Source organism: Streptomyces sp. NBC_00344 (assembly GCF_036088315.1).
Lineage (GTDB): Bacteria > Actinomycetota > Actinomycetes > Streptomycetales > Streptomycetaceae > Streptomyces.
Genome location: NZ_CP107996.1, coordinates 5,632,672 through 5,689,754, shown reverse-complemented (window position 1 = coordinate 5,689,754; position 57,083 = coordinate 5,632,672). Strand labels below are relative to the sequence as shown.

Here is a 57,083-nt window from a genome sequence, read left to right as displayed (position 1 = left end):
GTCGACCGTACCCATCAGGACCTGCCTCTCCATTGAATGCACCAGCAGACTAACCAGTCGGTATGTAACTAGGGAAGGGGGGAGGACTAGCCTGCGTGGCCATGACAGACGGCGAGATCATGGAGGTATCCCGATGAACTTGTCCAGGCGGGGGCTGCTGGCCGCGGGCGGTGCTGTGGGGATCGCTGCGGCCACGACGGGCCCGGCGTCCGCACAACCCGCACACGGCCGGGTGCGTACCGGCTTCGACCGGCTGGCGGCGGACGGCTACCGGCTGCTCGACGGGGAGAAGGTCGGCGTCGTCACGAATCCGACCGGAATCAACCACGCCGTTCAGCACATCGTGGACGTCATGCACGCCGACGAACGGGTGAATCTGGTCGCCGTGTTCGGCCCCGAGCACGGTTTCCGCGGAACCGCCCAGGCGGGCGGCTCGGAGGGACGCTACGACGACCCGGCGACCGGGCTGCCGGTGTACGACACCTACACACGGAGCGGACAGCCGCTGGCCGACATCTTCACCGCCTCGGGCGTCGACACGGTGGTCTTCGACATCCAGGACGCGGGCGCCCGCTTCTACACCTACATCTGGACGCTCTACGACTGCATGGAGGCAGCCGCGCTGGCCGGCAAGCGCTTCGTGGTCCTGGACCGGCCGAACCCGGTCACCGGCCGGGCCGCTCTCGGCCCCGTACTGCACAAGGAGTTCGCGACCTTCGTCGGGCGGCAGCCGGTCTCGCAGGCGCACGGCATGACGGTCACGGAGCTCGCGCGTCTCTTCAACGGGGAGTTCCTGGCGAAGCCGGTCGAACTCGAGACCGTCGGGATGACGGGATGGCGGCGCGGTGACTTCTTCGACGCGACCGGTCTGCCCTGGGTACCGCCGAGCCCGAACATGCCGACACCGGACACCGCACTCGTGTATGCGGGGACCTGTCTCTTCGAAGGCACCAACCTCTCCGAGGGGCGGGGCACCACCCGGCCGTTCGAACTGCTGGGCGCCGACGGCATCGACCGGAAGTGGGCGGCCGCCGTCAATGCGCTGGAGCTGCCCGGCGTCCTCTTCCGGGAGGCGTACTTCGCGCCGACCTTCTCGAAGTTCGAGGGCAAGACCGTCGGCGGTGTCCAGCTCCACGTCCAGGACCGAGAGTCGTTCGACCCGGTGCGTACGGCCATCGCCATGCTGGTGACCGCGAAACAGGTGTGGGACGGCTTCGCCTGGCGGCCGGACAACTGGATCGACAAGCTGACCGGCTCCGCCCGGGTACGCACCATGATCGACGCGGGCGCCCGGACCGACGAGGTGGTGGCTGCCTGGCAGGGCGAGCTCGCCGCCTTCCGGGCGACGCGGAAGAAGTATCTGGCCTACCGCTGAGCCGCGCCGGTGGCCGGGCGGGAAGACGCCCGCCCGGCCTCCGGTCGACTAGCGGTGCGAGGGGAACTCGACGACCTGCTGGTAGGTCGGCCGGTTCTGCCACTGGATCGGCCAGAACTGCAGGCCGCCCAGCGGACGCTGGATGATCGCGTCCGAGCACCACTGGTCACCGGCGTCGCAGTTGTCATCGCCGGGATACACCTGTGCCGGGGTCCTGGCCGCCGCCTGCGCGAGGGTGGAGAGCAGGGCGTCCCGGCAGGCGCTCAACTCGCCGCCTCCGCAGTAGGTCCTGCCCAGCTTGCCCTGGACAGGACGGCCCAGGACCGCACGGATGTCCTTGTCGACATAGCTCCACCAGCCGTACTGGAACGCCGATCCGGCGTGCGCACCGGTGGGCCCGTGTCCGGCGGACGGGGACTCGTCGACGGAGAGATTGTCCGCCAGCGCGGAGTAGAGATCATCCCCGAGCCCCGGCTTGAACTCCGCTGCCACGAGCAGCGGCCACCAGGCGTCCATGATCCGCACCGCGTCCGGGTGGGTGTAGACGTGCGAACTCTGGGCGTTCTCCTTGCGCTGGGCGCCGTCGGCCACCCAGGCCTCCAGCTGCTCGACCGCCTTCGCCTCCGCGGGATCGGTGACCGGCCGGCTCCGTACGACGTCGAGCAGTTCGGGCAGCACGTCCTCGCCGCGCAGATCGGTGACGGCGGCATCCGCCATGGCGCGGGTGAGCGCGGCACGTGTGACGCCGCCCTTGGCCACCAGTCCCGCCACCCGGTCACCGAGCAGATCGACGCGGTGCACCGATCCGTTGCCGAAGCCGGCCGACGTGTAGTCCTTGGCCTGCTTGTTGTTCCAGGAGACGTAGTAGTCCTGGCCGACCGACTGCGGATGCTGTGTGTCCGGGGTCAGGTCGGTGGTGTGGGCGACGGGGTCGAATCCCTTCCACTCGTAGGCCTGCTCGGCCTTGACCGGCAGCGAGGCGTCCACACCGTCGGCGCGCACCGGGTTCATACCGCTGTTGAAGTACGCGGCCTCACGGGAGTCCGCGTAGAACCAGTTGAAGGTGTACCCGATGTGGGAAGCGGCCTGCTGGAAGGACTTCGCGTCCGTCACGTACGACGGGTCGTTGAGCATCTGGAAGCCGACGATGGAATCCGCCTCGTGCCCGTACGTGCTGCGCAGCGCCGTGTACGCGACGGCCTTGCCGCCGACGGTCGCCCGGTGCGTGACGATGCCGTAGTTGGTTCTCCAGACCTGCATCCGGTAGGAGCCGGCGGCCGTGGAGTCCGCGACGGTGGGTTTCCAGGAGTTGGTGCGCTCCATCTTCTCCATCGGGGTGCAGACTCCCCGGTAGAGGTAGTGGGTGTCGTCCTGGCAGAGCTCCACCGCATAGGTGTCCGTGATGTCCTGGCCGGCCGATGTGGCGCTCCACGCGTAGTCCTGGCCCCTGCCGAGCTGGATGTACATGCCCACACCCGCGAAGGAGACACCGCGGGCGCTGATCCCCGGGCCCTGGAGCTCCTGGAGCATCAGCAGCTGCGGCAGGAAGTAGCCGGTCTGCGGACCGAACACGGCGACCGGGTTCCCGCCGGCCGTGTGTTTGCCGGAGACGACCAGCGCGTTGGACATGCCCTTCTTGCTGCTGAAGAGGTTGGCCGGCAGCACGCCGTCGTCGTACATGCCCTGGGCCGGCCTGAGCTTCTTCGGTGCGTCGACCGGGGCTTTGGCACCGGTGGCGGCACCGCCCGTCCTGTCGTACACCAGCGGTTCGGCCTTGACCGAGCCCGGGTCCGGCATCGCGGCGCCCCTGGGGTTCGCCGGCTTGCCCGCGTAGGGGAAGGAAGCCCCGTCGTGGATGGTCAGGGTCGCCTCGGGATCGTTGCGCTCCCGGAAGGACTCCCAGACCTTGCTGCCCTCGGTGACACCGTACTTCTGCTGGGCGGACAGCAGCGAGATCGCGGCCTGGACCTCGCCGCCGCCTCCGCCGCCGAAGAGCGCGCCGACGACCGAGGCCAGCGCGATCATGTCGGTGATCTTGAACGGCTCGATCTCACCGGCGTTGGTGATCGCGTTGATCTTGCCGGTGAGGACGTACTCGCCGGGGAAGTAGCGGCCGTCCTTGGACTTCTGCCGGTAGGCGTTGATGCCGTCGATGTAGGCCTGCGCGTCGTCCATGGCCTGCTTGCCGCGTGCGCTGCCCGCCGCGATCGTGTCGGCCTGGGCCTGGAGGTCCTGCTCGGTGTACGGCGCCTGCGGCCAGAACTCCTGCTCGAGGCCCTGGTTGGCGAGGGCGCCGCCGGCGAAGGAGGTGAGCTCGCCGCGGCCGATGTGACGGAAGAGATCCATCAGCCAGAGCCTGTCCTGCCCGGCCGCGTAGCCGGCGCCGAATTCGGTTCCGTAGCGCGTGGTGCCCTTGATGTGCGGCACGCCGGTCTTCTTGTCCCTCGTGATGCTGACATCGTCACGCGGCTTGGTCACCGAGGCGACCTGCCCGGCGGGGACCCCGAACGAGGCATCGTTGAAAAAGGTGTTGAGTGTGGAGTCGGTGAGGGATGAGGCACCCGCCGGCAGCGCGTCGTAAGGTCCGAGCTGATCGGCGCTGTGGGCGGGACGGGTGCCGAGTGCCCGGTTGGCGAGGATGTCGGCGAGAGTGGCGTTGCCGTTCTCACCGGGCGGCAGGATGTCGTTGCACTGGCTGTGGCAGTAGTCGGTGGGGTCCGTGTCCGCGGCGGTCGCCTGCGGCAGCGGTGCCAAGAGGCCCGCGCCGAGCGCCAACACCGCTACGGCTATGGCAGTTCTGAGCTTTCCGGTGCGTCGTCGCATGAATGCTCCTGGGGGGAGGCCGATGCCCGGACGTTACTGGCGAGGTGACCCGTCAGTAAGGTGAACATGCGTCACCTTTTCCGAATCACCACACGGGCGTCGGGGAAGACGCACCGGCACTTGAGTAATGGGTGCCATCCGAATTTCGATGGAGCCGAATCGGGTAGCTGTACGTCCATTCCATGACGCCGAAGTACCAGCGACGGAGGTGGCAGTGCGATGGCCGGTTTTCGGAGCCTCGCGAGAGAGGTGCGCGACCCTCACCACGACCTTGCCCTGCGGCGGTATTCGCTGCGCAAGTGCCTGGAGAGGTTTGCGCCTTACGGACACAGGGCGACCTGGGACCATCTGTGTGCCAGGCATCACATCGAGCCCGAGGACCGGGCCCCCGATCCGGCGCGGCTGATGGCCGCGCTCGATGAACTGGAAGAGGCGCGGAGCGTCTGGCTGGCCTACGAGGCCGGGTTCGCCGAACGCCGCAAGCGCGAGAAGCACGCGGGGCTGCGCCGCCCCGGACCCTTCGACGACTGGCACCGGCGCACCTGGGGCGGGTGCGGAGTGGTGTGGTGCGCCGACCCCGCCGTGCACCCTTCGTGGCCACTGGCCGACGTTCTGCTGCGGCTGATTTCCGCCCTTCGGTCCGGCCCGGGCACCTGCTGCCCGGTGTGCACGGAGAAGACGATCACCTGGACCCCCGGGGCCGCGCCGGAGGCGTGGTCCGGCCCCGTCTGCGCCCGGTGCGGCATTCTGGTGCCGCAGCCGGTCCTCACACCGTCAGCCCTGGCACGCGCCAGGAAGGGGCGCCACAAGGAACTCGCTTCGGCCGCCTGAGCCGGCGGCCCGGATGGGGCCGCACCGACATCCGACGGCACCGGCAGAATCCGGCGGCACCGGCTCCAAGCCGCTTGCCCTGAAGGGTGATCGAGCAATCCCCTGCGGTGCTCGGGCACAGGGCGCCGCCGGGCGGCACGGCGTACGGGCAGTCGCCGGTGGCGAAGGCTCACACCGACGGTTCACGGCGTTCCGGGAGCAGTTTCGAGCCGGAGATCCGCTCTCCGAAGACGTCGTCCGGGTTGGAGAGCACACAGGTCTCCAACGACAGGCAGCCACAGCCGATGCAGTCGGTGAGGTGGTCACGGAGCCGGCCGAGCTGGCTGATGCGCTGGTCGAGTTCCGCGCGCCATGCGGCGGAGAGCCGGGCCCAGTCCTCGCGGTTGGGGGTGCGTTCATCGGGCAGCTCGGCGAGCGCGCCCCGGATCGTCGCCAGTGGGATACCGACGCGCTGCGCCGCGCGTACGAATGCGACACGGCGTAACGCGTCACGGCTGTAGCGGCGCTGGTTGCCGCTGGTCCTGCGGCTGCTGATCAACCCCTTCGACTCGTAGAAGTGAAGGGCGGAAACGGCGGCCCCGCTCCGCGCGGACAACTGGCCGACCGTGAGTTCATTGATCTTCTCTGGAATCTGCGGCACTCCCCGAACCCTACTGCGCCCTTCGGACAGCCGGTCGTTGACAGGACAGGGCACGCCCGACGATGCTGAGCAAGCGCTTGGACACTCCGTTGGGAAGGCAGGATCACGAACATGGCAGAGCCGAAGATCTACTCGTCCGCCGAGGAACTGCGCGCCGGTATCGGCGATCAGCTGGGACACAGCGACTGGCTGGAGATCGACCAGAAGCGGATCGATCTGTTCGCGGACGCCACCGGTGACCACCAGTGGATCCATGTGGATCCGGAGAAAGCCGCGGCGGGGCCGTTCGGGACGACCATCGCGCACGGCTATCTGACGCTGTCCCTGCTGCCGACGCTGGTCCCGCAGATCCTGCGGGTCGAGGGCATCAAGATGGGCATCAACTACGGGTCCAACAAGGTGCGTTTCCCCGCCACCGTGCCGGTCGGCTCCCGCCTGCGGGCGACGGGTGTACTGACCGACGTCTCCGAGGCGGGCGGTGGTATCCAGGTCACCGCCGCCATCACGGTCGAGCGCGAGGGCGGCGACAAGCCGGTGTGCGTGGCGGAGTCGGTCTCCCGCTACTACTTCTGAGCGGCCGCCTCCGGGGTCCATCGCCCGGGGCCTTTCAGGTCACTTGCGGGCGGAGACCATGCGCAGCACGAGGTCGGCGTAGAACGCGCCGACCTCGTCCGGCGTTCTGCGGCCCTCCACATTGAACCAGCGCGCCACATCGATGCAGAGCGACAGCACGGCGAGCGCGGTGCCGGGGACGTAGGGAACGTCGAACTCCCCCGCCGCGACGCCGTCGTCGATGATGCCGCGAACCGCCGCGTCGCTGCGCCTGCGCAGTTCGATGATCTCCGTGCGGTGTTCCTCGCCGAGTGCGTCGAGTTCGTACTGCACCACGCGCGCGGTGGTGTGATGTCCGGCGTGCCAGCGGACGAAGGAACGTACGGCCGCGGCGAGCCGGTCCGCAGCGGTGCCGGTGCTGTTCGCCGCCGTCTCCAGGATCTCCAGGGCCTTCTCGTGCCCGATCCGGCTGATCCGGTGGAGCAGCTCTTCCTTGGTCTTGTAGTGGATGTAGAGGGCGGCCGGGCTCATCCCCGCGCGGCCCGCGATGTCGCGGGTCGTCGTCGCGTGGTAGCCGCGTTCGGCGAAGGCCTCGACCGCGGCGACGAGCAGCCGCCTGGCGGCCTCGGGGCCGACCTCGGCCCACGGCATGTCGTCGCCGCCGGACCTCTCCTCCGCCGTGCTCATTGCTCGCCCCTTCCGCCCGTGGTGCAGGACGCACACCATACCCCGAAGGTGAGCAAGCGCTTAGGGGAAGCCCCGGGCCATCCCGGCGCCGCCCGGAGGGATCCGCGCCCGGGAGCGGGCTCGGCCCTTCCGGCGGGTAGGGGAGCCCGCCCCTGGTTCAGAGCTTCTGGAAGGGGTCGTGCTCGGCGAGCAGCTTCTCCAGCCGGGCCTGGTCGACCCGGCTCACGATCTGTCCGGCCTCCTGGCGGTCCCTGACGACCTTGGCGAGAGTGAAGGCGGAAGTGGTGAGGTAGAGGAGACCGAGGCCGAGGAAGGCCCGGACCCACACATCGACATCCAGATTCAGTACCCCCAGTGTCATGGCGGCAAGTGCGATGGCGAACGACGCGACGGCCTGCCCGTAGTACGCCGCCGTGTTCTGCTGCTTTACCGGTGTGTCACTCATGGGAACAGCATCGGGCGGATGCGGCAGGTGCCACATCCGCCCGGATACTCAGCTCGGGTACTCAGAACGGCCTGGAGCGCTTCAGAAGGCCGAAACCCCGGTGAGCGCCCGCCCGATGACCAGCTTCTGGATCTGGCTGGTGCCTTCGTAGAGCGTCATCACGCGGGCGTCACGCAGCAGCTTGCCCGCCGGGTACTCGTCGATGTATCCGTAGCCGCCGAACACCTGGAGCGCGTTGTTCGCCGCCCGTACCGCGGCCTCGGAGGCGAAGAGCTTCGCCTTCGACGCCTCGGTGACAAAAGGTTCGCCGCGGTCGATCAGATCGGCGACCCGCCAGGTCAGCAGCCTGGCGGCGTCCACATCCACCGAGATGTCGGTGATCAGCTCCTGGACGAGTTGGTGGCCGGCGATGGGCTTGCCGAACTGCTCGCGCTCGCCCGCGTACCTCAGGGCGCAGTCGAGGGCGGCCTGGGCGATCCCGACACAGCCCGCGGCCACCGACATCCGCCCCTTGGCCAGGGCCGACATCGCCACCGAGAAACCCTTGCCCTCCGGCGCCAGCATGGCGGAAGCCGGGACCCTCACGTCCTCGAAGGTCAACTCCGCGGTGGCCTGCCCCCGCAGTCCGAGCTTGCCGTGAATGGTGCGGCGGCCGAGGCCAGGTGTGTCCGTGGGCACCAGGAAGGCGGACACGCCCTTGTGGCCGGGCGCGTCGGTGGAGCGGGCGAACAGGAGCACCACATCGGCCCAGGTGCCGTTGGTGATGAACATCTTGGAGCCGTTGATGACGTAGTCGTCACCATCGCGGACGGCCCTGGTCGAGAGGTTGCCCGCGTCGGAGCCGGTGCCCGGCTCGGTGAGACCGAAGCAGCCGACCAGATCACCGGAGGTGAGGCCGGGCAGCCAGCGCTGCTTCTGCTCCTCGTCGCCCCAGTACGCGATGGTCTTGGCCACCAGGCCGAGGGAGACCGAGACGATGCCGCGCACCGACGAGTCCCCGCGGCCGAGCTCCTCGGTGACGAGGCAGTAGGCCAGGTGGTCGCCGCCCGAGCCGCCGTACTCCTCGCCGATGGTCAGGCCGAGGAAGCCCAGCGCTCCGAGCTTCTTGACGATGCCGCGGTCGACGCTCTCGGCGCGGTCCCACTCGACGACGTGCGGGGTGATCTCGCGGTCGGTGAAGTCCCTGGCGAGCTGCCGTACCGCGGACTGCTCCTCACTGAGCTCCAGATTCATTCGGGGCACCTCATTTAAATTAGCACTGCTAGTTTCTCGGGGGCAGGCCCTACTATGTGCGCCATGGCCCGCCCACGCAAGCCCCTCCTCAGCAGAGAGCGCATCGTCGCGACCGCGAGCACTCTGGTGGACTCCGAAGGGCTGGCGGCCGTCTCCACCCGCCGGCTCGCCGCCGAGCTGGGGGTCAGCGGACCCTCGCTGTACAACCACTTCCGCAACAAGGACGAGATCCTCGACGCGGTCGCCGATGCCGTCTCCGCCCAGATCGATCTGTCGATGTTCGACGAGAACGACGTCCGCGACTGGCGCACCGCGCTGCACGACTGGGCCGTCTCGTACCGCTCCGCGCTGACCGACCACCCCAACATCGTCCCGGTGCTCGCCCAGGGACCCGGCCGCAGGCCCGCGGGTCTGCGAGTGGCGGACGCGGTCTTCGGTGCGATGGTCCGGGCGGGCTGGCCGGCCGCCCAGGCCACCTACATCGGCGCGCTGATGCGGTACTTCATCACCGGCTCGGCCCTCGGTTCGTTCGCCCGCGGTTTCGTCGACGACGAGACCGCCTACGACCCGGCCGACTATCCGCACCTCGGCCAGGCCCATCTGCTCGCCGAGCGGCAGCAGCAGGTCGACGAGGGTGCCTTCGAGACAGGACTCAGGGCGCTGGTGGATGGCCTGGCCCTGCAGTACGAGACGCTCCGGCCGGTGCCGAGAGCCGGCTGACGCGTTCCGGCCCGCCCGGCCGCCGGACGCCCGGCATCGCGCCGACGCTGTTCGCGCGGCGATATTGCGGTGAGAACCGGACCACAGGCGCGTTACGTTCGTCGTATGAATTCCACCCAGACGAAGGCCGTCGCCGCGGCCGGGACGACTGTCCTGCTGTGGGCCTCGGCGTTTGTCTCGATCCGCAGCGCCGGCGCTGCCTACTCCCCTGGCGCGCTCGCCCTCGGCCGCCTGCTGGCCGGCTCGATCGTCCTCGGTGCGATCTGTCTGGTCCGCAGGGAGGGCCTGCCGCCCCGGGCCGCCTGGCCCGGCATCGTGATCTCGGGCCTGCTCTGGTTCGGCCTGTACATGGTGGTTCTCAACTGGGGCGAGCAGAAGGTGGATGCGGGCACCGCGGCACTGCTGGTGAACGTCGGTCCGCTGGTCATGGCGCTGCTCGCTGGGTGGCTGCTCAAGGAGGGGCTGCCGTCACGGCTGATGGCCGGCATGGCTGTCTCCTTCGCCGGAACAGTGGTGGTGGGACTGTCCATGTCGGGCGAGGGCGACTCGTCGGTGCTCGGAATGGCCCTGTGTCTGCTGGCAGCGGTGTCGTACGCGAGCGGTGTGGTCGGCCAGAAGCCGGCCCTGCGTCACGCGTCCGCGCTGCAGGTGACCACGTTCGGCTGTCTGGTCGGCGCGGTCGCCTGTCTGCCGTTCATGGGGGTACTGGTCGGCGAGGCTTCGCGGGCGCCGGTATCGGCCACGCTCAACATGGTCTATCTGGGGGTCTTCCCGACCGCTCTGGCCTTCACCACCTGGGCCTACGCCCTGGCCCGGACGACCGCGGGGCGCATGGGCGCGACCACGTACGCGGTGCCCGCGCTGGTCGTGCTGATGTCGTGGCTGTTCCTGGACGAGGTGCCGGAGTGGCTGACGCTGCTGGGCGGGGTGGTGTGCCTGGCGGGTGTAGCGGTGTCGCGGTCCCGGTCGGGACGGCTGCGGCGGGCCTCCCTGCCGTCCGCTCCGCTGCCGGAGGCGGGCTCCGGCGCTTCACCCGGCGGGCACGGCTCGAGCACCGGCGCCGGAGGCCCGCGCAGCAGCGGCACCGAGCGCTGACCGGCACCCCGCCCCCGGGCCCGCTTCCTTGAGGAACTCCAGGAACGGCGCGTCCCCCGGCCGGAAGACCGGCGGGGGGACGGCGGACAAAAGCAGGCGGGTAGAGGGGAATGGCGAGGCCCCCGCCCCGGTCACGCTCCGTCAGAAGACGACGAGCGCCCTCCCGCCCTTGCCCGCGATCATGTTGTCGAAGGCGGCGGGGATGTCTTCGAGCCCGATGTGCTCGGTCACCATCATCCCCAGGTCCAGCCGTCCGGCCCTGACATGTTCCGCGAGCACCGGCAGATCCTCGGCCGGGTTCGAGTTGCCGTAGACACATCCCGCCAGGGTGCGGCCGAAGTGGAAGATCTCCAGCGCGTTGAAGGTGACCTGCTGGTCCTTGCCGCCGATACCGACCACCGTGGTGCGCCCACCGCGCCTGGTCGACTCCCAGGCGGTGCGGATGGTCACCGCCCGCCCCACGCACTCGACCGCGACATCCACCCCCTGCTTCCCGGTGAGCGAGCGGATCTCCCGGGCCGTGTTCTCGGACGCGACCACGAACTCGGTGGCACCCGCCGCCCTGGCCAGCTCCTCCTTGTCCGGGGAGACGTCCACCGCGACGATCGTCGACGCACCGGCGATGCGGGCGGCCTGCAGCGTGGCGAGCCCGACCCCGCCTGCGCCGAACACCGCGACCGTCTCGCCCTCGCGGACCCGGGCGGAGTGGTGGACCGCGCCGTAACCCGTGAGGACCGCGCAGCCGAGCAGGGCCGCGTCGGTCAGCGGGATGCCGTCGGGAACGGGCAGCACGCAGTTGGCGGCGACGACGGTCTCCTCGGCGAACGCGGCGACGTTCAGGCCGGGGTGCAGGTCCGTGCCGTCCGACGCCCGCTTCGCATAGACATCGCCGGCGCCGGAGAGCGCGTTGGCGCAGAGCCATACCTCGCCGAGGGCGCAGGCGTGGCATGCCCCGCAGGAGGGGGCCCAGTTGAGGACCACTCCGTCGCCGGGCGCTACATGGGTGACGTTCTCCCCGACCGAGACGACGGTGCCCGCGCCCTCGTGCCCGAGCACGGCCGGGACGGGGACCCGCATGGTGCCGTTGGTCAGCGAGAGGTCGGAATGGCAGACACCTGCGGCACTGAGGCGGACCCTGACCTGGCCGGGGCCGGGCTCGGGGATGTCGATGCCGTCGATCTCCAGAGGGGAGCCGACGGCAGGCAGAATTGCGGCGCGGACCATGGTGCGGTTCTCCCGGCTCAGAACTGGAGGGACTTGGTCTGGAGGTACTCGGCGAGGCCGTGCGAGCCGAGCTCGCGGCCGACGCCGGACTGCTTGTAACCGCCGAACGGGGCGAGCGGGTTGAACCGGCCACCGTTGATGTCGACCTGACCGGTGTCCATACGGCGGGCGAAGGCCACGGCTTCGTCCTCATCGCCCGCCCATACGGCTCCCGCGAGGCCGTACACGGTCCCGTTGGCGATCCGCAGGGCGTCGTCCTCGTCCTCGTACCGGAGGATCGAGATGACCGGTCCGAAGATCTCCTCCTGCGCGATGGTCATCTCGGGGGTGACATCGGCGAACAGCGTCGGGCTGACGTAGTACCCCTGCTCCAGCGGTGCTTCGGGGCCACCGGCGACCAGCCTGGCCCCCTCTTCGACACCCTTCTCGATGTACCCGCGGACACGCGCCTGCTGCTTGGCGTTGACCAGCGGGCCGACACGCTCCCCCGGGACGTACTTGGCGATCGCCGCCGCAGCCAGCTCCACCGCCTCGTCGTACTGGTCACGGTGGACCAGCATCCGCGTCCACGCGCTGCAGGTCTGGCCCGAGTTGCCCATGACGTTCGCGACCCCGACACCGACCGCCTTGGCCAGATCCGCGCTCGGAAGGATCACGTTGGCGGACTTGCCGCCGAGTTCCAGGGCGACACGCTTGACGGCCGCGCCCGCGACGGCGCCGATCTGCCGGCCGACGGCGGTGGATCCGGTGAAGGAGACCAGATCGACGCCCTCGTGGCCGGCCAGTGCCTGACCCGCGACCGTGCCGATACCGGTGACCAGGTTGAACACTCCTGCGGGCAGGCCGGCTTCCTGAGTGGCCTCGGCGAAGAGCTGGGCGGTCAGAGGCGTGTCCTCAGCCGGCTTCAGCACGACCGTGCACCCCGCTGCGAGCGCGGGAGCCACCTTGGCGACGATCTGATGCAGCGGGTAGTTCCAGGGAGTGATCGCACCGACGACACCGACCGGCTCCGAGAGGACGGTCGAGTTGCCGACCTTCTCCTCAAAGGGGTGCGTGGCGGCCAGCTCGGCGTACGAACCGGCGACCAGTGCGGGAACACCGGCGTGCACCAGCTGGGAGAACTGCAGCGGAGAGCCGAGTTCCGCCGTCACCGTCCCGGCGATCTCGTCCTTGCGCGCGACAAGGACGTCGCGCAGCGCGGCGATCCGTGCGGCGCGCTCGGCGGGCGGGGTCGCGGACCAGGCGGGGAACGCGGCACGGGCTGCCCGTACCGCTTCGTCCACGTCCTCCGCCGTGCCGGCCGGCACATGGCCGATGACCTGCTCGTCGGCCGGATTCACGACCGCGATCGTGTCCGTCCCCCTGGGCGACCGCCACTCACCGCCGATGTACATCCCGTCATGGGCCTTCATCGCGCCTCCTCCAGAACCTGCCGATGTGCTGTGCGTATACCGTCCGCTCTGCACCGGCAACCTAAACTAGCGTCGTTAGTTTTTCGGCGCCAGGTCCTGCCGGGTGATGCGGGCCATTCCGGGGCCGGATACGTGTGTCCCCGGAGCCGGGCCCCCGGCCGGTGTCGGAGCCGTTGGACTTCGGGGACGTGGAGCGGTACCTGGCCGAGAACGTCACGTCGACCGTGGTCCGCCACGGGCTCGGCGCCGGGTCCGCACGGGCCGGTGAGGATCAGGGGATCCGCTCAGCCGGCTGCCGCAGTGGTTCGGGGCCGCTGCCGGCTGAGCGCTGCAGTCCGGCGCAAGGCGGCGGTCGTACGGAGGACCCGGCGGTGCTGTGTCCGCCGGGCCGGCTGCCGGAACAGCCTCAGAGCGGACCCTGGTCGAGGCCGGGGAGGTCTCTCGGCGCGGGGCAGATCCTGCGGCCGTAGTTGTCGAACACATAGAGATGGGCGAGATCGACCAGAAGCGGCACCTGGGCGCCGGTGCGCACCCGCAGATCAGGGCTGGTGCGCACCACCAGGTCGCTGGCGCCCATCGAGCGGCGGTCCGGGGTGTGCGTCGGTTCGGGCTCTGCGGCGTCGAGGACCACAACGGGCCCCGAGACGTGCTGAGCTGCCCGCTCCTTCAGCCGGGTGAGCACACCGGTCGCCGCGGCGCTCTTGCGGCGACGGGAGACAGGACCCGGCCGGGGCGACTCCAGGTCCGGCACGACAGCGGGCTGCGAGCCGGTGTTGAGATGTACCAGCGCCTCATGGCCCTGGTACTCCATGTGCTCGACCAGGCCGCTGATCGCCACCTCGCCGGGGCGGGCCTGGCTGGGCGGAGCGATCCTCACGGCCTCGGAGCGCAGGCCGACGATGAGCTGTCTGCCCTGCTGGATACGGAGCAACTGGTGGTCGGTGCTGAGTGGTTCGGGAAGACGCAGCCGTTGCCGGCCGAGATCGATCGACATCGCGCCGTCCAGCGGCGCATGCACCACGGCCTGGAGCAGATTGATCCGGGGGGTGCCGATGAACGCGGCGACGAAGACGTTCTCCGGCAGGCCGTACGCGTCGCGCGGCTTGCTGATCTGCTGGAGGACTCCTCCGCGCATCACCGCGACGCGGTCGCCCAGTGACATCGCCTCGGACTGGTCGTGCGTCACATAGATGGTGGTGACGCCCAGTTCACGGGTGAGCTGGGCGATCTCGGCCCTGAGGTGGTTGCGGAGCTTGGCGTCGAGGTTCGACAGCGGCTCGTCCATCAGGAAGACCGAGGGCCGCCGGGAGATGGCCCGGCCCATGGCGACGCGCTGCCGCTCACCGCCCGAGAGCTGGCCGGGATACCGGTCGAGGACGTCCTCGATGCCGAGCATCCGGGCGGTTGCCTCGACGCGCACCGATGAGTCCTCGCCCGGGGCCTCGAAACGCAGCGGGAAACCGATGTTGTCGCGGCTCGTCATGCTCGGGTAGAGCGCGAAGTTCTGGAAGACCATGGCCATACCCCGCTGCCCGGGCGGCAGATGGTTGGCGTACTGGCCGTCGAGCAGCACCTCGCCATCGGTGACGTCCTCCAGCCCGGCGATCATGCGGAGAACGGTCGATTTCCCGCACCCGGAGGGGCCCAGCAGTACGAGGAATTCGCCGGGCTCCACGTCGATCGACACGCGGTCGACGGCGCGGACGCCCCGGTCGTACGTCTTGGTGATGCTCTGCAGAGAGATGGCGCGAGACATGGAATTCCGTCCGGGGCAATCAGCACGGCGGCTGTGACCAGAAGAGACGACTGGGCCGCAAGTTAGCCGGTTGCCGACCGGTTGGGAATGGCCTGAACCGACCTTTCCTTACGCTCAGCTCATGCCCGTTGTACGGAGCGCCCCGTTCCGGCCGGAGTCACCTCCACCGGGAAGCCGTTGAGCACCGCGGTGCCGGACAGCGGGTCCAGCAGCGTGCCGTCGAGCAGCTGGTTCACATTGACTCCCGGGCGCCTCGCGGCGACCGACAGCCGGGTACCTGCCCGGTCGTGACCCCAGCCGTGCGGCAGGCTCACCACTCCGGCCCTGACGGCATCGGTCACCTCCACCGGGACTTCGAGCGCGCCGCCCGCCGAACTGATCCGGGCGGCGGCGCCGTCGGAGAGCCCCAGACGCTCGGCGTCCTGGGGGCTGACCTGAAGCGTGCAGGTGTTGGACCCGCCGTTCAGCGCGGGGAGGTTGTGCATCCAGCTGTTGTTCGAGCGCAGATGACGGCGGCCCACGAGGACGAGTCCGGCGCGACGCCCCTCCAGCGACCTGCGGAGCCTGGGCAGATCGGCGGCGATGGGTGCCGGGCAGAGCTCGATGCGTCCACTGCGGGTCCTGAGCACCTGCGGTATGCGCGGTTGCAGGGGGCCCAGGTCGATGCCGTGCGGGTGGTCGATGAGCCGGTCCAGTGTCAGATCGTACGGCCCCAGACGGAGCATCAGATCGAGCCGCCGCTCGGGCCCGGTGCGTCCGGAGAGCTGTCCTGCCGACGCCGCGGCCGCGCCGGCCCTGGCCAGCGTACGGTCGATCGCCATCGCGTCGACGTCCGCCGGGTCGGCGCCGTGCTTGCCGCTCACCGCCAGGATCAGCCGGGCGTGGATCTCGCTCTCGTCGAGCAGACCGGGTGCCAGCGGTACGGCGGGGCGGGAGTAGCGGGCCTGGTTGCGGACGGCCAGGGTGTTGAAGACATAGTCGAAATGGGCGCTCTGCGAGGACGGCGGAGGAGGCAGTACGACGTCCGCGTGGCGTGAGGTCTCATTGAGGTACGGGTCGATGCTGACCATGAGGTCCAGCCCCGCCAGGGCCTTGTCGAGGCGGTCTCCGTCCGGCGCGGAGAGCACCGGATTGGCCGCGATGGAGATCACCGCGCGGATCTGTCCTTCGCCCGGGGTCTCGATCTCCTCGGCGAGCACGGTGATCGGCAGCTCCCCCTTCACCTCGGGGTGGCCGCTCACCCTGCTGTGCCAGCGGCCGAGCGCGAACCCCTTGCCGGGGGCCGCCGGCCGGGGGGCACGGTCGGTGGCGGAAAGCGGGAAGAGGGCGCCGCCCGGCCGGTCGAGATTGCCGGTGAGGATGTTGAGCACGTCGACCAGCCAGTTGGCCAGGGTGCCGAACTCCACGGTGGAGCTGCCCACCCGGCCGTAGACGGCGGCCCTCGGTGCGGCGGCGAGGTCCCGGGCGAGCGTGCGGATGACCCCGGGGTCGATGTCGCAGGCGCCGGCGACCGCCTCGGGGCTGAACTCCCTCACGCACTCCTCGACTTCGGCGACCCCTTCGACATGCGCCGCGAGCGCGCCCAGGTCGGTTAGCTTCTCCTCGAAGAGGGTGTGAGCGAGCGCCGCGAGCAGCAGCGCGTCCGTTCCCGGCCGGATCGCCAGGTGGGTGTCGGCCGTTTTCGCGGTCCGGGTACGGCGCGGATCGACCACGGTGAGGGTGCCGCCGCGCCTGCGCAGCGCCTTGAGCCGGCCCGGGAAGTCGCCGGCCGTGCAGAGACTGCCGTTGGATTCGAGCGGGTTGGCCCCGAGGAGCAGCAGATGGTCGGTGCGGTCGAGGTCGGGCACCGGGATGGCGAGCGGATCACCGAAGAGCAGCCCGCTGGAGACATGCTTGGGCATCTGGTCGAGGGTGCTCGCCGTGAAGAGGTTGCGGCTGCCGAGCGCACCGAGCATCAGCGGCGGGTAGAGCGCCCCCGCGACGGTGTGGACATTGGGATTGCCGAGCACGATCCCGACCGCGTCCGGGCCGTGCTCCTCGATCAGCGGCCGGATACGAGCGGCGATGAACCCGAAGGCCTCGTCCCAGGTCGCTTCCCGCAGCGCGCCGTCCTCGCGGACCAGCGGGGTGCGCAGCCGGTCGGGATCGGCGTCGAGTTCTCCGAAGGACGCCCCCTTGGGGCAGATGAACCCCTTGCTGAACACGTCGTCGCGGTCGCCCCGCGCGCCGGTCACCCGGGTTCCCTCGATGGTGAGCGTCAGACCGCAGGTGGCCTCGCAGAGCGGGCAGATGCGCAGAGCGGTACGTACGGCGTCGGGTGAAAGCACGAGCCCTCCCGGGGCGGCGACAGTGGCGCACAGGCAACCTGAGCATACCGACCGGTAGGCATGTATGGGAGGGGGTCAGTCGAGCAGGGGCGCCAGATACGCGTGCAGCAGCTCCCGGGTCTCCATGATCAGCTCGCCGTCCCCCGAAGGGCGGGCGCGGAAGGCGAGCTGCAACAGCGCGTCGGTGACCTCCACACCCACCAGCACCTTGCGGCGCAGCCTGCCGTCGGCCGGCCGGCCGAGATGGGCGGCGAGCAGTTCGGTCAGCCGGTCCGCGACCTTCGGATTCGGCTCGTCCAGCGCCCCGGGGCCACCGAAGTCGACGAACGCGAAGCCGGGGACGTTACGTTTCATCGCCAGGTACTCGTCGAGCACGACATCGATCACACCGCGCCAGTCGGCCGCCGGAACGGCCGCCAGCCGGTCCACGATCCGCACGGCATAGCGGTCCAGATTGCGCTGCGCCAGAGCGTCGGCCATGGCGCGCTTGTTGCCGAAGAACCGGTAGACGGACCCGATGGGGACACCGGCCCGCGCGGCGACGGAGCGTGTCGTGAGCTGCTCGTAGCCCCCTTCGTCCAGGATCTCCGCACAGGAATCCAGTATCCGGGTGAGACGTTCGGCGCTTCGCTGCTGGACGGGGGCGCGGCGGAGCGCCTTCGGGTCGGCCATGGGCTCCATGATGCCCCCGCGGCCGGCCCCCTCCGGGGGCGCGTCCTGTTTGCCCCCGTTGACGGGCAGTAAGCGCAATCCTACTGTTGAACATAGGATTCCTTCGGCACCGGGAGCGGACCATGAGCACCATCGAGCAGGCGAGGAAGACGGCGGACGCCCTGACGTACTCCTCGGGCTTCGGTAACGAGCACAGTTCGGAGGCGGTCGCCGGCGCCCTGCCGCACGGGCGGAACTCCCCGCAGCGCGCACCGCTCGGCCTGTACGCGGAGCAGCTCAGCGGCGCCGCCTTCACCGAGCCCCGTGCCCACAACCGCCGTTCCTGGCTCTACCGCATCAGGCCGTCGGCGTCCCACCCGCCCTTCGTGCGGATCGACAACGGCGCGGTGCGCTGCGCGCCGTTCACCGACAGGGCCCCCGACCCGAACCGGCTCCGCTGGAGCCCGCTCCCCGAGCCCGCGCCGGGCACGGACTTCCTGGACGGCCTGTGGACGCTCGGCGGCAACGGCGACGCAGCCCAGCGCACCGGGATGGCGGTGCATCTGTACCATGCCAACTCCTCCATGACCGACCGGGTGTTCAGCGATGCGGACGGGGAGCTGCTCATCGTCCCCGAGCGTGGCGGCATGCTCATCAGGACCGAGTTCGGACTGCTGCGCGCGGCCCCCGGCCAGGTCGCGCTGATCCCGCGCGGTGTGCGCTTCCGTGTCGAGCTGCTCGACGGATGCGCCCGGGGCTATGTCTGCGAGAACTACGGGCGCCCCTTCCAGCTCCCCGACCTGGGCCCGATCGGAGCCAACGGCCTCGCCAACGCGCGGGACTTCCTGGCCCCGGCAGCCGCGTACGAGGAGGAGGAGCGGGAGGTCGAGGTGGTCAACAAGTTCTGCGGCAACCTCTGGTCCGCGGTGTACGACCACTCGCCGCTGGATGTCGTGGCATGGCATGGCAACCATGTCCCCTACGTCTACGACCTGCGCAGGTTCAACGTGCTGGGGTCCATCAGCTACGACCATCCCGACCCGTCGATCTTCACGGTGCTCACCTCGCCGTCCGACACCCCGGGGCTGGCAGGCGTCGACTTCGTGGTCTTCGCGCCGCGCTGGCTGGTGGGCGAGGACACGTTCCGGCCGCCGTACTTCCACCGCAATGTCATGAGCGAGTACATGGGCCTCATCGAGGGCGCCTACGACGCGAAAGCGGAGGGATTCGTCCCCGGCGGGGGCTCGCTGCACAACATGATGTCCGCGCACGGCCCCGACCGGGAGACCTTCGAGCGGGCCGGCGCCGCCGAACTCGAACCGCAGAAGATCGACGACGGGCTCGCCTTCATGTTCGAGACCCGCTGGCCGCTCACGGCGACCGGGCAGGCGGCCACCGCGGACCATCTGCAGGCGGGGTACGACGACGTGTGGCAGGGTCTCCAGCGCCACTTCCGGTCGTAAGTACATACGGAGAAGCCCCGTGACCGCCTTCGCGCCCGACTCGCTGGTCCTGAACCGCAAGCTGCCGCTCTGGTACCAGGTCTCGCAGTCGCTGCGCGCCTCGATACTGGGCCGGCGCCCGCACGACCCGCTGCGGCTGCCCACCGAGGAACAGCTCGCAGGGCACTACGGCGTCAGCGTGCTCACCATGCGCCAGGCGCTCAAGGAGCTGGAGACCGAAGGACTGATCAGCAGGCACCGGCGGCGCGGCACCTTCATCGCCCCGGGGGCGCGTCCCAGTGCTCCGCGCCGGCTGCTGGGTTCCATCGACGCGATCGTCGCCCAGCAGTCCGGCGAGCTCACCACCGTGCTCAGCCACGGTCCGATGGCGGTGCCCGGTGAGCTCGCCGAGCACTTCCCTGGCCTGGACGAGGTTGTCGGCTACACCAGGCTGCGCTGCGACGAGAGCGGGGAGCCCACCAACTGGGCGGAGAACGCGCTGCGTCCGGAGATCGCGGCCGCGGTGGACGTCGCCGATCTGGAGCGCTGGCCGATGACCAAGGTGCTGCGCGACGGGGTCGGAGTGCGGATCAGCCGGATCACGGACACCGTCCAGGCCACCCTGGCCGACCCCGCGACGGCCGGACTGCTCAAGGTGCCCCTGCTCTCGCCGATCCTGCACTACACGGGGGTCACCTACGACGAGCGGGGGCGGGTGGTGGATGTGGCGCGGATCCGCTACCGGGGGGACAGGTTCTCCTTCTCCGTCACGGTGGAAGCCCCGTAGCGCTCAGCCGCCACGGCACTAGCATGCGGAACGTGACGGATGAAGCGCCCCTGCTGGACGAACTGATGCCCTGGTCGGTCGCGCCCCTGCGGCTGGGGCGCGGCTGGGCGATGGCGCCCGACGCGGGGTCGCTGAAGGCCCGCTGGGAGAGGCTCATCCGGGCCGAAGGGGCCGAGCGCGAGAGGTTGTTCCGGTCCACCAGGGCCCGTACACCGGGCAGCTCGGTCGCGGCGCTGCCCGGCCAGCGGACCGGAACCGGACGGCTCGCACGTGAGTCGGGGCCGTGTCCCGCGCCGGTCCGGATGGCGCACGGACCGTTCGACGAGCAGTGGCTGATCCCCGACCACCGACTGCTCGACGCGGCCCGTCCCGAGCTCTGGCGGGTGGCCGACGACCGGCAGCTCTTCGCCGTCGAGCAGGGTCACGCGCAGCCGGATGCCGGGCCGGTCCTGACCGTCAGCGCGCTGCTTCCCGACGGCAGCGCACCCGCCGGCCGACCGGGCCGGATCCGGCCGCTCTACCGAAGGCCGGGCGGGATCGAGCCCAATCTCGCGCCGGGGCTGCCGGCCCGGCTGACCGCGCACTACGGGCGCGAGGTCACCGCCGAGCAGATCCTCGCCTGGGCCCTGACCGCGGGTGTCGGCTCGCCGCAAGGCTGTGTCGTACCGCTCACCGCCGACCCGGACCTCTGGCAAGCCGGGGTCGAACTGGGACAGCGGGCCCTGCGGATCCAGCTGCGCGGTGCCCACGGCGGCGGACGCCCGCGGCTGCCCGGCGGGCGGCGTCCCTATGTGCGGGCCGCCGTTCCGGCCCGCCCCGGGGGTATCGCCTACGAACCCGAAGGCGAGTGCCTGCTGCTCGGATCGGGGCGTATCTCGCCGGTGCCGGCCGGAGCCTGGGACTTCACAGCCGGTGGGGCCCGGGTGCTCGAGCTGTGGTTCGAGAGCCGCACGGCGCTGAGCGAACCGGACACCCTGGAGGCGCTGCGGCCGCCCGGCTGGCTCCAGGAGTGGACGTCGGAACTGCTCGAGCTGATCACCACGCTCGCGCTTCTCGGGGAGCTGCGGACGTCCCGGAACGACGTACGGCAGGCTCTGCGGACCGGTACCGGCATCGGCCGGTCCGAACTGTCGGACGCCGGTGTGCTGCCGGCGCCCGCGGCCGCCCGTCTGCCCGCATCGGTGCTCGATCACCACGAGGAGGGCCCCGAAGGCCAGTTCGCGCTGCTGTGACCCGCAGCGCTGTCCGGTGACGCGCGCCGCAGCAGGCACCGGGCCGTCCGGCGACGCCTCCGCTTCCCACCGGCATCTGCTCCCCACCGGCATACGCGGACCCGGGAGGAGGATCATGCGGGGGTGACCCATTCCCCCGCCCAGCCCCTCCCGCTCGAAGGCATCACCGTCGTAGCCGTCGAACAAGCCGTCGCGGCGCCCTTCGCCACGCGCCAGCTCGCCGATCTCGGTGCCCGCGTCATCAAGGTCGAACGCCCGGACGGAGGCGACTTCGCCCGTGGGTACGACACGGCGGCGCGCGGTCTCGCCTCGCACTTCGTCTGGTGCAACCACGGCAAGGAGTCCATCGCCGTCGACCTCAAGGATCCGCGCGGTCTCCGGATCGTGCGCCGGCTCATCGAGGATGCCGACGTGTTCGTACAGAACCTCGCCCAGGGGGCGGCCGCCAGGATGGGCCTCGACGCGGCCGCGCTCTGCGCCGCGCATCCCCGGCTGGTGGCCGTGGACATCTCCGGCTACGGCTCCGGCGGACCGTACGCCCACAAGCGGGCCTACGACATGCTCGTGCAGTGCGAGGCAGGGCTGGTGTCGGTCACCGGCTCCCCTGAACAGCCCGCGAAGGCCGGCATTCCGGCCGCGGACATCGCGGCGGCCATGTACGCCTTCTCCGGGGTGCTGGCGGCCTTGCTCCGCCGCGGCACCACCGGGCTCGGCGGACCGGTGGAGATCTCGATGCTGGAGTCCCTCGGCGAATGGATGGGGCACCCCCTGCACCATGGGATGCACGGAGGCACAGCCCCGGCGCGCACCGGTGTGGCGCACGCCGTCATCGTGCCCTACGACGCCTACCCGACGGCCGACGGCGGTCAGGTACTGCTCTCGGTGCAGAACGACCGGGAGTGGCGCCGCCTCGCCGAACAGGTGCTGCGCAGGCCGGAGCTGGCGGACGATCCGGCCTTTGCCACGAACAGGGCGCGGACGGAGCACCGCGAGCGGACGGACCAGGTGGTCGCCGCCGCGCTGGCCACTCTGAGCACCGAGGAAGCGGTGGTCGGGCTCGAGGCGGCGGGCATCGCCTGTGCCCGGCTCAACTCGGTGTCCGATCTGGCCGCGCACCCTCAGCTCGCGGCACGGGACCGGTGGAGGGACGTCGGGTCTGCGGTGGGGCCTTTGCGGGCTCTGCTGCCGCCGATCACCTTGCCGGGTGGGGAGGGCCCGCGGATGGGCAGAGTGCCGGAACTCGGCGAGCACACCGACGCGCTGCTGGAGGCCCTGGGGATGACGGAAGGGCCGAGGGCAGCGCTGCGCCGGGACGGTGTGATCGCCTGAGCGCCCGTAGGTTGTCGAAGGCGGTTCAGCCGGTGATCCGGTCGGCCGTTACGGTCGGAGGCTTCAGCCGCGGCTGCCGAAGAGCGAGCGGCGCAGCCGCCGCAGTGGCGCGAACAGCTTGACCCGCGCTCCCCTGCCCGTGCTGGAGTGCGCGACGTCGCGTGAGGTCAGCTCACGCATCAGCGATGTCGCCTCCGCGGATTCCCGCTGCGGGACGACAGGGCCGCCCAGCACCGAGAGATGGCGGTCGAGGCGCGAACTGGTCGCACCGCTCCCGCAGGTGATCGCAGGCACTCGTGGCCTGCTGCGCACTGTTATCTGTTCCATGTCACTCCCCACCCGTACGAGGGCACCCGGCCCGGGGCACACTAACCCTATCGTCCCCCGATGACACCCGTGTATCCCGGGCGCCGGATTCACCTTCCCCGTACGGGGGTTGACCGCCCCTTGCGAATCCGTGCGATTCCGGGCGGAGTTGGTCACGGACCCAGCGGCGGGCCCGGCAGCGCGGGACCGATGCCGGCCGGCCCGGAGAGGCTGACGCCGCGGTGCGAGCCGCGGCGGGGCACCGGACGGGGGCCCCGCCGCACCGTATCGCCCGCCCGGCAGGCCCCTGCGGATCGCCCCGCAGGGGCCGCGGCCCCCTTCGCTCAGTCCTGAGCGTTGAGGACGGGCAGATAGCCGCCGGACTGTCCGGCCGCCGTCGGGTGGTACGACTCGGTGAGGTTGAACAGGTTGACACTGTGCAGCCAGCTGCTGCTCGAGCAGATCTCGTGCCCGGTGAAGGTGGAGATGACATCACCGAAGGCGAATCCGTGGTCGGCCGCCCGCTTGGCGGTCACCTGGTTGATGTGGTCGGACGCCGCGTTGATCGCGCTGCGTTCGCTCTCGCTCAGCCCGGCGATGCAGCTGCCGTTCAGCCGGTAGAAGCGCGGATAGCCGAGCACCACGACATGCGCCGCGGGAGCCCGGGCGGTGATGGCCGAGTACACCTGGTCGAGCAGACCCGGGAGGGTCGAGTCGATGTAGCCGTTGGCTGTGGCGATGCGGGCGAGGCAGGTGGACTCCGAGTGCAGCACACACGTCGTCATGGTGTCCGCGAAGCCCGCGTCGTTGCCGCCGATCGTGAGGGAGACGAGGTCGGTCGAGGCGTTGAGCGAGGAGAGCTGTCCGTTCAGAACATCACCCGTACGAGCGCCCGAGCAGGCGTCGAAGTGGAACGAAGAGGGCGAGTGGGCCGCGGCCCAGAGGGCCGGATAAGCGACTGTGCTGCGCAGGCAGTCGCCGCTTGAACTGTCGTAGCTGCCGGATCCGACGCCCGACGAGTACGAGTCGCCGAGGGCCACGTAGTCGGTGGACGCGGCCTGTTGGGCAGCCTGTGCCGCGCCCGCCCCGGTGAGGGCGAGTCCGACGGCGAGCAGGAGTGAGGAAGAGAGTGTCGCGATTCGGGACAGTTTCATGGAACCTCCCTTAGCAGGATTTCCGCCTCAACTGTCGTACCAGGTCACAGGTGTTGCCGGAAGTGTCCATGCCAACTATTCAGTAACTTGACGGTCAACTCGGCCTACGCGACATTGAAGCCCGGCATCCGACGCTTCGGGGGGAAACGTCGCCCATGCAAACGATGAGTAACAACCCGTCAGCAGCCCGGCCGCACTCGACTCCACTACTCGCCGGCGCAGCCCTCACGGTCTCGGGGGCCGGCGCCGCGCTGGCTCTCTCCGATCTCGCGTCGCCCCTGCGCGCGCCCTTCACTCTCTTCTTCCTCTTCGTGGCGCCCGTCGCCGGGATTTCGGCGGCGCTGCGCGGCGTGGAGCCGTTCACGCGACTGATGGTCTCGTCCGCGGGAGCGATGGCTCTCGATGCGCTTGTTGCCGAAATCATGCTGACCGCGGATATCTGGTCGGCGCGCAGTGGTGTGGCAGCAATCGCGGCGATCAGTTCCCTGCTTCTCCTGTTGCCTCCGGTGCGACACCGGAGGCGGGAACGATAAATTCCGCGCAACTGCGCCGGATTAAGGCCAAAAACCCAAAAACGAGGCCTTGTGCCCGGTCTTGCCATACAGTCCTATTCGTCAATATCTTCGTACTTCACCCGCATCGGTCCATCACGCACAGCGGCACAAGGGGAGGGCTCGAGCGCCGCGATGGTTCGGTGACGGGGCGCGGTAGGGGGGTGCTGCGGACGGCGGACTTCGTCGCCGGGCCGCGGGCCGCGCAACCAGTCGTACCAGCTCACCAGGCATGCACGGTGCTCCATTCCGGCATGCCCGAAAGGTGAGAACCCCCCTTTCGAACCGGAACATCATCCGGGCCGCCCGGGGGTGGGCGGCCCACCGGTGGAGAGGGAAAAAGACTGATGAGTTCTTTTCTGAGTTCGGCGGCTCCGGGTCAGGATCCGTTAGCCGAGCCGTCCAGAAACGGCAATCAAACGGTCACGTCGGCTGTTCGAATAGCAGTCTCGTACAAGCCCGTGTCCTCTCATCTCGCGATCGCTCCTCTTGTGAGTGTTGTGATTCCTGCGATGAATGAGGCGAAGAATCTGCCGTACGTCTTCACATCGCTTCCCGACTGGATCCACGAAGTCGTACTGGTGGACGGAAATTCGACCGATGACACCATCGACGTCGCACGCGGACTCCGGCCCGACGTGGTGGTCGTGAAACAGAGCGGAAAGGGAAAAGGCGACGCGCTGATCACCGGATTCGCCGCCTGCTCCGGGGAGATCATCGTCATGGTCGACGCCGACGGCTCGGCCGATGGCCAGGAGATCGTCAGCTATGTGTCCGCCCTGGTCGGAGGTGCCGACTTCGCCAAGGGTTCGCGCTTCGCCAACGGCGGTGGCACCGATGACATGACACCGATCCGCAAACTGGGCAACTGGGTGCTGTGTTCGGTCGTCAACCGCAAGTTCGGCGCCCGCTACACCGATCTCTGCTACGGCTACAACGCCTTCTGGCGGCACTGCCTCGAAAGGATCAGCCTGGACTGCACCGGCTTCGAGATCGAGACCCTGATGAACATCCGGGTGGTCAAGGCGGGCCTCCGCGTGCAGGAGGTGCCCAGCCACGAGTACAACCGCATCCACGGTGTCAGCAATCTCAGCGCCGTTCGGGACGGCATCCGGGTCCTCAGAGTGATCCTCAGGGAGAAGGGCTTCCGCCGTGTGAAGACCCGCCCCGGAGCCATCGGTCTCAACGCCGGCCGGGGAGCCGCCACATGAGCGCCGGCGAGATCTCGGTGGTGATCTGCGTCTACACCGAGGACCGCTGGGAGGACATCCTGGCGGCGGTCGCGTCGGTGCTGCGCCAGTCACGGCCGGCCCTGGAGACACTGCTGGTGGTGGACCACAACCGCGCCCTGCTGGAGAGACTCGGCCGGTTCTACACGGACACCGGTGCCGGCAGACCGGGTGGGGCCGGGGAGGTGCGGGTGCTCCCCAACGCGGGACCCCGTGGCCTGTCCGCCGGCCGCAACACCGGGATCGCCGCCTCCCGCGGTGGGGTCATCGCCTTCCTGGACGACGACGCGGCGGCCGAGCCCGACTGGCTGCGTCACCTCGCTTCCGGATACGACGACCCCCGGGTGATGGCCGTCGGGGGGCGCACCGTGCCCGTCTGGGCCTCGGGCCACAGACCCTCATGGTTCCCTGACGAGTTCGACTGGGTGGTCGGCTGCACCTACCGGGGGCTGCCCCCCGGCAGGGTCCCTGTGCGCAATGTGCTGGGCGGGAACGCTTCCTTCCGAAGGGCGGCGTTCGAGGCCGCCGGGGGCTTCGCCACCGGTATCGGCAGGGACGGCGGCAGAAGGCCGCTGGGATGCGAGGAGACCGAACTCTGCATACGGCTGACCAGGACGCTGCCGCATGCGGTGCTGCTGATCGACGACCGCGCGGTGATCCGCCACCGGGTCCCTGCCGCGCGGGAGCGGCGCGCCTACTTCCGTACCCGCTGCTACGCCGAGGGCCTGTCCAAAGCCCTTGTCGCGCGAAGTGCCGGAACCGGCAGGGGCCTTGAGTCCGAACGGCGCTACACCACCCGGGTGCTGCCGCTGGGCGTGGCACGCGGAATCCGGGACGCGGCGCTCGGCAGACCCGGCGGCGCGGGGCGGGCGGCGGCCATCGTGTCGGGCACCGCCGCCGCGGTGGGCGGCTACCTCGTGGGGTCCCTGCGGGCCCGCAGGACCGGCGCTCGTTTCACGGCCACGGCGATCGGCCCGTCCGGCGACGGGCCGCCCCGGGGAAACCCGGCCGCAGAGAGCCGGCACCCCCGGGGGGCGGCGGCATGAGCGGCACACCGCGCCCCGTCCCGATCCTGATGTACCACGCGATCGGCCGGTGTCCCTCGCCTGCGGCGCGCCGGCTCTCCGTATCGCCCGAAGCCTTCGCCGAGCAACTGGACATGCTCGACGACGGCGGCTTCACCCCGCTCACCACGACGGAGCTGGCCCACGCCTGGCGGTCGGGGGACGCGCTTCCCCGCCGTCCGGTGCTGATCACCTTCGACGACGGATACGAGGGTGTGCACCGGCATGCCCTCCCCCTCCTCACCGCACACGGATTCGCCGCCACCCTGTTCGTGTCGACAGGATGGCTGCGCGGGGAGTGTCCGGCCGGCGACGCGCCGGACACCATGCTCGACTGGGGCCAGGTCCGGGACCTGGCCGCTGCGGGCACCGAGATCGGCGGACACAGCCACAGCCATCCGCATCTGGACCGGGTCGGCGACCGCCGGCTTCGGTTCGAGACGCTGCGCTGCAAGGAGATCATCGCGGCCGAACTCGGTCTGCCGCCCGCGTCCTTCGCTTACCCGTACGGCCATTCCAGCCGCCGGGTCCGCAGGGCCGTTCGGGCTGCCGGCTTCGCCCAGTCCCTCGCCGTGGGCAACGCACTCGCCATGCGCAGGCAGGGGCCGTACGCCCTGGAACGTCTGACGGTGCGGCGCAGTACCGGCAGGGAGGAGTTCGGACGGCTGATCGAGGGCCGCGGCCTGCTGCGCGCCTTTGCCGGGGACCGGGCTCTCACCAAGGGGTATGCCGTGGTCCGCAGAGCCTCCCAGGCCCGTCGGAAGGTCACCGGGAGCCGTGTCTGAACGACGCACCGGCGATGCGGGCTCCGGAAGGTCCGGCAGCCCGCTGTTCCGCAACGCCTACGCGCTGATGCTCAACACCGGTGTCAGCGCGGTACTGGGACTGGGCTTCTGGCTGACCGCCGCGCACTACTACACCGACTCGGCGGTCGGCCGTGGTTCGGCGGCCATCGCGGCCATGAAGTTCCTGGCGGGCATCGCCGCGGTGACGCTCACCGGGGCACTGGCCCGGTTCGTCCCCGTATCGGGAAAGGCCACCGGAAGGTTCGTCCTTCTCATGTACGGGGGCAGCTCCGCGGTCGTCGGGCTCGCAGCGGTGGTCTTCCTGCTCACCCTGAACCTCTGGGGTCCCTCATTCCGTTTTCTGCACGGTGCGGTGCACGGACTCGGATTCGTCGCGGCGGTCATCGCCTGGTCGGTGCTGACCCTCCAGGACGGGGTACTCACCGGTCTGCGCAGCGCCTGCTGGGTGCCGGCCGGCAACACGGCCTTCTCCGCGCTGAAGCTGCTGCTGCTGGTGGCGATCGCGTCCGCCGCCCCGACCGCCGGTGTCTTCCTGGCCTGGGCGGCCGCCATCGCGGTGTCCGTGGTGCCGCTGGGGTGTCTGGTGTTCCGAAGGCTGATACCACGTCATGAGGAGCTGACGCGGCACACCGCGAGCCCGCCCGGCTGCCGGGAGCTGGGCCGTTTCCTGGCAGGGGACTGCACCGGCTCGCTCTTCGCGCTGGCCGTGGTCTATCTGATCCCGGTCGCCGTCGCCTCACGGGTCGGCTCCGCCGACAACGCGTACTTCTACATCACCAGCACCATCGGCGGCACGGTTGAACTGCTCGCGATCAACATGGGCGCGTCGCTCACGGTGGAAGGCGCGCACCACCCCGCGCAACTGGGGCGCGCCACGCGCGCCGCACTGGTGAGGGTGACCGCAATCGTGCTGCCGATCTGTCTTGTCCTCTTCGCGCTGGCCCCGCACATCCTGCATGTCTTCGGCGAGGGGTACGCCCGGCATGCGACCCCGCTGCTGCGCTGGCTGGTCGCCGGCGCTCTGCTGCGGGTCGTCACCGAGCTGTACTTCGCGGTACTGCGCGCCCGGAGCCGTACCACGGGACTGGTCTGTCTCCAGGGCGGGTTGTGCGCACTGGTGCTGCTCCTCACCCTGGTGCTGCTGCCGGTCATGGGGCTCACCGGGGTGGGTGTCGCGGAGGTGGCGGGTCTCTCGGCCGTCGCATCGGTCGCCGCCTGCAAGCTGTTCGGCGTGATCAGGACGCGCCACGGGCCGCAGGTATCTCAGGACAGCACCCGCCCCGCACCGGACGGGACTTCGGGCGCCGCGTCGCACAAAGCGCGTGCACAGGCCGCCACGGTGGCGGATCATGGGCGCCATGTCCGCAAACCCTGAGGCCGCCCTGCCGATCCGGCTCAATGTCGACGACAGCGACTCGCCTTCCGATGTCGTCGACGCGCTGTTCCTCGGCCGCTTCGCGACGGGCGAGCAGCCGTATTCGCACAGTTCTTCACTGGACCGGGTGAAGAAGGGGCTCACCCTGGTTCCGCCGGACGCCGCCGTGCTGCGGGCCGCCCGCGACGACGACCGCAGCGCGACCCTCGCCGAGGGCGAGGGCTGGACTCTGCTTGTCTCCCGGTGGAACCGCGGCGCCGACGTGACGGTCACCGCGGTCAGCGAGGAGCTGGCGGCGAAGGTGCTGAAGCAGGTGACGGACGGGGCACAGGACGAGCCCGAACCGCAGCCCGAGAACGTCACCATGGGGTTCTGGTACGTCTCTCCGCGCCGTGGGCCGCACCGCACCACCCGGCAGATCGCCGCGGGTACCTGGAGCGAGGTCCGGGCCAACTACACCGCGCCGGTGGCCGAGGCGCTGGACGGCCTGATGAAGGTCACCCCCGATGACATCTCCGGCCGGCTCCTGCTGCTGCACGGACCGCCCGGCACCGGGAAGACCTCGGCTCTGCGGACCCTGGCCCGCTCCTGGCGGGACTGGTGCCAGGTCGACTGCGTACTCGACCCGGAGCGGCTGTTCAACGACGTCGGCTACCTGATGGACATCGCGATCGGCGAGGACGACGGGTCCGCCAAGGGCCGCTGGCGGCTGCTGCTGCTCGAGGACTGCGACGAACTGATCCGTGGCGAGGCCAAGCACACGGCGGGCCAGGCCCTCTCCCGCCTGCTGAACCTCACGGACGGTCTTCTGGGTCAGGGTCGCAACGTCCTGGTGGGCGTGACCACCAACGAGGACCTGGAACGTCTGCATCCGGCGGTCGTCCGCCCCGGCCGCTGCCTGGCCCGTATCGAGGTGGGCTCGCTGACCCGCAAGGAGTCCGCTGCCTGGCTCGGCACCGAGAAGGGCATCGGCCGCGACGGCACCACGCTCGCTGAGCTGTACGCCCTGCGCCGGGGGGCGGGACCGGCTTCGGTGCCGGCCCAGGAGCGGGGGGCGGATGCGGGACTCTATCTGTAACGGGGTGCGGGACCGCTCCACGCGTTGCGCAGACACCGCGTCCTACTCGGTGTACACCGCGCGCAGCGCGTCATCGACCGCCGCCCGGGCGGCCTCCCGCCCCAGCCCGAGCCGTACCGCGCGCTCGGCGTAGGCACGGGCCGCGTCCGCCGCCTCGCGCTCGGCCGCGTCGCCCGTCGCGGCAACGAAGGTGCCGTTGCGGCCCCGCGTCTCGATCACGCCGTCCGCTTCGAGTGCCCGGTACGCCTTGGCCACCGTGTTGGCCGCAAGACCGAGCTCTCCGGCCAGTCCGCGCACCGTCGGCAGCCGGTAACCGGCCGGGAGCCGGCCCGAGCGGGCCTGTCCGGCGATCCGGGCACGCAGTTGCTCGTACGGCGCGATGCCGGATTCCGTATCAATGGCGATCTTCAGAGTCACTCCACGAGTGTCCCTCACTTCCGCCCCTGCGGCCGGAAAATAGGAGGCGGCAGGCGCTGGGGGCCCCGTAGCGTGCGACCTCATGACTGTGACCGTCCGTGATTTCCGGCCTGCCGACGCCGAGTCCTGGGTCCATGCGCGGCGTGCCGCACTGCCGTACATGGTGACCACTGCGGAACAGGTCGCCTTCGATCTGGCGACCGCTCACCCCGACAAGCGGTACCGGCTGCTGGTCGCGGAGGAGGACGGCGAGATCATCGGAACGGCGGAGGCCGGCATCGCGTACGACGCGGGCAGGCCCGGCCAGGGATTCTGCAATCCCTATGTCCGCCCCGGCCGGTGGGGACGCGGAGCGGGTTCGCTGCTGCTGCAGACCGCCGAGGGACATCTCGCCGGGTACGGCGCGACCGCCGTGTACGCCTGGGTGCTGGACGAGCCGGCGAACCGTACCTTCGCCGAACGCCGTGGGTACCGGGCGAGCCGCGCCGCCCACTTCCTCCGTCTCGGCATGGCCGGCGCCACGCTGCCGCCGCGGCAGGCACTGCCCCGCGGGGTGGAGTTGCGTACGGCGGCGGACTTCGCCGGCGATCCACGGCCGCTGTTCGAGGCGGACGCGGAGACCACGGCGGACGAGCCCGGCGACATCGGCGCGGTGTTCTCGGACTACGAGGACTGGCTGACGCACACCTGGCGCAACCCGGGGCTCGACCGGGAGCTGACCTCGGTGGCCGTGGTGGACGGCCGGGTCGCCGCCTTCAGCGCCGCACGGACCGACGGCCTGGCCCGGTACTCATCGGGCATGACCGGTACCCGTCGGGAATTCCGCGGCAGAGGCCTCGCCAAGCTCGTCAAGAACGACTCGCTGCACCGTGCCGCGGCGGCCGGCTATACGGAGGCGTACACCGGCAATGACACCGGCAACGGACCCATGCTGGCGATCAACCAATGGTTCGGCTACGAGATCTGCGCAACGGAGGTGCGGTATGTCCGCGAACTCGGCTGATGTCACCGTGGTCCTGCTCAAGGCGGGCCACACCAAGATCCGCTACCCCGCCACGGTCCTCTCGGACGACGGCACCGGTGTGTCGGTACGCGCCGAGTGGGCCGGAGCAGGGGTGCGGGACTTCGGGTTCGTACGTTTCGAACCGGGCGATGTCTTCACCGAGCACTACTGGCGCGACCGCTGGTACGCGGTCAAGGAGGTCCGGAACGCCGCCGGGGAGCTGAAAGGCTGGTACTGCGATGTGACCCGTCCCGCCGAGGTCTCCGGCGGTCAACTGGTGGTCGAGGACCTGGATCTCGACCTGTGGGTGTCGGCGGACGGCGCCACCGTCCTGCGCCTGGACGAGGACGAATTCGCGTCCAGTGGCCTCGCCGACCGCGACCCGGTGGCCGCCGGCCGAGCGGTTCAGGCACTCGACGAGCTCGAACTGCTGGCCGCGCGGGGGCAGTTGCCGTACGTCTGAGCCGTCGCACCGGACGGTTCGGACCCCGTCCCTCCGGTTTCCTCCGGCTCAGGCCATGGCCACCAGTACGTAGCGTTCGTCGTCGACCTCCCGGCCCCACAACGCCGGGTCCGCCGAGAGCAGGTCGTGGTGCACCGCCCTGGTGAGCGGGTCGAGGGCCGCCATCAGCTGCCCCGCGGACAGACCGACTCCGCCCCACACACCCTCGACCAGAACAAGCCTGCCACCGGGAGCCAGCAGCGAGCACCAGTGCTTGAGAGCCGCTTCGGGATCGGGCAGCAACCACACCACGTGACGGGCGAGCACCACATCGAAGGTGCGGCCACCGACCGGCGGACGGGCGGCATCCCCCAGCAGGACCTCGGCTCCGAACCCGGCCAGCTTGGTCCTGGCCTGCTCGGCCATCCGCGGCGAGAGGTCCACCGCGGTCACCCGGTGGCCCTGTTCGGCAGCGAGCAGCGCGAGGCTCCCGGTGCCGCAGCCGACGTCGAGGACCGCGGCCGCCTCGTCGGGCAGCCAGCTCTTCATCCGTGCTGCCCATGCCTTCCGCACCTCGGCGTCACGCAGGCCGTGGTCGGCCTCCTCGTCGAACGTGTCGGCAACGGCATCCCAGTTGATCGTCATGTGCCGATGCTCTCAGCCGCCTCCGACAATCGGGCTGATTGCCGTCGGCGGGGCCGGCGCGCCTCCCGGACAGAGGTCTGCCGGACCGTGCGCCGGCCCGGGCTGTGTGCGGCAGTGGTGCAGAGCGGCCGTTGGCAGCCCTTTCCACGCCCTTTCTCAGCCCCCGCTTAGCCTCGTCTTAACCCGGCCATAAAGATCACCATCAGCCGGTTCCGGCTGGCGGTTTCCGGTCTCCGGCGGGCTAGCGTGCTGAGCGCCGCACCGGGCCGGTCACCCACCCCGCCCAGCGGCTCCCACGCCCCCGCCGAAGGAGTACGCCCCGATGACCGTTCGTCACAAGGCCGCAGCCGTCGCCGCCCTCGGCATGGTGCCGGCGGCGCTGCTCGGCCTCGCTGCCGTCCCTGCCGCTGCCCACGGCTCGATGACGGACCCGGTCAGCCGGGTGTCCGCCTGCTTCGCGGAAGGACCCGAGAGCCCGGACTCCGCCGCCTGCAAGGCACTCGTCGCGGCCGGCGGGACTCAGCCGCTCTACGACTGGAACGCGGTCAATATCGCGGACGCCGCGGGGAAGTCGAAGCAGATCATCCCGGACGGGAAGCTGTGCAGCGCAGGCAACGACAAGTACAAGGGGCTCGACCTGCCGCGTGCCGACTGGCCGTCCACCCGGCTCACCGCGGGCCGGCACACCTTCCGCTACAAGGCCACCGCACCGCACAAGGGTTCCTTCGAGCTGTATCTCACCAAGGACGGCTACGACCCGGCGAAGCCACTGAAGTGGGCGGACCTGGAAGCGAAGCCGTTCGCCACGGTCACCGACCCGAAGCTGGAGAACGGCGACTACGTCTTCGACGGCACGCTCCCGGCGAAGTCGGGGCGCCATCTGATCTACTCGATCTGGCAGCGCTCGGACAGCCCGGAGGCCTTCTACACCTGCTCCGACGTGGTGTTCGGCCGGGACAACGGCGGCGCGGGGGCGGCCGCCTCGCCCGCGCCGGTGGCCTCCGCGCCGAACGCCCAGGAGATCGCCGCCGGTGCCGGCCGGTCCACCGTCTCGCATCATCACGGGAGTTCGGCCGGCTCCGTCCCGGCGCCGGAACCGTCGCACGAGGCCGGCCGGACTGCCGCCCAGGGCGGCTCGGCACCGGCCCCGGTGGCGGCGACGGGTGAGCAGAACCTCGCGGAGACGGGCGGGAACGGCGGCACCCCGTATCTGGCGATCGGCGGCGTGGCCGCCGTGGCGGTCGGGGGCGCCGCCCTGCTCGGAGCGGCCCGGCGCAGGACGGTCCCGGCAGGCCGTCGCGGCCGCTGACCCGGTGCGGGCGCGGCGCCCCCTCCTGACCGGGGGGCGCCACGCCTTTTCGGGCGGTGCGTCCGTGCTCAGCCGATGACCGAGGCGCAGGTGGTGGGACTGGCATGCGCGGGATCGAGGGAGTTGGCGACCTCGTGATAGGCGATCCGGTCGGTGAGGCCGATGGTGACATGCTCGGAGATGTCGAGGGCGCACTTGTCCTGGAGCAGCACATTGGTGACGTCGGGCCCGTTCAGGAACTGCGACTTGTACGGGGTGACCACCTCGTCGTACCGGGTGGCGATGACGGTGTAACGCACCCCGGGGACGGTGTCGCCGCCCGCGTTCAGCTTGGTGAGGAAGGGCGACCCCACGACCTGGTCGCTGAGCCCGGGCGCGCCCTTCTTCAGGAGGTCGGCGGCGCCGGGGAAATACGGCAGCAGATTGGTGAGCCCGGACAGGGTGGTGCCGTGGTTATCGGGCGCGATGCCGGTCAGGGAATTCACCTTGGCGGCTCCGCCGAGGAACTTGAGGTAGTAGTTCGGCATCATGCCGCCCTGCGAGTGACCGACGATGTCGGCCTTCGGTGTACCGGTCGCCGCGAGCACCTTGTCGACGAAGACGGAGAGCTGCCCGGCCGACGCGTCGATCGGGCCGAGCCCGTCGAAGAATGTCTCTCCCGGGAGCTGTCCGTAGTCGAGGGAGAAGACGCAGTACCCGCGGTTGACCAGGTACGGGGCGAGCGCGAGGAAGTTGTCGACCGAGTTGCCGAAGGTTCCGGGCACAAGCACGACAGGCCGGGGGTGGGCTGCCGACGGCTTGCAGGAGTAGTTGTTCCAGCCGCTGCTGGGGGCGGCTGCGGCCTGCGCGGTCGTGGCAGCCGGGAGCACGGTGGCGGCTGCGGTCAGCAGCAGGGCGGAGAGCGGCCTGAGGGCACGATTCCAGGGCAGCATCGGGTGTTCTCCTTGCGGCTCAAGGGAGTTGCGATGACTGTTCGCCCTGTGGTCCGGACCACAAGAAGGTTCTTCATCGCTCAAATTACGCGCCAGTAAGGTGGCGGGGGAAGTTACGCGTCGGTAAAGAACTGATGGGGGATCAGGTGAAGATCTTCGCCGATCAGCGGGTTCTTATGCCGCAAGCGCGCCGGGCACGATCGCCCTGGGGCCGAACCTGGCCCGCGCCCGGTCCGCCACCGCCTCGATCCGGCGCGCCCGGTCGTCGGCGGGGTCGAACGTCAGCTGGTGCGCGGAGTGCTCGACCGGCGTCAGGCCTTCGGCCCGCAGCCCGATCCCCCGCACTCTGGCCCGCTGCAGCCCGAGCGATTCATGGATCGCGTACGCCGTCGCGGTGAGCGCCACCGAGTGCGCGGTCGGCTCGGCCAGGGTGCGGCCCCGGGTGGTGGTGGACCGGTCGGCATACCGCACGGTGAGCGTCAGCGAGCGGCACACCTGGCCTTCGCCGCGCATCCGGGCCCCCAGTTCATCGGCGAGCGAGAGCAGCGCCCTGCGGTGCCGCTCCCGGTCCAGTTCGTCCCGGGGAAAGGCCCGTTCGGATGCGATGGAGCGGGCCGCCGCGTTCGGTACGACCTGCGTACGGTCGATGCCCCGCGCCCGCTCCTGGAGCTCTCGTCCGGCACGGGCGCCGGCGATCCGCTGGAGAGTGGCGAGCGGCGCTGCGGCAATCCGGCCGATGGAGTCGAGCCCGTACGAGCAGAGCGTGCGGGCCGTCTTCGGCCCGACCCCGTACAGCGCGGCGGCCGGCCGGTCCGCGAGGAAGGCAATCGCGTCATCCACCGCCAGGGTCGTCCCGGGGCGGGCGTCCCGTGCGGCCATCCTGGCGAGCAGCGGGTTGGGGCCCACCCCGATCGCGCAGTCGAGGCCGTGATGGGCGAGCGCCCGTACCCGCAGCAGCGCGGCGAGTTCGACGGCGCTCCGCCCGAAGTACCGCTGGGCACCGCGCACATCGGCGAGTGCGACGTCGGGCGGGAAAGCCTGGACGACGGGAGTGAGGTCCTCGATCAGCCCGAGCGGCAGCGCCCCGGGGGTGAACCGTACGCAGAGGATCATCCCGCGCTCCCCGGGCTGGAGTGCCAGAGCTTGCGTCCGGTGGCGGTCTGGTCACCGGCGGGCCTGAGGTCCGCCCAGGGGTGCATCTCGTAGCCGGTGGGCAGGTGGATACGGCGGCCGTTGTCGCCTCCGGGTCCTCCGGGCTCCCCGTCACTCCCGGCCGGCCCGGCCTCCCCGGCTCCCCCGGGAGACGCCGGGGGCGCGGCCAGTGCGGCAGCGACCGCCTCGAGCCCGCCGGTGCGGCGCAGCTCCACCAGTTCGGCCAGGTTCCAGGCGGCCGAGCCGACCACACTGAGGCTGCGCGGCCCGCGCCGCTGCACCACACCGCGCACCAGCAGCAGCCAGGAGTGGAAGACGGTGTGGGCGCACGCGGTGTGGCTGTCGTCGAAGAAGGCCAGATCGACCAGGCCCGTGCCGTCGTCCAGCGTGGTGAAGATGACCCGCCGCCCCGACCGTACGGGCGGGGTCTGGGTGGCGGCCTTGGCACCCGCGACCAGCACGCTCTGGCCGTGCTCCGCGGACCGCAGCCGCTGGGCGGAGAGCGCGCCCAGCTCCTTCAGGAAGGCGTAGTGGTCCTCCATCAGATGACGCGAGGAGTCCATGCCGAGGACACCGAGTTCGGCGCTGAGACGCTCCTCGTCGCTGAGATCGGGCAGACCGGCGGATGCCACCTGCTGCTCCGGGCCCTGCTGCGCCTCACCGATATCGAGCTGGCCGCTGTGTGCGGAGCTCCGCCGTCCCGCGTGCAGCTCGGAGAGGTGCAGCAGCAGATCACGGCGGTTCGCGCCGAACGCGTCCAGTGCACCGACCTGGGCGAGCCGCTGCGCGACCGGCTTTCCTGGCCGGGCGCGCTGCCAGAAGTCCAGCAGCGAGGAGTAGGGCTGCCCGGCCACGATCCGTCCGGACTCGGCCTCGCTGATGCCATGGACGTCGGAGAGCGCGAGGCGGATGCCGAATGTGCTGGATGCCCCGGATATACCGGACACCAGTTCGATCCGATGAGCGACAGCGGACCGGTTCACATCCAGCGGCAGCACCGGGACCCCGCGCCGTCGCGCGTCCGCCAGCAGCAGCCGCTTCGGATACATCCCGGGGTCATGGGTGAGCAGCCCCGCGTAGAAGGCCGCGGGGTGGTGCGTCTTGAGCCAGGCCGACTGGTACGTCGGCACGGCGAAGGCCACCGCATGGGCCTTGCAGAAACCGTAGGCGCCGAAGGCCTCGATGATCTCCCAGGTACGCGCGATCACCTCGGGCGCATAACCCCGCTGCTCGCACATCTCCGCGAACCAGGCACGGATCTGCCCCTGCCACTCGGGGGCCGACAGCAGACGCCGTACCCGGTCCGCCTCGTCCCGGCCGCAGCCCGTCATGATCCGCAGGATCTCGATGATCTGCTCATGGAAGACGACGACTCCATAGGTCTCGCTCAGCGCATCGGCCAGGTCGGGATGCGGATAGCGCACGGGCGCCCTGCCGTGCCTGGCCTCGATGAAGGGCCGCACCATATCGGCGGCGACCGGGCCGGGACGGAAGAGCGAGATGTCGACGACCAGATCACCGAAGGCGGCAGGCTGCAGCCTCCCCACCAGGTCGCGCTGGCCCGGCGATTCGATCTGGAAGCAGCCCAGCGTCTCGGCGGAGCGGATGAGCCGGTAGGTCGCCGGGTCACCGGCCGGCACCTGCTCCGGGTCGTCCAGGTCGAGCCGCTCTCCCGTCGCCCGGCCGATCTCGGCCACCGCGTGTGCCATCGCGGACTGCATCCGCACTCCCAGCACATCGAGCTTGAGCAGCCCCAGGTCCTCCACATCCTCCTTGTCGAACTGGGACATGGGGAATCCCTCGCCACTGGTCGGCATCACCGGCGTGCGCCGCAGCAGCGAGGCATCGGAGAGCAGCACCCCGCACGGGTGCATGGCGATCCCGCGAGGCAGCGCGTCCAGCGCCTCGACCAGTTCCCACAGCCGCCCGTACTTCTCCCTGTCGGCCGCGACGGAGCGCAGTTCGGGCAGTTCGTCCATGGCGGAGCGGGCGTCGCGGGCGCGGATGTGCGGGAAGGCCTTGGCCAGCCGGTCGGTCTCGGCCGGGTCCATGGACAGGGCCGCGCCCACGTCCCGTATCGCATGGCGCACCCGATAGGTCTCGGGCATGGCCACGGTGGCGACCCGCTCGGCGCCGAAACGGCCGATGATCGCGCGGTAGACCTCGAGGCGGCGGGCCGATTCCACATCGATGTCGATATCGGGCAGGGCGGCTCTTCGCCTGGACAGAAAGCGTTCCATCAGCAGCCCGTGCTCGACGGGATCGGCGTTGGCGATGCCCAGCAGATGGTTGACGAGAGAACCGGCCCCGGATCCGCGCGCCGCGACCCGGATGCCCATGTCCTTGACGTCACGCACCACTTGAGCAACGGTCAGAAAGTACGATGCGTGGCCGTGGAAGGCGATGATGTCCAGCTCGTGGTGCATCCGCTCCCAGTAGTCGCGGCGCCCGTCATAACCGCGCAGCACCATGCCGGCGGCGCTGCGGGAGGCGAGGACCCGCTGGGCAGTGCGGTGCTCGGCACCGACCAGACGCGGTTCGGGGAAGTGAACGGTGCCCATGCCGAGGTCGTCCTCGGGATCGACGACACAGGAGGCGGCCAGCGCCTGGGTCTCGTCCAGCAGCCGGTACGCGGTGTCCCTGCGAAACCCTGCCGCTTCGACGATCCGCTCGGCCCCGCGGAGCATCTCTTCCGCGCCCTTGAGCCAGCGTTCACCGCTGTCGAGCCCCTTGCGCGGGTCGACCGGCACCAGGCGGCGCGCGGCGTCGAGGACATCCGCGACGGGGCCCTGACCGGGGTCGGCGTAGCGGACGGCATTGGTCAGCACCGGGCGCACACCCTGCTCCGCTGCGAAACCGACGGTGCGGGCGGCAAGTCTGAGCGAGCCGGCCCCCGTGCCCTTCAGACCGTGGTGGACCGCTTCCAGCCGCAGCGCGTCGCCGTAGATCTCCCGCCAGGGTGCGAGAAGGACCGCCGCCCGGTCGGGACGGCCCGCGGCAAGTGCCCGGCCGACCTCGGAGTCCGGGCCGAGCAGAACGGCCAGGCCTTCACCGTGGTTCTCGTCCCAGGGCAGCCGGGGCCGGCCTTCGCCGGCGTGGGCAGCGGTGACCAGCCGGCACAGGGCGGCCCAGCCGGCCGCGCCGTCCCGGGCGAGGAAGGTCGCACGAGGCAGCGACTCGTCGACGAACATCCCGCCGCGCACCGGCGCACGCGTCCGGAAGGCCGGCCCCTCGTCGCGTACCCGCCCCTCGACCGCGAGGCCCGCCCCGAACAACGGCCGCACCCCCGCCCCGGCGCAGGCCTTGGCGAAACGGACCGCACCGGCGACGGTGTCCCGGTCGGTCAGGGCGATGGCGTCCATACCCCGCTCGGCGGCGCGCTCGGCGAGCCGCTCCGGGTGCGAGGCCCCGTATCGCAGGGAGTAGCCGGAAACGGTGTGCAGATGCGTGAAACCGGGCATCCGCCGCACCTCCTGATCCAGTGACTCGACCCTCCCCCGCCTTCGGCCGGGGGACCCCCGACCTCCCTCTTCTCCACCATAGACCAAGTTTCGAACGTGCGTACGATTCACCAGGCGCACCCCGGCGCGTAAGCCATTCAGACTCTTCCCACCTGCACAGACACCTGCTTCCACACACCCTGGGCCCATGACCTTGCTCGGCGAGATGAAGACGGCCGTCACCCCACGAGCCGCACTGCTGGTCGTCGGCGTTCTGGTACTGCAGCTGCTGTTCATCGCGTCCTATGTGGGGGCACTGCACAACCCCGAACCGAAGGGCATTCCCTTCGGTGTCGTCGCGCCCGCGCAAGCAGGCCCGCGCCTTGCCGGCAGACTCGACGCGCTCAACGGCGATCCGCTGGACCCGCGTACGGTCGGCAGCGCCGCCGAGGCCCGCCGGCAGATCATGAACCGTGACATCGACGGCGCACTGATCGTCGGCAGCACCGGCAAGGACACCCTGCTGGTCGCCTCCGGCGGCGGGACCGTGCTGTCGTCGGCCCTCACCGCGATCTTCACCGGGGTGGAGAAGAGCCGGCAGCGGACCGTGCGGACGGTGGACGTGGCGCCGGCCTCCACCCAGGACTTCGACGGTCTCTCCGCGTTCTATCTGGTCGTCGGCTGGTGTGTCGGCGGATACCTCTGTGCGTCGATCCTGGCGATCAGCGCGGGATCCCGGGCCGCCAACGGCCGGCGCGCGGTGATCAGACTCGCCAGCATGGCGCTCTACTCGGTCGCGGGAGGGCTGGGCGGCGCGGTCATCGTCGGACCGGTGCTCGGCGCGCTGCCCGGCAGCGTCCTCGGGCTGTGGGGCCTCGGCGCCCTCGCCGTGTTCGCGGTCGGAGCGATCACCCTCGCCCTGCAGGCGCTCACCGGGGTGGTCGGGATCGGCCTTGCCGTCCTGCTCGTGGTGATCGCGGGCAATCCGAGTGCCGGCGGCGCCTTTCCGCTGCCGATGCTGCCGCCGTTCTGGCGGGCGATCGGCCCCTGGCTGCCGCCGGGCGCGGGCACCTGGGTGGCGCGCTCCATCGCGTACTTCGATGGCAATGCCGTCACCGGACCGCTGCTGGTGCTCTCGGGCTGGGCGGTGGTGGGAACGGCGATCACGCTCGGCGCTTCGGTATTCCGCAGGAGCACCGAAAACAGGAGCACCGGATACAGCGCCTGAGACATGACACGGCCCGGCTCCGTCACGGGGACGGGCCGGGCCGGGTCGGGTCGGTTCGGGCCGGGTCAGCCGATCGTCGCGCCGAAGGCAGCCAGCGCCGCGGGCACCGGCTGGAAGAAGGTCTCGCCCCCGGCCGAGCAGTCACCACTACCGCCCGAGGTCAGGCCGATCGCGGTGTCACCCGCGAAGAGCGCGCCGCCGCTGTCACCGGGCTCGGCGCAGACGTCGGTCTGGATGAGCCCGTTGACGACGTCGCCGTTGCCGTAGTTGACGGTGGCGTCGAGCCCGGTCACGGTACCGCCGTGGACCTGGGTGGTGGAGCCACTGCGCTGCACGGCCATCCCGACGGTCGCGTCGCCCGCCTTGGTGATCGGCTGGGTGCTGCCGTTGTAGAGGTCGACCTCGCTCGGGTGCGGGGTGTTCGACGTGTACTTCACCAGGCCGTAGTCATGGCCGGGGAAGTCGGAGGCCGCGTTGGTGCCGATCTCGGATCCGCCCTGCGAGTCCGACCAGCTGGTGACGGCCTCGGTGCAGTGCCCCGCCGTGATGAAGTACGGCTGGCCGTCCTTGACCACGTTGAAGCCGAGCGAGCAGCGGGCACTCGATCCCCAGATGGCGTCGCCGCCCGCGACGAGCGGCTTGAACGTCCCGGAACTCTTCTTCAGTTCGGCCGTGGAACCGAGTCCCTCGACGACCTTGCCGAGCTTGCTGAGCTTCGCGTCGGAGACCGTGCGGTCGGCGGTGACGACCACCTTGTTGCTCACCGGGTCCACCGCCCACGAGGTGCCGGGCAGCGATGCCTTGGCGACCAGGGTCTTACGCGCGCTCTTCAGCTCGGCGAGGGTGTTCTCGACGATTCTCGCCTTGCCGCCCGCCTTGCGCACACCCTGGGCGGCCGCCTCGTCGACGACGTTCACCACCAGGTGCTTGCTCTTGGCGTCGTAGTACGAACCGGCCGTGTCGGCGCCCAGCTCGTGGCTCAGCGTGGAGGCCAGATCTCCGGCCGCGGTCACGGACAGCGTCCTGGCGAGGGGCGTGGGGGTTCCCTCGCTCGCGTTGGCCGTCTGGAACGTGACGCCTGCGGCGATGAGCGCAGCGGCGCCGGCTGCCGCGATTGCCGCACGGCGCTTGGGTATGCGTCGGTGGTTCAACTTTCGACCTCCTGTGGGGGCCGCTTCCGGACAAGTGGGGGGTGCCCGGATGCGGAGGATGGTGGAGCCGCCCACTATTCCGACATGCACAGCTCGCACACAAGGTCGACATCAGGACGCGCACATGACAGCAACAAGGTGACCGCACCGTGTTCACGAACCGCGGTCAGCCCTTGGGGATTCTCGGCGCAAACACCCCATGTAGACCCTCGCCGGCGGGGCGAGGGCTAGTCCTGTCCGGTATTCACCTCGACAGGACCGGATTCCGGCATCACGGAGTCCGCGGGCCGGGCCTCCGGGGAGGGCACCACGGTCACGGGTGCCCCGGCCGGCGGGGGCGTCACTCCCGCCTCCGCAGCAGGCGCCCCGGCCTCCGCGTTCGGCTGTTGCGGCGGCGTCGCCCGTTCCAGGAAGCGCAGCAGTTCGACCGGGAAGGGCAGTACCAGCGTGGAGTTCTTCTCGGCCGCCACCGCGACCACCGTCTGCAGCAGCCTCAGCTGCAGTGCGGCCGGTTCCTTCGACATCACACCGGCCGCGTCGGCCAGCTTCTTGGACGCCTGCAGCTCCGCGTCGGCGTTGATCACCCGGGCCCGCCGCTCACGGTCCGCCTCGGCCTGCCGGGCCATCGACCGCTTCATCGTCTCCGGCAGCGACACGTCCTTGATCTCCACCCGGTCGATCTGCACACCCCAGCCGACCGCCGGACTGTCGATCATCAATTCAAGGCCCTGATTCAGCTTCTCCCGATTCGAGAGAAGATCGTCGAGATCACTCTTACCGATGATGGAACGCAGTGAGGTCTGCGCCATCTGCGACACCGCGAAACGGTAGTCCTCGACCTCCACGAGCGCATCGGCGGCATTGATCACCTTGAAATAGATCACCGCGTCCACCCGGACGGTGACATTGTCGCGGGTGATGCCGTCCTGTGCGGGCACCGGCATCGTGACGACCTGCAGATTCACCTTGCGGAGCCGGTCGACGAACGGCACGACCATCGTGAAACCCGGACCGCGTACGGAGTCCCTGAGCCGCCCCAGCCGGAAGACCACACCCCGCTCGTACTGTTTGACGACCCGGGCCCCCGCCATCGCGTAGACAGCTCCCGCGGCCACCACGGCAGCCCCGGCAGACACCAGTTCTTCGACCATCACGGCCCCCAGGGTCCGAATTGGGCGTGTTACTTCGAAGGTAACTCCGCTTTCCCTTCAAAAGGGAGTCCCGGTCATGGCCCTCCATGAGTAATCATCAAAGCGAAGGGGGATGCCAGTGCAGACGAAGCAGCTAAACGGCACGGGGGGTCCGGGGTTGCGTGGACGAGTGCGTGCGAGGGACGGACGGTATCTGACCGTGGAGCGTCTCGGCGATCCGCGCGGCAGACCCGTCTTTCTGCTGCACGGAACACCGGGCAGCAGGCTGGGCCCCGCGCCGCGTGGCATGGTGCTCTACCAGCGCAGGATGCAGCTCATCGCCTTCGACCGCCCGGGATACGGAGGCAGCGACCGGCTGCCCGGGCGCAGCGTCGCCGATGTCGCCGATGACGTCAGGGACATCGCCGACACGCTCGGGCTCGACAGGTTCGCGGTGGCCGGCCGCTCCGGTGGCGCCCCGCACGCCCTCGCCTGCGCAGCGCTGCTGCCCGAGCGGGTCAGCAGAGCGGCGGCCCTGGTGACGCTGGCGCCCCGGGACGCCGCCGGGCTGGACTGGTTCGAAGGCATGGCCGCGTCCAACGTCAGGGAATACACCAGTGCGTCCGACGATCCCGACGGTCTCGCGGCCCGGCTCATCCCGCGTTCGGCCGAGATCAGGAAGAATCCGGTCCGGCTGCTCGACCAGCTGTTCAGCGATCTCACCGCCCCCGACCGCAAGGTCGTGGGCGACGCCGGAGTGCGGGCCATGCTGCTGCGCAACTACCAGGAGGCGCTGCGCACTTCGCCGTACGGCTGGATCGACGACGCCCTGGCCTTCTGCCGGCCCTGGGGGTTCGACCCCGCCGACATCCGCAGCCCGATCATGCTGTGGCACGGGGTGCAGGACGTCTTCTCGCCGGTCGGCCACTCCCGCTGGCTGGCCCGGCGCATCCCGGGCGCGACGGCCGTACTCGAACCGGCCGCCGCGCACTTCGACGCCTTGCACGCCCTCCCCCGCATCCTGAACTGGCTGCTGGACGAGTGAGCGCCGGAAGGCACTACACCACTAGCGGCTCCAGATCGCGGTTGAACCTCCGGGCATCGCTCGCGATCGCCGCATAGGCGTGGTCGTCCCCCAGCTGCCGCTGCAGTTCGGGGACGACTTCGGCCCGCAGCAGCTGCGCCTCCTCCTTGCGGCCCAGTGCGTCCAGTGACACCGCCATGTTCGATGCGCAGGCCAGGGTCTCCGGGTGGTGTGCGCCGATGACCTCACGGAGTGCGGAGACCGCGGCCCGTTCGATCTCCAGTGCCCGCTCCGGGTCGCCCATGTCCGCGACGACGTTCGCCAGATTGACCGTCGCGAACAGCACCTGCGGGTGGCGGTCGCTCAACACCTCGCTCATCGCCGTGATCGCACCCGAGAGCAGTGACTCCGCGGTGTCCAGCGATCCGCTGGCCCACTGGTATATGCCCAGGTTGTTGATGGCGGAGAGGGTGTAGGGGTGCCGCTCACCCGGCACCCCTCGATACAGGTCCACCACGCCCTGCGCGGCGTCCCGCGCCGCCGCCGTGTCGCCCGCGGCGAACAGATCGGCCGCGAAGTTGAGATCACAGGCCAGCGAATCGGGGTTGGCCGCGGCGTACTTGATCCGGTAGCGGTCACGGGTGGCCGCAGTCAGCCGCCGCGCGTCCTCGATCCGGCCCGCTCTGCGCAGCGAGACGGCAAGGCTCTTGGCCGCGGCGAGCGTGCCGGGGAAAGCCCGGCCCAGCTGCTGCTTGAACACCTCGTAGGTACGGGAGAGCAGTGTCACCGAGTCCTCGTACCGCCCGACCTCGCGCAGGTCCCGCGCCAGGTTCTGGGCAGATGAGAGGGTGTACGGGTGCTCGGGGCCGAGCACCTCGGTGCGCCGGTCGTAGACGTCCTGGTCCATCTCGCGGGCCCGGGCGTACTGTCCGGCGATCCGGAGGTTCAGAGCCAGGTTGTTGGCTGCCGCGAGGGTCCTCGGATGGGACTCGTCGAAGATCTCCTTGAACCCCTCGTACGCCTCGGTCGCCAGCGTCATCGCCCTGCTGTACTCACCGAGCGCTCCGAGGTCCATGGCCAGGGCACTGGTGGTCATATAGGTGTGCGGATGCGAGGGGCCCAGCTCCGGGAGCTGTGTCCGCTGACGGTGCAGCGTCTCCTCGTCCAGTTCCATCGCCTCTACGTAACGCCCCCGCGAGCGAAGGATGTTGGAGAGGTGGAAACGCAGATAGAGGTACTGCAGATCATTGTCGCCCAGCAGCTCGCGCCAGACGTCCCGCAGTTCTTCGGCGAGTGCGGCAGCGGTGACGAAGTCGCCGCGCTTCCACAGGTAGCGCACCCGGTCGATCATCAGCCGGCGGGTCTCGGGTTCCTTGCAGAGCTTGGCCTCCGACGGACCGAGATGCGGCCAGATGGGCAGGAAGTCGGGCCAGGTGTCCGGGTTGTCTATCGGCTCGTCGCCGTCCGGCCTGGCTCCGGCCAGGATCCGGTGCACGGCATGCCGTGCGTCGTTCCGCTCCTCCTGGCTGAGCTGGGCCTTGATGACGGCCTGCACGAGCCGGTGGACCTGGATCGAACCGCCCACCTGATCCACCTTGGCCAGCGCGAAACGGCCGATCTCCCGGATCACCCGGCCGAGCACCAGCTTCTCCTGGAGCGTGGCGTCGTACGGCTTGAGCGCGTCGATCATCTCCCGGCTGTAGAGCAGCTTCGCCGAGATCGGCTCCGGGGCGAAGAAGGCACAGAGCTGGAGCAGCCGCACCGCGGCAGGTGAGCGCTCCTTGAGCCGTGCGATCGAAACGTTCCAGGTGGCGGCCACCGGCTCGGGGTAACCGGCCGGCTGGTTGAGTCCCAGGACGCTCTCGGCCTCCTGCGCCAGCTGCTCCAGATAGGTGTTCACGGGGGTGGCGGTCTCCGCGATCCAGGCGGCTGCCTGCTCGACGGCGAGCGGCAGGTCACCGACCGCTTCCGCCACGCGGGCGGCGTCCTCCGCCGACAGCCCGGGGGCCCGGCGCTGGAGGTGTTCGACCGACTCGTCGCGGAGAAAGACATCCACCGGCAGCGCGTCGCCGTACTGCGACCAGGTCTGGTTCCTGGACGTCACGAGTACATGGCCGGGGCCGCCCGGCGGGAAGAACCGCTTCAGCTGCTCCGGGTCGTCGGCGTTGTCGAAGACCAGCAGCCAGCGCGAAGTGGGCACCCCGCGGCGCAGCAGGTCGATGGCCTCCTGCGAGGCCGCCGCCATGTCGTCGGCGCCCTGCGCACCGAGCCGTACGGCGAGTTCGGCGAGGCCCGCCACCACATCGTCGGTCTGCTCCGCCGAGATCCACCACACCAGGTCGTAGTCGGCCATGAAGCGGTGCACGTACTCGAGGGCCACCTGGGTCTTGCCGACCCCGCCGAGCCCGTACAGGGTCTGAGGCTGTGGAAGTACCACGGCCATGCCTCCGCCGAGCTGGTCGCGCATCCGTTCCAGCACCAGGGAACGGCCGGTGAAACCCGAGTTGCGGGCGGGCGCGTTCCAGATCTTCGGTACGGTCCCGGGGAAGCGCGGCCCGGGGGACATCGCCCCGTCGGCGAGCTGGACCGGCCGGTCCACCGCCCGCAACAGCGCTGACGTGGCGTGCACTTCGTCCAGTCTGAAGAGGTCCACCGGGTTGCGGTCGATGTAGGGCGTGGTGAGCCGTACGTCGCCGACGCGCAGCGGAAGCAGGTGCCTCCGGGTACCCGAGGGGTCCTCGGCCGCAGAGCGCTGCCAGACCTCGACGGCGCGGGCCGATTTGAGATAGGCGGAGGAGAGGACCACGACTGTCCGGGCCGCGCCCTCGGCGGCGGCGGTCTCCGCGTCGGAAGGCCCTGCCTCCGCCGACACGTCGCGTGGCACCACCCGGAAGCCGGACCGGGTGAGCACCGACTCGATCCAGTCGGCCCACATCCGGTTCTCGGCCACATAGCTGAGCAGCAGATCCGCCGGGAGGGCCGGACGGCGGCGGGTGAAGGCGTCCCTGATGCGCAGCCTGACCTCTTCGGGGATCGGCGGCATCGTGGTGATCTGCTGATCGGTGACGACCGCGACCAGCCGCTCGAAGGCGGAGAGCAGTGAGTTGGTGAGCCCGGACTCGTCGCCGAAGGTCGCCAGGGTCTCCTCGTAGGCGTAGTAGGGGCGGTAAGGGATCTCGACCGCCCCCCAGTAGGCGGTGAGTTCCTCACCGGCCAGGCCCCGGGGCAGTCCGTCGAAACGCAGCCTGGCCAGCGCCCGTCCGGCGTCCGCCTTCTCCTTCTCCCCCTCGTCGATACGCATCGGCACCGGCAGGATCTGGATGCCCCGGCCGCTGTTGTGCCTGTCGATCTGACGGGCCACCGCCGCGGCGCCGTCGATGGACTGGTCGCTGAGCGTGAAGCAGTCGACGAGCGCGTCGGGCAGATGGACCGTGCAGATGTCGGCGATGTCGCTCAGACCGGTCCTGCTGTCGATGAGGACGTAGTCGTAGTTGGCCTTCATGTCGTCGCGCAGGGCGTCGAAGAAGTGGCCGCCGCCAAGCCGGTCGTAGAAGTTGTCCCAGTCGAACGTGGAGACGGTGGCGGAGTACTCACGGTTCTGCCGGCCCGCCGACACGAAGTCCAGGGTGCCGCCGTCGGGGAACTCCCAGCCCAGTGTCTCCGGTGTCAGGGAGACGGCGTGCTGCTGGATCCTCGCGTAGTCCCGGTGCCAGTCGTCGGGCCTGGGCACGGGGCTGGTCGCGGCCCAGGCGTACTCGGTGATCAGATCGATCACGCCGGTGGTGGCGCCGAGTGTGGAGGGGTCGAGGAAGGGATGGAAGAAGCGGTAGAGGCCGGGCGCTTCCAGGTCCCAGTCGACCGCGAGGACGCGTTTGCCGTTGGCGGCGAGGATCCAGGCCGTGTTGGCCAGGGCCATGGTCCTGCCGGTACCCCCCTTGTATGAATAGAAGGTGACGATGCGTCCGTCACGCCCTGCCGTCATCCGTGTCCTCCGCATCGAGCGCGTTGTCGTGCGTACCGGGTATGAAGTGCGTGGTTGCGTGTTCGGTCGCCATCGGACCGATGAGCCGGGGCCGTTCGCTGTGTCCGCCGCCGCCCGGCGGATAGACCGCCGCGTGTTTCAGATACTGCTGGGCGGCCGCCTCGACCACCTGGGGCAGGATCTGTCCGAAGGCCTCCATGCTCGGGACCCCCTTCGCGGCGGAGCGTGGTGCCGCCCGGCCCTGTTGCATCTTGGACGGCATGGTTGCCTCGAGCCGGCCGCTGAGTTCGGTCTCGGACGCTCTGCTCTGGTGGTCGTCGCGGTTCCACGGGACCACCACGCTCACCCAGGGCCGGTTCTCGGTGTCGAAGGCGGCAAGCCGTTCGCGCCGCTCCTCGTCGTGCAGGGCCCAGCGGTCGACGAGCAGGACCTCGGGGCGCGACGGGGGCTGCTTCCCGTCGAGATGGAGCACCTCCTCGTCGAAGGAGGTCACTGTCGCCTGGTAGTTGAGCGAGCGGACCAGGTCCTCGGCGAGTCTGGCCAGCGGGCGCGCGGACACCGGATGGTAGGGATTCCAGTCCAGCGGGGTGTCCCCGTAGTACTCGGAGTGCCGTCCGTCGGGCAGATCGTGGCGGGTGGGCGCCGCCACGGTCAGCTGCATGGGGCGCGGGCCCGGACTCGGCGGTCCGAAGGCGCTGGGGGCGAGCCGGTAGTCGACAGGACGGCCGGGGCCGATGGCCGATGCGTCGGCGACGCTGACGATCCGCTTGGCCAGCTCGTAGACCGCCCGCTCGTACTCCTCCGCGAATATCCGGAGCTTGATCAGCCCGTAGAGCCCGTCGGTCACGTAGCGGTCCCCGAAGGCGCGGTGGTTGAACTGCAACCTCTCGGCAGGGCCCGGTAGTTGATGAGGAGGCACCGGCACCCAGAGGGCCGGCACGATCGCCTCCGCCGTGCGGTTGGAGCGGGCCTGGTGCTGGATGGCCCGCTGAGCGAAGGCGTACCACTCCTTGCCGCACATCTCGCTGACGAAATAACGCGGGGAGAAGAGTGGAACGAAGACCCGGCAGGTGGCCAGGACTTCACCGAGCCGCTCCGACCAGCCCTCCCCCGAACGCAGCTCGCGGTCGATGAAGCCCGCGGGGGCGCCGGCCGGCAGGTCGGTCATCGCCATCACATGCCCGCAGAGATCGCGGAAGAGTCTCTCGACCCACATGTCGGGATCCGGCCCCACAGCCCCGTGCTTGGGAGTATGCGCATAGCTGAGAAAAAAGTACGGCCTGTGGTTCGCCGTTCTCGGCTGCTCTGATGCTGCCAACTGGCCCCCCGTCCTCCATGAAGACATCATTCCGGAGCAGACAGGCTCCACCCCGTCGACGTTCGGTCAATCAACGCCGCTTTTCGGTCATCCACTTCACCGCATGGTCCACCGCGTCCCCGATCGAGAACGTCATTGCCGCTGCATTCCCCAGCTTCCCCTCCCGCATCCTCATCCGGGGAAAGTCCGCACCGATCAGTTCGAAATCGCTGTCGTCGAGTTCGATGTCCTGGTATTCGAACCACTCACTCCGGCCGTTCCCGCGCATCACGCAGCGGTACTTCCTGAGAGGGGTATCCGGAATCCGGTATTCAGCAAGATGGAATGAGGTGCACACCTCGAATCCCACATTGATCATCAGTTCCTCGGCACCCGTCTCCATCAGCTTTCCCAGTGGTGAGGAATCACCGAGGTGACTGGTGACGGGATGCCCTTCTACCAGCTCCCGGGCGCGGGCGCCCAGCGCGGCGAACGAGGTCTGTGGATGCGCGCTGCGCAGGGCACCCTCGGAACGTCTTACGCATTCAGCCAGTCGGCCCATGCCGAGGCACGGTGTCAGAGCCGGGTCGTACGCCGGCATCGCGGCTACGAACGCGGTCCGCTCACTCTCGGTCAAGCCGGCGACGCGCCGCAGATGAGCCGACGAGGTCGCTGAATTCTCCGGGGTGAAGGCGGGGACCACCAAGGTGCCCTCCCCGCCCAGGACCTCGAGCAGCGCGTCCCGCAGAGTCTCGGCACGCAGTGCGGTGCCCCCGAGGGACGCATGGACAAGCAACGTCGCGCCACGTCTCACTCCGAGAGCTCTCAGCTCGTCGGCCAGCCGGACGTCCTCAGTCACGGGCCGCCTCCTCCCACTCTCCCCACAGGGCGGCCACCAGGCCCCTGCCGCTGACGGTCAGCTCGGCGGCGCCCTCCAGGGCTTCCAGCGCCTGACGGGTCTGCACCAGGGTGCGGGCACGGTCTCTGCCGTAAGCCGCGAGCGCCACTCCCTCATGGGCCACGGCCAGCAGCCGGGAGGCCGCGAGAGGCTGTTGCTGCCAGGGCACCCGGTGCAGCCAGGCGCCGTCCTGCGCGTAGAGATCGGTGACATCGAGCAGCGCACGCAGTTTCGCCTGTCGCACGGCACTCAGCAGGCCTTCCGGGGTCAGGTGCTGTGCGCCGATGCCCAGGGCCCCCTGGCCGTGCCGGCCGACCCGGGTTCCCCCGGTGACGAGCGGGGTCACCGTCGTCAGCCAGTCCGCCGCCTCAGTGGCCCGGCGGGGCGCGGCCCTGCGCAGTGCCGCCCAGGCTCCGGCCAGCCGGCGGCTCCAGTCGGCGGCTTCGGCCAGGCCGAGCCGGCCGGCGACCGGTGTGCCGAAGCAGTCGCGGTGCGGATCGAGGTCGTCCAGTGCGAGATCCGGCGCCCCGTCGCAGCCGAGTCTGCGCACCGGCTGCCAGTCGGCTGTGGTCTCGTCGGGGCGGGCAACCCGCCTTTCGGTGCCCGCTGTCCGGACCAGGAAGCCCTTCTCCGCGCTGCGTACCTCGGCACGGCCGTTCGCTCCGGGCGCGGCCAGCCGTAACGCTCCCAGGGTGGGCAGGTGGAGCAGTCCGTCGTGGTAGTCGACGGTGACCGGGATGTCCTGGCCGCCGCGCACAGCTGCCGCCGCGACGTACGAGGCCAGCCGGCCCGACGGCCCGAAGCACTCCCGCTGCACGGCCTCCAGGGAACTGAACAGCCAGCTGCGGGCGTAGGGGTGGCCGATCACCAGGTCGAACATGCCGTCGGGCCGCTGGTCCACGAGGCCCGCCAGCTCCCATGCCTCGGCCCATCGTTCACCCCCGCGGCCGCCCAGCTCGGCGTGCAGAGTGGCCAGCAGTGTGCGGGTCAGCGACAGCTGCGCCGCGCTCAGCTCCGCCGGGTCGGCGATGGCGGGCGAGGTGGTCGCGGCGGCGGTACGCCTCTCGATGCCGTGCACCAGCGCTTCCAGATCGGCGCAGTAGACGCTCTCGTTGCCGAAGGATCCTGCACGGTAGCGGTGGGTGTAGAGGCCGCCTCCGCAGGAACGTACGACGGGGCACTGCCGGCACTTCGCGCTGACACCTTCGAGGCCCAGCTGGCGGGCCCGCACCCCGGGGTGGGCCGCGACCTCGTCGAAGGCGTGGGTGAAGACGTCGAATCCGGTGAAGGCCGCGCCCTCATAGGCGCTCTTGAGGGAATCGACCTGTTCCAGGGTCCCGTCGGTCTCGACGACGACGAGGTCGGTGGGGGCGAGCCCCAGCGACTCGGTGAGGCTGGGACCACCGCTCAGCGTGGAGAGGACGGATTCGAAGAGCCGGACCGGGACCTGCCGCCCCCGGGAGTCCCAGCGGTCGAAGACCCGCAGGATCCAGTCGGCATAGGCGGTCGGCGAACCGCTGGGCCGGGGCGGAGGCGCGTCCCAGGTGGCATGCGGAAGCAGGAAGTCGATACGCGGCGGGCCGAGTGCGGTCAGCGCGTCGTATACGGCGACGGGGTCGTTCTGCACATCGATGGTGCAGAGCAGACCGAGGTCGAGATGTGCGTACTGCTCCTGACGCAGCAGCTCCACGGCCCTGAGCACGAGCGGATGGCTGCTGCGGCCGTCGGCGAAGCGGCGGTGGCGGTCGTTGGACTCCCGGTCCCCGTCGAGGGAGATACCGACCCGGACGTTGAACTCAGCGAAAAGATCGAGATAGCGCGGGCTGAGCTGCAGCCCGTTGGTATGGATCCGGAGGTCGAGCTCCGCGATGCCCGTCAGGGCCGCGGTGAGCTCCTCACAGATGCGGCGCAGTCGCGCAGGGCCCGCCAGCAGTGGCTCCCCTCCGTGCAGGATCACTGACACGGAGGGCAGGGCATGGGTCCTGGCATGCTCCGCCAGTCGCAGAGCCGTCCAGTGAATCGCCTCGTCAGAGATTGCTTTGGGGCGAGTGCGCCAGCTCTGATCTGCGTGTTCGTAGATATAGCAATGGTCACAGGCGAGATCGCACCGGCTGTGGACCTTGAGGACAATCTCGCGGAAGGGGACCAGGGGTCCTGTCATTCCGCCAGTCTAGTGCGGCTTCCGGCAATGCCTGGCTTTGCCGGAAAGGGGACTAGAGCGCCGAGTTGAACGTGGAAGTCCTCGTCGAGCGGCGGGTTGACGGGGCGAGAACCCGGTCGAGCTGCCTGGCAGCCTCGGCACTGCGTACGTCGATCTCGGCCAGCGGGACACTGGGCTTCTTCTCGGCGGCGAAGGCGGTTGAATTTACGGACATGGTGGCGACCGTCCTTGAGGGATGCTTTCCGGACATGGGATGGGCTGCCGATACATGCACCGTTGCAGTGTCGGCGGGTCGACTTTACTCTCATGCAGACCGAAGGCAACTGAGCGCGACCAGAGGCAACAGGAGCGTTGCACAGAGTGCCCTCCGGAAATACGGAACACGCCATTCCATCTAAAGAGTGAAGACTTGGGTCGTGCGGCCCGAAGTCGCAGACGGGGGTTCACGTGACGGCGTTTCCCGGTCCTGAACAGAGCATGGTCTTCCGGAATGCCGATCTGCCCGCGTTGTTCCATCGTGCCGACTCACTCGCCATCGCCCGGCAGGGCGAGGCCGTGGGCTCCACCCGGGCTCAACTGGTCCTGCTGGTCGTCGGGGCCGCGCTGGCCGCTGTTCCGTGGCGGGGGGAGCTGGGCGGCGGCCTCGAGGCGGCCGGCGTACTGAGTGCGGCAGCGTATGCCGGTGTGCTGCTGCTGACCTTCAGCACCTCCCGGCGCAAGGCGAAGTCGCAGTGGCAGCTCAACCGGTCCGCGGCGGACTTCGTCAAGTCGATGTGCTGGCGCTACGCGGTCCACGGTGCTCCGTTCGATGCCGAATCCCCGGATGTGGACCGGGTGTTCACCACTCGGCTCGAGGAACAGCTCCAGGAGTTGCGGACCGTGGGCTGGGTCCTCGAGTCCCCCGAGGGCAGCCTGATCACCCCTCAGATGCGTCAGCTGAGGGCCAAGTCGTTCGGGGTCCGCAAGGAGACCTACGTACGGGACAGGCTGATCGAGCAGCGCAACTGGTACCGCCGCAAGCAGGAGGTGTCGAGGGTGGCCACCGCACTGTGGTCCAGTGCATTCGCCCTGCTCACCCTGGTCGCATTGATCCTCGGGGTGCTGCGGGCCTTCTCGGTCACCGAGAACACCGACGCCGCCGGGGTGCTTTCGGCCGCCGCCGCCTCCGGAGTCGCCTGGAGCGAGTTCCGCCGCCATCAGCCGATGATCTCGGCCCATGCGCTGGTGGAGGAGAAGCTGAAGGCGCTGCACATCGAGATGGAGAGCCGTCTCACCGAGAAGCAGTGGTCGTCCGTGGTGTACGAGACCGAGCGGATCGTTTCACCCCAGTACACCGAGTGGCTCGCGCGGCACGGCAGTTGATGGCACATCACATCAGCCCTACTGGCGTTCCACACCCTCGCGCCAGATGACCGTGACCGGCCTGCCCACCCCGATGGCATAGCTCACGATGTCGCCGGTACCGCCGCGTCCGCGGGCGGGGCGGCCGTCCCAGACCGCCACCAGACGGTCGCAGTTGTCGGCGATGTAGGCGCCCGCGGCGAAGTAGGCCTCATCAGTCGAGTGGGTGAAGCCCATCCGGATCTCCTGGGTGGCCCGGCTTCTGAGCCATCGGTAGCCGGCGAGTTCGTCCTCGTCGTCGAAGCCCAGTTCGTAGTCGCCGCTGGGGATGACCGCCGTCAGCTCGGCACCGCATTCGAGAGCTATTCCCGCGAACAGCTGGTCCGCACCGGCTGCCAGGCTGGAGAGTGCCTCCATGGAGTCCATATGGCCGCACAACAGGGTACGCAGGGCATCCCTCACATGGACGAAGGCCTCAGGCGGAATGCTGCGGTGACCGGTCACTCCGATGCGCTTCATACGCCCCCCGCCTTCTCCGAGCCCCCCGGCTCCCCCTGACATCCTCTCAAAAGTACGCAAGAGCCCCCGCCCGGAGGACCGGGCGGGGGCCATCTGCTGGCCGGCGGCGGCTCGTTCGAAGAGCCATCCGCTCGGAGGGCCGTCAGTAGACGCTGACTCCGTAGGCGCTGAGTGCTTCGGTGACGGGCTGGAAGAAGGTCGTGCCACCCGAGGTGCAGTCGCCGCTGCCGCCCGAGGTGAGGCCGAGTGCCTTGGACGCCGCGTAGAGCGGGCCGCCGCTGTCACCGGGCTCGGCGCAGACGGTGGTCTGGATGAGTCCGGACACCACGTCGCCGCCGCCGTAGTTGACGGTGGCGTTGAGTGCGGTGACCTTGCCGCTGTGGGTGCCGCTGGTGGAGCCGGTCCGGGTCACGGTCTGCCCCACGGTGGGGTTGCCCGAGCTGGTGATGTCCTGGCCGCCGACGGTGCCCGGGTGGGCGAGCGAGGTGTTGCTGTACTTCACGATGCCGTAGTCATTGCCCGGGAAGCTGGTGCCTGTCGTCGGGCCGATGCTGGTGGTGTCCGACGAGTTCGTGTACCAGGCCGGGGAGCCCTCGGTGCAGTGGCCTGCGGTGAGGAAGTAATAGGTCGAGCCGCTGCGGACGTTGAAGCCCACCGAGCAGCGCCACTGAGAGGTGTAGATGGGGTCGCCGCCCGAGAGGAGCTCTCGGAACGTGCCTGCGGTGCGCTCCACGCGTACCGCGCCGGCGTTGGTCCCGGCCCGCTGCTTGAGCCGGGAGATCTCGGCCTTGGAGACCGAGCTGTCCGCCGTGACGATGACCGTGCCGGTCTCCTTGTCGGTGTACCAGGCGGTGCCTGCGACATCGGCGGTCTGCACGGCGCTGCTCACGGCTGCCAGTTGGTTGGCGCTGTACGTCGGCGTCGGTTCGGCATGAGCGGTGGGAACGGTCAGCGCGGCCGCGACGATCAGGCCGGACGTCACGGCGATCAGCCGTGCGCGTCTCGCAGATCCGCTATGGGGGGTGGTGCGCTTGATCCTCACTTCAGTTCCTCCCGAAGGGAATCGAGGGTCCGACAGGGTGGGGGGACCCATGATGCACATATAAAGAGACAAAGCGGGTTCCGTTTCCGCCGTGCCCCTGACAAGTGCTGTCCGGGAGTACAGCGCGAACCGGCCATCAGGCGCAAGGGCGCCTTTCGGCCGGGCCTCGCGGGACGGGCGTGGCGCCGCGCCGGGCTATCGGCGGGCCACCGAGCGCTCCCCTGCGGTGATCGCGACCGGAAGGGTGTTGCCGGGAGGCGGAAAGGGGCAGATGAAGTGCTCGGCGAAGGCACAGGGCGGCAGCAGCGCCCGGTTGAAGTCGACGCTCACCGTGCCGTCGGATGCCGGAGCCGGTGGCCGCAGGAAGCGGAACCGATAGCTGCTCGTTCCGCTGGTCGCGTCGGCGAAGACGGCCCACAGCGAGCCGTCCTCCTCCGCGGCGACCTGGAGGGTGTACTCGTCTCCCTCCAGAAGAAAGGCGAGCTCACCGGCGAGAGCAAGTCCCCGGTCGCGGCCGTCGGCGTTCGGGACGCGGACATCCCGGCGCTCGGCGTACGGCCGGAAGAGTCCCCGGAGCACCCAGCTCTCGTCGTACGGGCCCGCCTCGATGCCGGCGAAGGCCTGACGGGGCCCGGACCGCGGATCCCAGACCCGGACCGCCCAGAGCCCCTCGCGGCGCAGCACCACCAGGCGCCGCTCGCCCTGGGCGACGCGGGCTGATCCGGCCGGCGCGCGGTCGGCGGTGAGTGCCACCCGGCCGGCGAACGGTTCACCGTCGACAGTCAGTCCGTCCTCGGCGGAGGCCGTCAGCAACACCTCGTCACCGGCCACCTCCCAGTGGCCCGCAACGGCCGGAATTAGCCCTTCCACCGCGTCGTCGAGCCAGTGGGTGCCGGTGAGCGCCAGCGGTCCGTACGGTGCGGAGACGGTCTCGGTGCGCTGTTCGTGCCAGCTCCTCCAGTCCGCGGCCGCGTCGCCCGTACTGTCCGCGCTGTCCATGTGTGTGCTCATGTGATCAACCCTTCCCTACCGGTTCGGCCAGTCCAAGATGGGAGCGGAGCGTGCAGCCGGTGTATTCCGTGCGGAACACACCCCGTTCCTGGAGCAGCGGTACGACCCGGTCGACGAAGTCGTCGAGCCCGCCGGGGGTGAGATGCGGGACAAGGATGAATCCGTCGGCCGCGTCCGTCACGACGAACTCCTCCAGCGCGGCAGCGACCGAGCCGGGGGTACCGATGAAGGACTGGCGCCTGGTGGTCTCGATGACCGTCTGCCGGATGGAGAGCCCCTTCTGCTCCGAGAGGGCACGCCACTTCGAGGCGACGGCCAGCGGATCGCCGACCCGGACCCGCCCCTGCACGAAGTCCGATCCGGGGTCGGGATCGATGTCGGGCATGGGGCCGTCGGGATCGTAGGACGACAGGTCGCGGCCCCAGACCTGTTCGAGGGCGAGGATGGCGTTCTGCGGCGAGATCTGCTGCTCGCGGATCTCCGAGGCCCGCTCGTCGGCCTCGGCCGCGGTGTCTCCGAGGACATAGGTGACACCCGGCATGATCTTGAGCTCGGACGGTTCACGGCCGTACTTGGCCAGACGTCCCTTCGCGTCGGCGTAGAACTCGCGGCCCGCCTCCAGCGTGCCGTGGCGGGTGAAGATCACGTCGGCGCTGGACGCGGCGAACTCCCGGCCCTCTTCCGAGTCACCCGCCTGGATGATCACAGGGTGCCCCTGCGGGGAGCGCGGGACGGTGAACTCCCCCCGGATGTCGAAGTGCCGTCCGGAGCGTGCGAAGGGGCGCGGGCTCCCGTCGGGCGACCAGGAGTCCCACAGCTCACGGGCGGTCGCGAC

The 57,083-nt window shown here is 70.0% G+C and carries 48 protein-coding genes and 2 pseudogenes (2 of these 50 only partly in view); 21 read left to right on the top strand and 29 right to left on the bottom strand.

The features are described from left to right. Positions 1-15, bottom strand: partial view of an SDR family oxidoreductase gene (locus tag OHS16_RS25705; RefSeq protein WP_328540985.1) — the start only. The gene continues 747 nt to the left of window position 1, outside the view; the window shows 15 of its 762 coding nt (coding positions 1-15); the start codon lies at positions 13-15; its stop codon lies beyond the left edge, outside the window. Between the two features lie 118 nt (positions 16-133). Here OHS16_RS25705 and OHS16_RS25700 point away from each other — a divergent pair, with 118 nt between their 5' ends. After that, positions 134-1,375: an exo-beta-N-acetylmuramidase NamZ family protein gene (locus OHS16_RS25700; protein ID WP_328539615.1), complete on the top strand. Its 1,242-nt coding sequence runs from the start codon at positions 134-136 to the stop codon at positions 1,373-1,375. 48 nt (positions 1,376-1,423) lie between these two features. Here OHS16_RS25700 and OHS16_RS25695 read toward each other — a convergent pair whose 3' ends face one another. After that, a complete protein-coding gene (locus tag OHS16_RS25695; RefSeq protein WP_328539614.1) occupies positions 1,424-4,198 on the bottom strand; it encodes a penicillin acylase family protein in 2,775 nt (924 codons plus the stop codon). 219 nt (positions 4,199-4,417) lie between these two features. Between OHS16_RS25695 and OHS16_RS25690 the strand changes: the two genes are divergently transcribed. Beyond that, positions 4,418-5,029, top strand: coding sequence for a hypothetical protein (locus tag OHS16_RS25690; RefSeq protein ID WP_328539613.1), 612 nt, complete (start codon positions 4,418-4,420; stop codon positions 5,027-5,029). A gap of 169 nt (positions 5,030-5,198) precedes the next feature. Here OHS16_RS25690 and soxR read toward each other — a convergent pair whose 3' ends face one another. Then, complete coding sequence (soxR, locus tag OHS16_RS25685; RefSeq protein WP_328539612.1) at positions 5,199-5,669, bottom strand: redox-sensitive transcriptional activator SoxR; 471 nt, start codon at positions 5,667-5,669, stop codon at positions 5,199-5,201. A gap of 111 nt (positions 5,670-5,780) precedes the next feature. On the opposite strand from soxR, the gene OHS16_RS25680 reads away from it, so the two are divergent. Beyond that, positions 5,781-6,242, top strand: a complete 462-nt coding sequence (locus tag OHS16_RS25680) for a MaoC family dehydratase (RefSeq protein WP_328539611.1) — start codon at positions 5,781-5,783, stop codon at positions 6,240-6,242. 39 nt (positions 6,243-6,281) lie between these two features. Here OHS16_RS25680 and OHS16_RS25675 read toward each other — a convergent pair whose 3' ends face one another. The 3 genes from OHS16_RS25675 to OHS16_RS25665 form a co-directional block, all read right to left on the bottom strand. Next, complete coding sequence (locus OHS16_RS25675; RefSeq protein ID WP_328539610.1) at positions 6,282-6,908, bottom strand: TetR/AcrR family transcriptional regulator; 627 nt, start codon at positions 6,906-6,908, stop codon at positions 6,282-6,284. A gap of 157 nt (positions 6,909-7,065) precedes the next feature. After that, on the bottom strand, positions 7,066-7,353 hold the full coding sequence (locus tag OHS16_RS25670; protein ID WP_328539609.1) for a YiaA/YiaB family inner membrane protein: 288 nt from the start codon (positions 7,351-7,353) through the stop codon (positions 7,066-7,068). Between the two features lie 81 nt (positions 7,354-7,434). Next, positions 7,435-8,586, bottom strand: coding sequence for an acyl-CoA dehydrogenase family protein (locus OHS16_RS25665; RefSeq protein ID WP_328539608.1), 1,152 nt, complete (start codon positions 8,584-8,586; stop codon positions 7,435-7,437). A 63-nt stretch (positions 8,587-8,649) separates the two neighbouring features. On the opposite strand from OHS16_RS25665, the gene OHS16_RS25660 reads away from it, so the two are divergent. Beyond that, positions 8,650-9,306 carry a TetR/AcrR family transcriptional regulator gene (locus OHS16_RS25660; RefSeq protein ID WP_328539607.1) on the top strand — a complete coding sequence of 219 codons (657 nt, stop codon included), beginning with the start codon at positions 8,650-8,652 and terminating at the stop codon, positions 9,304-9,306. Positions 9,307-9,411: 105 nt separating this feature from the next. Continuing rightward, entirely contained in the window at positions 9,412-10,401 is a 990-nt protein-coding gene (locus OHS16_RS25655; protein WP_328539606.1) for a DMT family transporter, read from the top strand. Positions 10,402-10,542: 141 nt separating this feature from the next. Here the strand turns inward: OHS16_RS25655 and OHS16_RS25650 are convergent, their stop codons facing one another. The 5 genes from OHS16_RS25650 to OHS16_RS25630 all read right to left on the bottom strand — a co-directional run bounded on the left by OHS16_RS25650 (position 10,543) and on the right by OHS16_RS25630 (position 17,801). After that, entirely contained in the window at positions 10,543-11,625 is a 1,083-nt protein-coding gene (locus OHS16_RS25650) for a Zn-dependent alcohol dehydrogenase (RefSeq protein WP_328539605.1), read from the bottom strand. Positions 11,626-11,642: 17 nt separating this feature from the next. Next, on the bottom strand, positions 11,643-13,037 hold the full coding sequence (locus tag OHS16_RS25645; RefSeq protein ID WP_328539604.1) for an aldehyde dehydrogenase family protein: 1,395 nt from the start codon (positions 13,035-13,037) through the stop codon (positions 11,643-11,645). 406 nt (positions 13,038-13,443) lie between these two features. Further along, entirely contained in the window at positions 13,444-14,793 is a 1,350-nt protein-coding gene (locus tag OHS16_RS25640) for an ABC transporter ATP-binding protein (protein ID WP_328539603.1), read from the bottom strand. Positions 14,794-14,912: 119 nt separating this feature from the next. Beyond that, on the bottom strand, positions 14,913-17,120 hold the full coding sequence (locus OHS16_RS25635; protein WP_328539602.1) for a molybdopterin oxidoreductase family protein: 2,208 nt from the start codon (positions 17,118-17,120) through the stop codon (positions 14,913-14,915). Between the two features lie 75 nt (positions 17,121-17,195). Then, positions 17,196-17,801 carry a TetR/AcrR family transcriptional regulator gene (locus OHS16_RS25630; protein ID WP_328539601.1) on the bottom strand — a complete coding sequence of 202 codons (606 nt, stop codon included), beginning with the start codon at positions 17,799-17,801 and terminating at the stop codon, positions 17,196-17,198. A gap of 113 nt (positions 17,802-17,914) precedes the next feature. Here OHS16_RS25630 and hmgA point away from each other — a divergent pair, with 113 nt between their 5' ends. From hmgA to OHS16_RS25610, 4 genes are all read left to right on the top strand, one after another. After that, a complete protein-coding gene (gene hmgA / locus OHS16_RS25625; RefSeq protein WP_328539600.1) occupies positions 17,915-19,234 on the top strand; it encodes a homogentisate 1,2-dioxygenase in 1,320 nt (439 codons plus the stop codon). A gap of 19 nt (positions 19,235-19,253) precedes the next feature. Further along, entirely contained in the window at positions 19,254-20,000 is a 747-nt protein-coding gene (locus tag OHS16_RS25620) for a GntR family transcriptional regulator (RefSeq protein ID WP_328539599.1), read from the top strand. 23 nt (positions 20,001-20,023) lie between these two features. Then, entirely contained in the window at positions 20,024-21,232 is a 1,209-nt protein-coding gene (locus OHS16_RS25615) for a type ISP restriction/modification enzyme (RefSeq protein ID WP_328539598.1), read from the top strand. Between the two features lie 123 nt (positions 21,233-21,355). Next, a complete protein-coding gene (locus OHS16_RS25610) occupies positions 21,356-22,561 on the top strand; it encodes a CaiB/BaiF CoA transferase family protein (RefSeq protein WP_328539597.1) in 1,206 nt (401 codons plus the stop codon). Between the two features lie 63 nt (positions 22,562-22,624). On the opposite strand, the gene OHS16_RS25605 is transcribed toward OHS16_RS25610, so the two are convergent. Together OHS16_RS25605 and OHS16_RS25600 are read right to left on the bottom strand one after the other, a co-directional pair. Then, entirely contained in the window at positions 22,625-22,888 is a 264-nt protein-coding gene (locus OHS16_RS25605) for a hypothetical protein (protein ID WP_328539596.1), read from the bottom strand. A 323-nt stretch (positions 22,889-23,211) separates the two neighbouring features. Beyond that, positions 23,212-24,021, bottom strand: a complete 810-nt coding sequence (locus OHS16_RS25600) for an SGNH/GDSL hydrolase family protein (protein ID WP_328539595.1) — start codon at positions 24,019-24,021, stop codon at positions 23,212-23,214. 155 nt (positions 24,022-24,176) lie between these two features. Between OHS16_RS25600 and OHS16_RS25595 the strand changes: the two genes are divergently transcribed. From OHS16_RS25595 to OHS16_RS25570, 6 genes and pseudogenes are all read left to right on the top strand, one after another. Beyond that, positions 24,177-24,554, top strand: coding sequence for a hypothetical protein (locus OHS16_RS25595; protein WP_328539594.1), 378 nt, complete (start codon positions 24,177-24,179; stop codon positions 24,552-24,554). A 365-nt stretch (positions 24,555-24,919) separates the two neighbouring features. Beyond that, the gene (locus OHS16_RS25590) at positions 24,920-25,783 is read left to right on the top strand and encodes a glycosyltransferase family 2 protein (RefSeq protein ID WP_328539593.1); all 864 of its coding nucleotides are present in this window, start codon (positions 24,920-24,922) and stop codon (positions 25,781-25,783) included. After that, positions 25,780-26,847: a glycosyltransferase family 2 protein gene (locus OHS16_RS25585; protein ID WP_328539592.1), complete on the top strand. Its 1,068-nt coding sequence runs from the start codon at positions 25,780-25,782 to the stop codon at positions 26,845-26,847. Before OHS16_RS25590 ends, OHS16_RS25585 begins: the two co-directional genes overlap by 4 nt. Next, the gene (locus OHS16_RS25580) at positions 26,844-27,650 is read left to right on the top strand and encodes a polysaccharide deacetylase family protein (protein WP_328539591.1); all 807 of its coding nucleotides are present in this window, start codon (positions 26,844-26,846) and stop codon (positions 27,648-27,650) included. Before OHS16_RS25585 ends, OHS16_RS25580 begins: the two co-directional genes overlap by 4 nt. Next, positions 27,592-28,965 (top strand): annotated as a pseudogene (locus tag OHS16_RS25575) (lipopolysaccharide biosynthesis protein); the annotation flags it as partial. The gene OHS16_RS25580 and the pseudogene OHS16_RS25575, both read left to right, overlap by 59 nt. 64 nt (positions 28,966-29,029) lie before the next feature. After that, positions 29,030-30,124, top strand: coding sequence for a DUF5925 domain-containing protein (locus tag OHS16_RS25570; protein ID WP_328539590.1), 1,095 nt, complete (start codon positions 29,030-29,032; stop codon positions 30,122-30,124). 42 nt (positions 30,125-30,166) lie between these two features. Here OHS16_RS25570 and OHS16_RS25565 read toward each other — a convergent pair whose 3' ends face one another. After that, the gene (locus OHS16_RS25565; protein ID WP_328539589.1) at positions 30,167-30,541 is read right to left on the bottom strand and encodes a GntR family transcriptional regulator; all 375 of its coding nucleotides are present in this window, start codon (positions 30,539-30,541) and stop codon (positions 30,167-30,169) included. A gap of 82 nt (positions 30,542-30,623) precedes the next feature. On the opposite strand from OHS16_RS25565, the gene OHS16_RS25560 reads away from it, so the two are divergent. Next, positions 30,624-31,544: a GNAT family N-acetyltransferase gene (locus OHS16_RS25560; RefSeq protein WP_328539588.1), complete on the top strand. Its 921-nt coding sequence runs from the start codon at positions 30,624-30,626 to the stop codon at positions 31,542-31,544. Beyond that, a complete protein-coding gene (locus tag OHS16_RS25555) occupies positions 31,525-32,007 on the top strand; it encodes a DUF402 domain-containing protein (RefSeq protein WP_328539587.1) in 483 nt (160 codons plus the stop codon). The genes OHS16_RS25560 and OHS16_RS25555 overlap by 20 nt, the downstream gene beginning before the upstream one ends. A 51-nt stretch (positions 32,008-32,058) precedes the next feature. Here the strand turns inward: OHS16_RS25555 and OHS16_RS25550 are convergent. After that, positions 32,059-32,631: pseudogene (locus tag OHS16_RS25550) on the bottom strand (class I SAM-dependent methyltransferase); the annotation flags it as partial. A gap of 322 nt (positions 32,632-32,953) precedes the next feature. Between OHS16_RS25550 and OHS16_RS25545 the strand changes: the two are divergent. Then, positions 32,954-33,940: a lytic polysaccharide monooxygenase auxiliary activity family 9 protein gene (locus OHS16_RS25545; protein WP_328539586.1), complete on the top strand. Its 987-nt coding sequence runs from the start codon at positions 32,954-32,956 to the stop codon at positions 33,938-33,940. 68 nt (positions 33,941-34,008) lie between these two features. Here the strand turns inward: OHS16_RS25545 and OHS16_RS25540 are convergent, their stop codons facing one another. From OHS16_RS25540 to OHS16_RS25530, 3 genes are all read right to left on the bottom strand, one after another. Further along, positions 34,009-34,872 (bottom strand): esterase/lipase family protein, encoded by an 864-nt coding sequence (locus tag OHS16_RS25540; protein ID WP_328539585.1) that lies wholly within the window; start codon positions 34,870-34,872, stop codon positions 34,009-34,011. 174 nt (positions 34,873-35,046) lie between these two features. Further along, positions 35,047-35,985, bottom strand: coding sequence for a DNA polymerase Y family protein (locus OHS16_RS25535; RefSeq protein WP_328539584.1), 939 nt, complete (start codon positions 35,983-35,985; stop codon positions 35,047-35,049). Next, a complete protein-coding gene (locus OHS16_RS25530) occupies positions 35,982-39,485 on the bottom strand; it encodes a DNA polymerase III subunit alpha (protein ID WP_328539583.1) in 3,504 nt (1,167 codons plus the stop codon). Before OHS16_RS25530 ends, OHS16_RS25535 begins: the two co-directional genes overlap by 4 nt. A 187-nt stretch (positions 39,486-39,672) precedes the next feature. Between OHS16_RS25530 and OHS16_RS25525 the strand changes: the two genes are divergently transcribed. Next, positions 39,673-40,692, top strand: coding sequence for a DUF3533 domain-containing protein (locus OHS16_RS25525; RefSeq protein WP_328539582.1), 1,020 nt, complete (start codon positions 39,673-39,675; stop codon positions 40,690-40,692). A gap of 65 nt (positions 40,693-40,757) precedes the next feature. On the opposite strand, the gene OHS16_RS25520 is transcribed toward OHS16_RS25525, so the two are convergent. Continuing rightward, positions 40,758-41,843, bottom strand: coding sequence for a S1 family peptidase (locus OHS16_RS25520; protein WP_328539581.1), 1,086 nt, complete (start codon positions 41,841-41,843; stop codon positions 40,758-40,760). Between the two features lie 227 nt (positions 41,844-42,070). Beyond that, a complete protein-coding gene (locus tag OHS16_RS25515) occupies positions 42,071-42,994 on the bottom strand; it encodes a slipin family protein (protein WP_328540984.1) in 924 nt (307 codons plus the stop codon). Positions 42,995-43,151: 157 nt separating this feature from the next. On the opposite strand from OHS16_RS25515, the gene OHS16_RS25510 reads away from it, so the two are divergent. Then, positions 43,152-44,018: an alpha/beta fold hydrolase gene (locus OHS16_RS25510; protein ID WP_328539580.1), complete on the top strand. Its 867-nt coding sequence runs from the start codon at positions 43,152-43,154 to the stop codon at positions 44,016-44,018. A 13-nt stretch (positions 44,019-44,031) separates the two neighbouring features. Here OHS16_RS25510 and fxsT read toward each other — a convergent pair whose 3' ends face one another. From fxsT to fxsA, 5 genes are read right to left on the bottom strand one after another with little or no spacing between them, the layout of a single operon-like run. Continuing rightward, positions 44,032-47,979, bottom strand: coding sequence for an FxSxx-COOH system tetratricopeptide repeat protein (fxsT, locus tag OHS16_RS25505; RefSeq protein WP_328539579.1), 3,948 nt, complete (start codon positions 47,977-47,979; stop codon positions 44,032-44,034). Beyond that, a complete protein-coding gene (gene fsxC, locus OHS16_RS25500) occupies positions 47,963-49,324 on the bottom strand; it encodes an FxsC protein (RefSeq protein WP_443042793.1) in 1,362 nt (453 codons plus the stop codon). Before fsxC ends, fxsT begins: the two co-directional genes overlap by 17 nt. Positions 49,325-49,367: 43 nt before the next feature. Next, on the bottom strand, positions 49,368-50,135 hold the full coding sequence (locus tag OHS16_RS25495; RefSeq protein WP_328539577.1) for an aminoglycoside N(3)-acetyltransferase: 768 nt from the start codon (positions 50,133-50,135) through the stop codon (positions 49,368-49,370). Continuing rightward, the gene (fxsBH, locus tag OHS16_RS25490; RefSeq protein ID WP_328539576.1) at positions 50,128-52,335 is read right to left on the bottom strand and encodes a radical SAM/SPASM protein FxsBH, inactivated beta-hydroxylase extension form; all 2,208 of its coding nucleotides are present in this window, start codon (positions 52,333-52,335) and stop codon (positions 50,128-50,130) included. Before fxsBH ends, OHS16_RS25495 begins: the two co-directional genes overlap by 8 nt. A gap of 52 nt (positions 52,336-52,387) precedes the next feature. After that, positions 52,388-52,549 carry an FxSxx-COOH cyclophane-containing RiPP peptide gene (gene fxsA / locus OHS16_RS25485; protein ID WP_328539575.1) on the bottom strand — a complete coding sequence of 54 codons (162 nt, stop codon included), beginning with the start codon at positions 52,547-52,549 and terminating at the stop codon, positions 52,388-52,390. Positions 52,550-52,812: 263 nt separating this feature from the next. On the opposite strand from fxsA, the gene OHS16_RS25480 reads away from it, so the two are divergent. Then, entirely contained in the window at positions 52,813-53,697 is an 885-nt protein-coding gene (locus tag OHS16_RS25480; protein WP_328540983.1) for a DUF4231 domain-containing protein, read from the top strand. Between the two features lie 18 nt (positions 53,698-53,715). On the opposite strand, the gene OHS16_RS25475 is transcribed toward OHS16_RS25480, so the two are convergent. The 4 genes from OHS16_RS25475 to OHS16_RS25460 form a co-directional block, all read right to left on the bottom strand. Continuing rightward, on the bottom strand, positions 53,716-54,195 hold the full coding sequence (locus OHS16_RS25475; protein ID WP_328539574.1) for a hypothetical protein: 480 nt from the start codon (positions 54,193-54,195) through the stop codon (positions 53,716-53,718). Positions 54,196-54,337: 142 nt separating this feature from the next. Beyond that, positions 54,338-55,237 (bottom strand): S1 family peptidase, encoded by a 900-nt coding sequence (locus OHS16_RS25470; RefSeq protein ID WP_328539573.1) that lies wholly within the window; start codon positions 55,235-55,237, stop codon positions 54,338-54,340. A gap of 195 nt (positions 55,238-55,432) precedes the next feature. Further along, positions 55,433-56,248 carry a DUF1684 domain-containing protein gene (locus OHS16_RS25465; RefSeq protein ID WP_328539572.1) on the bottom strand — a complete coding sequence of 272 codons (816 nt, stop codon included), beginning with the start codon at positions 56,246-56,248 and terminating at the stop codon, positions 55,433-55,435. A gap of 4 nt (positions 56,249-56,252) precedes the next feature. After that, positions 56,253-57,083, bottom strand: the 3' portion of a protein-coding gene (locus tag OHS16_RS25460) for an NtaA/DmoA family FMN-dependent monooxygenase (protein ID WP_328539571.1). Its footprint extends 477 nt past the window's final position; the window shows 831 of its 1,308 coding nt (coding positions 478-1,308); its start codon lies off the right edge, out of view; it ends in the stop codon at positions 56,253-56,255.

Excerpts from the sequence above, each read along its gene's own strand:
- OHS16_RS25700 (WP_328539615.1), top strand. The coding sequence starts at position 134 with ATGAACTTGTCCAGGCGGGGGCTGCTGGCCGCGGGCGGTGCTGTGGGG.
- OHS16_RS25695 (WP_328539614.1), bottom strand. The coding sequence starts at position 4,198 with ATGCGACGACGCACCGGAAAGCTCAGAACTGCCATAGCCGTAGCGGTG.
- OHS16_RS25690 (WP_328539613.1), top strand. The coding sequence starts at position 4,418 with ATGGCCGGTTTTCGGAGCCTCGCGAGAGAGGTGCGCGACCCTCACCAC.
- OHS16_RS25680 (WP_328539611.1), top strand. The coding sequence starts at position 5,781 with ATGGCAGAGCCGAAGATCTACTCGTCCGCCGAGGAACTGCGCGCCGGT.
- OHS16_RS25675 (WP_328539610.1), bottom strand. The coding sequence starts at position 6,908 with ATGAGCACGGCGGAGGAGAGGTCCGGCGGCGACGACATGCCGTGGGCC.
- OHS16_RS25670 (WP_328539609.1), bottom strand. The coding sequence starts at position 7,353 with ATGAGTGACACACCGGTAAAGCAGCAGAACACGGCGGCGTACTACGGG.
- OHS16_RS25665 (WP_328539608.1), bottom strand. The coding sequence starts at position 8,586 with ATGAATCTGGAGCTCAGTGAGGAGCAGTCCGCGGTACGGCAGCTCGCC.
- OHS16_RS25660 (WP_328539607.1), top strand. The coding sequence starts at position 8,650 with ATGGCCCGCCCACGCAAGCCCCTCCTCAGCAGAGAGCGCATCGTCGCG.
- OHS16_RS25655 (WP_328539606.1), top strand. The coding sequence starts at position 9,412 with ATGAATTCCACCCAGACGAAGGCCGTCGCCGCGGCCGGGACGACTGTC.
- OHS16_RS25650 (WP_328539605.1), bottom strand. The coding sequence starts at position 11,625 with ATGGTCCGCGCCGCAATTCTGCCTGCCGTCGGCTCCCCTCTGGAGATC.
- OHS16_RS25645 (WP_328539604.1), bottom strand. The coding sequence starts at position 13,037 with ATGAAGGCCCATGACGGGATGTACATCGGCGGTGAGTGGCGGTCGCCC.
- OHS16_RS25640 (WP_328539603.1), bottom strand. The coding sequence starts at position 14,793 with ATGTCTCGCGCCATCTCTCTGCAGAGCATCACCAAGACGTACGACCGG.
- OHS16_RS25630 (WP_328539601.1), bottom strand. The coding sequence starts at position 17,801 with ATGGAGCCCATGGCCGACCCGAAGGCGCTCCGCCGCGCCCCCGTCCAG.
- hmgA (WP_328539600.1), top strand. The coding sequence starts at position 17,915 with ATGAGCACCATCGAGCAGGCGAGGAAGACGGCGGACGCCCTGACGTAC.
- OHS16_RS25615 (WP_328539598.1), top strand. The coding sequence starts at position 20,024 with ATGCGGAACGTGACGGATGAAGCGCCCCTGCTGGACGAACTGATGCCC.
- OHS16_RS25605 (WP_328539596.1), bottom strand. The coding sequence starts at position 22,888 with ATGGAACAGATAACAGTGCGCAGCAGGCCACGAGTGCCTGCGATCACC.
- OHS16_RS25600 (WP_328539595.1), bottom strand. The coding sequence starts at position 24,021 with ATGAAACTGTCCCGAATCGCGACACTCTCTTCCTCACTCCTGCTCGCC.
- OHS16_RS25595 (WP_328539594.1), top strand. The coding sequence starts at position 24,177 with ATGCAAACGATGAGTAACAACCCGTCAGCAGCCCGGCCGCACTCGACT.
- OHS16_RS25590 (WP_328539593.1), top strand. The coding sequence starts at position 24,920 with ATGAGTTCTTTTCTGAGTTCGGCGGCTCCGGGTCAGGATCCGTTAGCC.
- OHS16_RS25585 (WP_328539592.1), top strand. The coding sequence starts at position 25,780 with ATGAGCGCCGGCGAGATCTCGGTGGTGATCTGCGTCTACACCGAGGAC.
- OHS16_RS25580 (WP_328539591.1), top strand. The coding sequence starts at position 26,844 with ATGAGCGGCACACCGCGCCCCGTCCCGATCCTGATGTACCACGCGATC.
- OHS16_RS25570 (WP_328539590.1), top strand. The coding sequence starts at position 29,030 with ATGTCCGCAAACCCTGAGGCCGCCCTGCCGATCCGGCTCAATGTCGAC.
- OHS16_RS25560 (WP_328539588.1), top strand. The coding sequence starts at position 30,624 with ATGACTGTGACCGTCCGTGATTTCCGGCCTGCCGACGCCGAGTCCTGG.
- OHS16_RS25555 (WP_328539587.1), top strand. The coding sequence starts at position 31,525 with ATGTCCGCGAACTCGGCTGATGTCACCGTGGTCCTGCTCAAGGCGGGC.
- OHS16_RS25545 (WP_328539586.1), top strand. The coding sequence starts at position 32,954 with ATGACCGTTCGTCACAAGGCCGCAGCCGTCGCCGCCCTCGGCATGGTG.
- OHS16_RS25540 (WP_328539585.1), bottom strand. The coding sequence starts at position 34,872 with ATGCTGCCCTGGAATCGTGCCCTCAGGCCGCTCTCCGCCCTGCTGCTG.
- OHS16_RS25535 (WP_328539584.1), bottom strand. The coding sequence starts at position 35,985 with ATGATCCTCTGCGTACGGTTCACCCCCGGGGCGCTGCCGCTCGGGCTG.
- OHS16_RS25530 (WP_328539583.1), bottom strand. The coding sequence starts at position 39,485 with ATGCCCGGTTTCACGCATCTGCACACCGTTTCCGGCTACTCCCTGCGA.
- OHS16_RS25525 (WP_328539582.1), top strand. The coding sequence starts at position 39,673 with ATGACCTTGCTCGGCGAGATGAAGACGGCCGTCACCCCACGAGCCGCA.
- OHS16_RS25515 (WP_328540984.1), bottom strand. The coding sequence starts at position 42,994 with ATGGTCGAAGAACTGGTGTCTGCCGGGGCTGCCGTGGTGGCCGCGGGA.
- fxsT (WP_328539579.1), bottom strand. The coding sequence starts at position 47,979 with ATGACGGCAGGGCGTGACGGACGCATCGTCACCTTCTATTCATACAAG.
- fsxC (WP_443042793.1), bottom strand. The coding sequence starts at position 49,324 with ATGTCTTCATGGAGGACGGGGGGCCAGTTGGCAGCATCAGAGCAGCCG.
- fxsBH (WP_328539576.1), bottom strand. The coding sequence starts at position 52,335 with ATGACAGGACCCCTGGTCCCCTTCCGCGAGATTGTCCTCAAGGTCCAC.
- fxsA (WP_328539575.1), bottom strand. The coding sequence starts at position 52,549 with ATGTCCGTAAATTCAACCGCCTTCGCCGCCGAGAAGAAGCCCAGTGTC.
- OHS16_RS25480 (WP_328540983.1), top strand. The coding sequence starts at position 52,813 with ATGGTCTTCCGGAATGCCGATCTGCCCGCGTTGTTCCATCGTGCCGAC.
- OHS16_RS25475 (WP_328539574.1), bottom strand. The coding sequence starts at position 54,195 with ATGAAGCGCATCGGAGTGACCGGTCACCGCAGCATTCCGCCTGAGGCC.
- OHS16_RS25465 (WP_328539572.1), bottom strand. The coding sequence starts at position 56,248 with ATGAGCACACACATGGACAGCGCGGACAGTACGGGCGACGCGGCCGCG.